The organism is Ruegeria sp. BHSA191 (assembly GCF_059613325.1).
In genome coordinates this window covers 110822-165142 of the sequence record NZ_JBXWSH010000002.1, presented here as the reverse complement: position 1 = coordinate 165142, position 54321 = coordinate 110822, and the positions used below count along the sequence as shown (strand labels likewise).

The 54321-nt window shown below is 63.5% G+C and carries 60 protein-coding genes (2 of these 60 only partly in view); 37 read left to right on the top strand and 23 right to left on the bottom strand.

Going from position 1 to position 54321, the window contains the following annotated elements; translation table 11 throughout:
- The 4 genes in view from serB to AC2FNS_RS02710 are tightly spaced (at most 50 nt apart) and all read left to right on the top strand, a layout consistent with a single transcriptional unit that may run on beyond the window.
- Window positions 1–300, top strand: the 3' end of a protein-coding gene (serB, locus tag AC2FNS_RS02725; protein ID WP_496710795.1) for a phosphoserine phosphatase SerB. The gene continues 579 nt to the left of window position 1, outside the view; only the last 300 of its 879 coding nucleotides appear in the window; the start codon falls outside the window, past its left edge; its stop codon occupies window positions 298–300.
- Window positions 301–350: 50 nt separating this feature from the next.
- Window positions 351–680, top strand: a complete 330-nt coding sequence (locus AC2FNS_RS02720) for an ArsR/SmtB family transcription factor (protein WP_496710794.1) — start codon at window positions 351–353, stop codon at window positions 678–680.
- The gene (locus AC2FNS_RS02715) at window positions 668–1105 is read left to right on the top strand and encodes an SRPBCC family protein (RefSeq protein WP_496680692.1); all 438 of its coding nucleotides are present in this window, start codon (window positions 668–670) and stop codon (window positions 1103–1105) included. The genes AC2FNS_RS02720 and AC2FNS_RS02715 overlap by 13 nt, the downstream gene beginning before the upstream one ends.
- Window positions 1106–1124: 19 nt before the next feature.
- Window positions 1125–1445 carry a YciI family protein gene (locus tag AC2FNS_RS02710; protein ID WP_496688587.1) on the top strand — a complete coding sequence of 107 codons (321 nt, stop codon included), beginning with the start codon at window positions 1125–1127 and terminating at the stop codon, window positions 1443–1445.
- A gap of 3 nt (window positions 1446–1448) precedes the next feature.
- Here the strand turns inward: AC2FNS_RS02710 and AC2FNS_RS02705 are convergent, their stop codons facing one another.
- Window positions 1449–2447 (bottom strand): asparaginase, encoded by a 999-nt coding sequence (locus AC2FNS_RS02705; protein WP_496680696.1) that lies wholly within the window; start codon window positions 2445–2447, stop codon window positions 1449–1451.
- Window positions 2448–2626: 179 nt separating this feature from the next.
- Here AC2FNS_RS02705 and AC2FNS_RS02700 point away from each other — a divergent pair, with 179 nt between their 5' ends.
- From AC2FNS_RS02700 to AC2FNS_RS02680, 5 genes are all read left to right on the top strand, one after another.
- Window positions 2627–3163, top strand: a complete 537-nt coding sequence (locus tag AC2FNS_RS02700) for an invasion associated locus B family protein (protein WP_496680697.1) — start codon at window positions 2627–2629, stop codon at window positions 3161–3163.
- Between the two features lie 157 nt (window positions 3164–3320).
- Window positions 3321–3488, top strand: a complete 168-nt coding sequence (locus AC2FNS_RS02695) for a hypothetical protein (RefSeq protein ID WP_496680700.1) — start codon at window positions 3321–3323, stop codon at window positions 3486–3488.
- An 82-nt stretch (window positions 3489–3570) separates the two neighbouring features.
- Window positions 3571–3948: a lysozyme inhibitor LprI family protein gene (locus tag AC2FNS_RS02690; protein WP_496727731.1), complete on the top strand. Its 378-nt coding sequence runs from the start codon at window positions 3571–3573 to the stop codon at window positions 3946–3948.
- An 84-nt stretch (window positions 3949–4032) separates the two neighbouring features.
- Complete coding sequence (gene rlmN, locus AC2FNS_RS02685; RefSeq protein ID WP_496680704.1) at window positions 4033–5220, top strand: dual-specificity RNA methyltransferase RlmN; 1188 nt, start codon at window positions 4033–4035, stop codon at window positions 5218–5220.
- Window positions 5221–5437: 217 nt separating this feature from the next.
- Window positions 5438–6058 carry a cytochrome P460 family protein gene (locus tag AC2FNS_RS02680; protein WP_496680705.1) on the top strand — a complete coding sequence of 207 codons (621 nt, stop codon included), beginning with the start codon at window positions 5438–5440 and terminating at the stop codon, window positions 6056–6058.
- Here the strand turns inward: AC2FNS_RS02680 and AC2FNS_RS02675 are convergent.
- From AC2FNS_RS02675 to AC2FNS_RS02665, 3 genes are all read right to left on the bottom strand, one after another.
- A complete protein-coding gene (locus AC2FNS_RS02675) occupies window positions 6040–7719 on the bottom strand; it encodes a U32 family peptidase (RefSeq protein WP_496795108.1) in 1680 nt (559 codons plus the stop codon). The two genes, AC2FNS_RS02680 and AC2FNS_RS02675, sit on opposite strands and share 19 nt — an antisense overlap.
- A gap of 84 nt (window positions 7720–7803) precedes the next feature.
- The gene (locus AC2FNS_RS02670; protein ID WP_496688594.1) at window positions 7804–8148 is read right to left on the bottom strand and encodes a hypothetical protein; all 345 of its coding nucleotides are present in this window, start codon (window positions 8146–8148) and stop codon (window positions 7804–7806) included.
- A complete protein-coding gene (locus tag AC2FNS_RS02665) occupies window positions 8145–9074 on the bottom strand; it encodes a DnaJ C-terminal domain-containing protein (RefSeq protein WP_496710791.1) in 930 nt (309 codons plus the stop codon). The genes AC2FNS_RS02670 and AC2FNS_RS02665 overlap by 4 nt, the downstream gene beginning before the upstream one ends.
- Window positions 9075–9253: 179 nt before the next feature.
- Between AC2FNS_RS02665 and AC2FNS_RS02660 the strand changes: the two genes are divergently transcribed.
- Complete coding sequence (locus AC2FNS_RS02660) at window positions 9254–9637, top strand: hypothetical protein (RefSeq protein WP_496688597.1); 384 nt, start codon at window positions 9254–9256, stop codon at window positions 9635–9637.
- Window positions 9638–9640: 3 nt separating this feature from the next.
- Here AC2FNS_RS02660 and AC2FNS_RS02655 read toward each other — a convergent pair whose 3' ends face one another.
- Together AC2FNS_RS02655 and AC2FNS_RS02650 are read right to left on the bottom strand one after the other, a co-directional pair.
- Window positions 9641–10747, bottom strand: coding sequence for a cystathionine gamma-lyase (locus tag AC2FNS_RS02655; protein WP_496710790.1), 1107 nt, complete (start codon window positions 10745–10747; stop codon window positions 9641–9643).
- A gap of 3 nt (window positions 10748–10750) precedes the next feature.
- Entirely contained in the window at window positions 10751–11593 is an 843-nt protein-coding gene (locus AC2FNS_RS02650) for an LOG family protein (RefSeq protein ID WP_496680717.1), read from the bottom strand.
- A gap of 79 nt (window positions 11594–11672) precedes the next feature.
- Between AC2FNS_RS02650 and AC2FNS_RS02645 the strand changes: the two genes are divergently transcribed.
- The 3 genes from AC2FNS_RS02645 (at window position 11673) to dapD (ending at window position 14182) form a co-directional block, all read left to right on the top strand.
- Window positions 11673–12590 (top strand): threonine/serine dehydratase, encoded by a 918-nt coding sequence (locus tag AC2FNS_RS02645; protein ID WP_496710789.1) that lies wholly within the window; start codon window positions 11673–11675, stop codon window positions 12588–12590.
- Between the two features lie 45 nt (window positions 12591–12635).
- Window positions 12636–13235 (top strand): GntR family transcriptional regulator, encoded by a 600-nt coding sequence (locus AC2FNS_RS02640; RefSeq protein ID WP_496710788.1) that lies wholly within the window; start codon window positions 12636–12638, stop codon window positions 13233–13235.
- 119 nt (window positions 13236–13354) lie between these two features.
- Complete coding sequence (gene dapD, locus AC2FNS_RS02635) at window positions 13355–14182, top strand: 2,3,4,5-tetrahydropyridine-2,6-dicarboxylate N-succinyltransferase (protein WP_170364205.1); 828 nt, start codon at window positions 13355–13357, stop codon at window positions 14180–14182.
- Window positions 14183–14254: 72 nt separating this feature from the next.
- Here dapD and AC2FNS_RS02630 read toward each other — a convergent pair whose 3' ends face one another.
- A complete protein-coding gene (locus tag AC2FNS_RS02630; RefSeq protein WP_496710787.1) occupies window positions 14255–14686 on the bottom strand; it encodes a GFA family protein in 432 nt (143 codons plus the stop codon).
- Window positions 14687–14822: 136 nt separating this feature from the next.
- Between AC2FNS_RS02630 and AC2FNS_RS02625 the strand changes: the two genes are divergently transcribed.
- On the top strand, window positions 14823–15170 hold the full coding sequence (locus tag AC2FNS_RS02625; RefSeq protein ID WP_496688604.1) for a DUF8846 family protein: 348 nt from the start codon (window positions 14823–14825) through the stop codon (window positions 15168–15170).
- On the opposite strand, the gene AC2FNS_RS02620 is transcribed toward AC2FNS_RS02625, so the two are convergent.
- Window positions 15167–16225 carry a transporter substrate-binding domain-containing protein gene (locus AC2FNS_RS02620; protein ID WP_496710786.1) on the bottom strand — a complete coding sequence of 353 codons (1059 nt, stop codon included), beginning with the start codon at window positions 16223–16225 and terminating at the stop codon, window positions 15167–15169. The genes AC2FNS_RS02625 and AC2FNS_RS02620 overlap by 4 nt on opposite strands.
- Before the next feature lie 200 nt (window positions 16226–16425).
- Between AC2FNS_RS02620 and dapE the strand changes: the two genes are divergently transcribed.
- The 3 genes from dapE (at window position 16426) to AC2FNS_RS02605 (ending at window position 21283) form a co-directional block, all read left to right on the top strand.
- Window positions 16426–17565 (top strand): succinyl-diaminopimelate desuccinylase, encoded by a 1140-nt coding sequence (gene dapE, locus AC2FNS_RS02615; RefSeq protein ID WP_496710785.1) that lies wholly within the window; start codon window positions 16426–16428, stop codon window positions 17563–17565.
- A gap of 65 nt (window positions 17566–17630) precedes the next feature.
- On the top strand, window positions 17631–19895 hold the full coding sequence (rnr, locus tag AC2FNS_RS02610; RefSeq protein ID WP_496797561.1) for a ribonuclease R: 2265 nt from the start codon (window positions 17631–17633) through the stop codon (window positions 19893–19895).
- A gap of 89 nt (window positions 19896–19984) precedes the next feature.
- Complete coding sequence (locus AC2FNS_RS02605; protein ID WP_496710783.1) at window positions 19985–21283, top strand: lytic murein transglycosylase; 1299 nt, start codon at window positions 19985–19987, stop codon at window positions 21281–21283.
- A 51-nt stretch (window positions 21284–21334) separates the two neighbouring features.
- On the opposite strand, the gene AC2FNS_RS02600 is transcribed toward AC2FNS_RS02605, so the two are convergent.
- Window positions 21335–22732, bottom strand: a complete 1398-nt coding sequence (locus tag AC2FNS_RS02600) for an aspartate aminotransferase family protein (RefSeq protein ID WP_496710782.1) — start codon at window positions 22730–22732, stop codon at window positions 21335–21337.
- Between the two features lie 76 nt (window positions 22733–22808).
- On the bottom strand, window positions 22809–23492 hold the full coding sequence (locus AC2FNS_RS02595; RefSeq protein ID WP_496680743.1) for a GntR family transcriptional regulator: 684 nt from the start codon (window positions 23490–23492) through the stop codon (window positions 22809–22811).
- A gap of 140 nt (window positions 23493–23632) precedes the next feature.
- Here AC2FNS_RS02595 and AC2FNS_RS02590 point away from each other — a divergent pair, with 140 nt between their 5' ends.
- The 5 genes from AC2FNS_RS02590 (at window position 23633) to AC2FNS_RS02570 (ending at window position 28923) form a co-directional block, all read left to right on the top strand.
- Entirely contained in the window at window positions 23633–24718 is a 1086-nt protein-coding gene (locus tag AC2FNS_RS02590; RefSeq protein WP_496803768.1) for a polyamine ABC transporter substrate-binding protein, read from the top strand.
- Window positions 24719–24792: 74 nt separating this feature from the next.
- Window positions 24793–25920 (top strand): ABC transporter ATP-binding protein, encoded by a 1128-nt coding sequence (locus AC2FNS_RS02585; RefSeq protein WP_496680747.1) that lies wholly within the window; start codon window positions 24793–24795, stop codon window positions 25918–25920.
- Window positions 25920–26810 (top strand): ABC transporter permease subunit, encoded by an 891-nt coding sequence (locus AC2FNS_RS02580; RefSeq protein WP_005980379.1) that lies wholly within the window; start codon window positions 25920–25922, stop codon window positions 26808–26810. The genes AC2FNS_RS02585 and AC2FNS_RS02580 overlap by 1 nt, the downstream gene beginning before the upstream one ends.
- Window positions 26807–27625 (top strand): ABC transporter permease, encoded by an 819-nt coding sequence (locus tag AC2FNS_RS02575; protein ID WP_496710781.1) that lies wholly within the window; start codon window positions 26807–26809, stop codon window positions 27623–27625. Before AC2FNS_RS02580 ends, AC2FNS_RS02575 begins: the two co-directional genes overlap by 4 nt.
- The gene (locus AC2FNS_RS02570; protein ID WP_496710780.1) at window positions 27622–28923 is read left to right on the top strand and encodes an NAD(P)/FAD-dependent oxidoreductase; all 1302 of its coding nucleotides are present in this window, start codon (window positions 27622–27624) and stop codon (window positions 28921–28923) included. The genes AC2FNS_RS02575 and AC2FNS_RS02570 overlap by 4 nt, the downstream gene beginning before the upstream one ends.
- A gap of 6 nt (window positions 28924–28929) precedes the next feature.
- Here AC2FNS_RS02570 and AC2FNS_RS02565 read toward each other — a convergent pair whose 3' ends face one another.
- The 3 genes from AC2FNS_RS02565 to AC2FNS_RS02555 all read right to left on the bottom strand — a co-directional run bounded on the left by AC2FNS_RS02565 (window position 28930) and on the right by AC2FNS_RS02555 (window position 31759).
- Window positions 28930–29784, bottom strand: coding sequence for a phosphotransferase family protein (locus AC2FNS_RS02565; RefSeq protein WP_496710779.1), 855 nt, complete (start codon window positions 29782–29784; stop codon window positions 28930–28932).
- 76 nt (window positions 29785–29860) lie between these two features.
- Window positions 29861–30526: a flagellar hook capping FlgD N-terminal domain-containing protein gene (locus AC2FNS_RS02560; RefSeq protein WP_496803767.1), complete on the bottom strand. Its 666-nt coding sequence runs from the start codon at window positions 30524–30526 to the stop codon at window positions 29861–29863.
- A 3-nt stretch (window positions 30527–30529) separates the two neighbouring features.
- Window positions 30530–31759 (bottom strand): flagellar hook-length control protein FliK, encoded by a 1230-nt coding sequence (locus tag AC2FNS_RS02555; protein WP_496710777.1) that lies wholly within the window; start codon window positions 31757–31759, stop codon window positions 30530–30532.
- Window positions 31760–31869: 110 nt separating this feature from the next.
- Here AC2FNS_RS02555 and AC2FNS_RS02550 point away from each other — a divergent pair, with 110 nt between their 5' ends.
- The 6 genes from AC2FNS_RS02550 (at window position 31870) to AC2FNS_RS02525 (ending at window position 35596) form a co-directional block, all read left to right on the top strand.
- Window positions 31870–32142 carry a rod-binding protein gene (locus AC2FNS_RS02550; protein ID WP_496710776.1) on the top strand — a complete coding sequence of 91 codons (273 nt, stop codon included), beginning with the start codon at window positions 31870–31872 and terminating at the stop codon, window positions 32140–32142.
- Window positions 32132–32491: a flagellar biosynthesis protein FlgN gene (locus AC2FNS_RS02545; protein ID WP_496710775.1), complete on the top strand. Its 360-nt coding sequence runs from the start codon at window positions 32132–32134 to the stop codon at window positions 32489–32491. The genes AC2FNS_RS02550 and AC2FNS_RS02545 overlap by 11 nt, the downstream gene beginning before the upstream one ends.
- A gap of 207 nt (window positions 32492–32698) precedes the next feature.
- Window positions 32699–33946, top strand: a complete 1248-nt coding sequence (locus AC2FNS_RS02540; protein WP_496680766.1) for a flagellin N-terminal helical domain-containing protein — start codon at window positions 32699–32701, stop codon at window positions 33944–33946.
- An 80-nt stretch (window positions 33947–34026) separates the two neighbouring features.
- Window positions 34027–34401, top strand: a complete 375-nt coding sequence (gene flaF, locus AC2FNS_RS02535) for a flagellar biosynthesis regulator FlaF (protein ID WP_496680768.1) — start codon at window positions 34027–34029, stop codon at window positions 34399–34401.
- Window positions 34401–34802 (top strand): flagellar biosynthesis repressor FlbT, encoded by a 402-nt coding sequence (gene flbT / locus AC2FNS_RS02530; protein ID WP_496680771.1) that lies wholly within the window; start codon window positions 34401–34403, stop codon window positions 34800–34802. Before flaF ends, flbT begins: the two co-directional genes overlap by 1 nt.
- The gene (locus AC2FNS_RS02525) at window positions 34799–35596 is read left to right on the top strand and encodes a DUF1217 domain-containing protein (protein WP_496710774.1); all 798 of its coding nucleotides are present in this window, start codon (window positions 34799–34801) and stop codon (window positions 35594–35596) included. The genes flbT and AC2FNS_RS02525 overlap by 4 nt, the downstream gene beginning before the upstream one ends.
- A gap of 88 nt (window positions 35597–35684) precedes the next feature.
- Here the strand turns inward: AC2FNS_RS02525 and AC2FNS_RS02520 are convergent, their stop codons facing one another.
- The 3 genes from AC2FNS_RS02520 to AC2FNS_RS02510 all read right to left on the bottom strand — a co-directional run bounded on the left by AC2FNS_RS02520 (window position 35685) and on the right by AC2FNS_RS02510 (window position 38313).
- A complete protein-coding gene (locus AC2FNS_RS02520) occupies window positions 35685–37256 on the bottom strand; it encodes a DUF427 domain-containing protein (protein ID WP_496710773.1) in 1572 nt (523 codons plus the stop codon).
- A gap of 96 nt (window positions 37257–37352) precedes the next feature.
- Window positions 37353–38054: a winged helix-turn-helix domain-containing protein gene (locus AC2FNS_RS02515; protein WP_496683970.1), complete on the bottom strand. Its 702-nt coding sequence runs from the start codon at window positions 38052–38054 to the stop codon at window positions 37353–37355.
- The gene (locus AC2FNS_RS02510) at window positions 38026–38313 is read right to left on the bottom strand and encodes a hypothetical protein (RefSeq protein ID WP_496710772.1); all 288 of its coding nucleotides are present in this window, start codon (window positions 38311–38313) and stop codon (window positions 38026–38028) included. The genes AC2FNS_RS02515 and AC2FNS_RS02510 overlap by 29 nt, the downstream gene beginning before the upstream one ends.
- Before the next feature lie 178 nt (window positions 38314–38491).
- On the opposite strand from AC2FNS_RS02510, the gene AC2FNS_RS02505 reads away from it, so the two are divergent.
- The 4 genes from AC2FNS_RS02505 to AC2FNS_RS02490 all read left to right on the top strand — a co-directional run bounded on the left by AC2FNS_RS02505 (window position 38492) and on the right by AC2FNS_RS02490 (window position 42440).
- On the top strand, window positions 38492–38968 hold the full coding sequence (locus tag AC2FNS_RS02505) for a hypothetical protein (protein WP_496710771.1): 477 nt from the start codon (window positions 38492–38494) through the stop codon (window positions 38966–38968).
- A gap of 115 nt (window positions 38969–39083) precedes the next feature.
- Complete coding sequence (rnhB, locus tag AC2FNS_RS02500; protein WP_496710770.1) at window positions 39084–39701, top strand: ribonuclease HII; 618 nt, start codon at window positions 39084–39086, stop codon at window positions 39699–39701.
- Between the two features lie 106 nt (window positions 39702–39807).
- The gene (locus AC2FNS_RS02495) at window positions 39808–40911 is read left to right on the top strand and encodes a site-specific DNA-methyltransferase (RefSeq protein WP_496710769.1); all 1104 of its coding nucleotides are present in this window, start codon (window positions 39808–39810) and stop codon (window positions 40909–40911) included.
- A gap of 146 nt (window positions 40912–41057) precedes the next feature.
- Window positions 41058–42440, top strand: a complete 1383-nt coding sequence (locus AC2FNS_RS02490) for an adenylate/guanylate cyclase domain-containing protein (protein ID WP_496710768.1) — start codon at window positions 41058–41060, stop codon at window positions 42438–42440.
- On the opposite strand, the gene AC2FNS_RS02485 is transcribed toward AC2FNS_RS02490, so the two are convergent.
- Both AC2FNS_RS02485 and mutY read right to left on the bottom strand, forming a co-directional pair.
- Window positions 42437–43573 carry an alkane 1-monooxygenase gene (locus AC2FNS_RS02485; RefSeq protein WP_496710767.1) on the bottom strand — a complete coding sequence of 379 codons (1137 nt, stop codon included), beginning with the start codon at window positions 43571–43573 and terminating at the stop codon, window positions 42437–42439. The genes AC2FNS_RS02490 and AC2FNS_RS02485 overlap by 4 nt on opposite strands.
- Window positions 43574–43597: 24 nt before the next feature.
- On the bottom strand, window positions 43598–44689 hold the full coding sequence (gene mutY / locus AC2FNS_RS02480; RefSeq protein WP_496710766.1) for an A/G-specific adenine glycosylase: 1092 nt from the start codon (window positions 44687–44689) through the stop codon (window positions 43598–43600).
- A gap of 81 nt (window positions 44690–44770) precedes the next feature.
- Here mutY and AC2FNS_RS02475 point away from each other — a divergent pair, with 81 nt between their 5' ends.
- Genes AC2FNS_RS02475 through AC2FNS_RS02465 form a run of 3 tightly spaced genes read left to right on the top strand, consistent with a single transcriptional unit; the run spans window position 44771 to window position 47069 of the window.
- Window positions 44771–45289 (top strand): DUF721 domain-containing protein, encoded by a 519-nt coding sequence (locus tag AC2FNS_RS02475; protein WP_496683957.1) that lies wholly within the window; start codon window positions 44771–44773, stop codon window positions 45287–45289.
- Window positions 45290–45291: 2 nt separating this feature from the next.
- Window positions 45292–45957, top strand: a complete 666-nt coding sequence (locus AC2FNS_RS02470) for a DsbA family protein (RefSeq protein WP_496683955.1) — start codon at window positions 45292–45294, stop codon at window positions 45955–45957.
- The gene (locus AC2FNS_RS02465) at window positions 45957–47069 is read left to right on the top strand and encodes a CaiB/BaiF CoA transferase family protein (protein ID WP_496710765.1); all 1113 of its coding nucleotides are present in this window, start codon (window positions 45957–45959) and stop codon (window positions 47067–47069) included. Before AC2FNS_RS02470 ends, AC2FNS_RS02465 begins: the two co-directional genes overlap by 1 nt.
- Here AC2FNS_RS02465 and lpxK read toward each other — a convergent pair.
- From lpxK to AC2FNS_RS02440, 5 genes are all read right to left on the bottom strand, one after another.
- Window positions 47066–48064 (bottom strand): tetraacyldisaccharide 4'-kinase, encoded by a 999-nt coding sequence (gene lpxK / locus AC2FNS_RS02460; protein WP_496710764.1) that lies wholly within the window; start codon window positions 48062–48064, stop codon window positions 47066–47068. The two genes, AC2FNS_RS02465 and lpxK, sit on opposite strands and share 4 nt — an antisense overlap.
- Window positions 48051–49286 carry a 3-deoxy-D-manno-octulosonic acid transferase gene (locus AC2FNS_RS02455; protein WP_496710763.1) on the bottom strand — a complete coding sequence of 412 codons (1236 nt, stop codon included), beginning with the start codon at window positions 49284–49286 and terminating at the stop codon, window positions 48051–48053. Before AC2FNS_RS02455 ends, lpxK begins: the two co-directional genes overlap by 14 nt.
- Window positions 49283–50086, bottom strand: a complete 804-nt coding sequence (locus AC2FNS_RS02450) for an inositol monophosphatase family protein (protein ID WP_496710762.1) — start codon at window positions 50084–50086, stop codon at window positions 49283–49285. Before AC2FNS_RS02450 ends, AC2FNS_RS02455 begins: the two co-directional genes overlap by 4 nt.
- Window positions 50073–51419, bottom strand: a complete 1347-nt coding sequence (locus AC2FNS_RS02445) for a TldD/PmbA family protein (RefSeq protein WP_496710761.1) — start codon at window positions 51417–51419, stop codon at window positions 50073–50075. The genes AC2FNS_RS02450 and AC2FNS_RS02445 overlap by 14 nt, the downstream gene beginning before the upstream one ends.
- 215 nt (window positions 51420–51634) lie before the next feature.
- Window positions 51635–53158 carry a DUF2125 domain-containing protein gene (locus tag AC2FNS_RS02440; protein ID WP_496710760.1) on the bottom strand — a complete coding sequence of 508 codons (1524 nt, stop codon included), beginning with the start codon at window positions 53156–53158 and terminating at the stop codon, window positions 51635–51637.
- A 134-nt stretch (window positions 53159–53292) separates the two neighbouring features.
- On the opposite strand from AC2FNS_RS02440, the gene AC2FNS_RS02435 reads away from it, so the two are divergent.
- Together AC2FNS_RS02435 and AC2FNS_RS02430 are read left to right on the top strand one after the other, a co-directional pair.
- Window positions 53293–54042 carry an SDR family oxidoreductase gene (locus tag AC2FNS_RS02435; RefSeq protein ID WP_496688651.1) on the top strand — a complete coding sequence of 250 codons (750 nt, stop codon included), beginning with the start codon at window positions 53293–53295 and terminating at the stop codon, window positions 54040–54042.
- Window positions 54039–54321 carry the beginning of an enoyl-CoA hydratase/isomerase family protein gene (locus AC2FNS_RS02430; RefSeq protein ID WP_496680327.1) on the top strand. The gene runs 326 nt beyond the window's last position, so 283 of the gene's 609 nt are visible here — the first part of the coding sequence; its start codon is at window positions 54039–54041; its stop codon lies beyond the right edge, outside the window. The genes AC2FNS_RS02435 and AC2FNS_RS02430 overlap by 4 nt, the downstream gene beginning before the upstream one ends.

Sequence of the window (54321 nt, the reverse complement as noted above, 5' to 3'; positions counted from 1 at the left end):
ACGCTGCTGGCGGAGGACGGCAAGCTGACAGGTGACGTGCAGCGCCCGATCCTGGGCCGTCAGGCCAAGGTTGAGGCGCTGGAACAGATCTCGGCCCGGCTGGGTATTTCCGAGGCCGAGGTGGTCGCCGTGGGCGACGGGGCGAATGATCTGGGCATGCTGGAGCGTGCCGGGACGGGGGTGGCCCTGCACGCCAAACTCTCGGTCGCCGCGCAATGCGACGTGCGCATCAACCATGGCGACTTGACCTCGCTGCTGTATCTGCAGGGATATGCCCGATCGGATTTTGCGCAGGGCTGATCCGACGGTTTTGGGTTTTCATTGTTTAACATTCGCGTTAAACAATGGACATGAACACGCTGCTCGATGCCTTTTCGGCCCTGTCCGACCCGACCCGATTCACGATCGTTGAACAACTGATGGATCAGGGCGAACTGCCCGCAGGCGACCTTGCCCGGGGCAAGGGTATGTCCGGCGCGGCCATTTCCCGGCACCTGAAGGTTTTGCGGCAGGCCGGGCTGGTGAGCCAGCGCGTCAACGGCACCCAGCGGATCTATTCGATCCGCCCCGAGGGGCTGCGGGCGATTGCCGAATGGACCATCTCGAAACGCAAGTTCTGGGAGGCAAGCCTGGACCGCCTGGGCGACATTCTGCAGGAGGACCCCTCATGGCCGACCTGAAGCTGGTGCGCGACTTTCCGGTCAGCGCCGAAACCCTGTTCGTCTGGATCAGCGACGGAACCAGATTGTTGCAGTGGTGGGGCCCTGAAGGGGTCGAGGTGCCGGAGCACGACCTGGATTTCTCGCGCCTTGGTCCGTGGTATTCGGTCATGGTCAATGGCGACGGGCAGCGGTTCAAGGTGTCCGGGCATGTGACCCATGTGGACCCGCCGAACTCGGTCGGGTTCACCTGGGGCTGGCATGACGACCAGGACCAACGCGGCGCCGAGAGCCATGTAACGCTGACGGTCGAGCCGACCGGCACCGGGGCGCGCCTGATCCTCGATCACCGCGATCTGGGCGATGACGACGTCTCGGCCAATCATGAAAGCGGCTGGACCTCGTCGCTGCGCAAGCTGGAAGCCCGGCTTGCCAACCCTGTCTGACCAAAAGGGAGACCAGAAAATGCCTCAGTACCTGTTTGTCTATCACGGTGGCACCACGCCGACGGACCCGGCCGAGATCGAAGCCGCCATGGCCGCCTGGGGCGCGTGGTTCCAGAACATGGGGCCGGCGCTGGAAATCCCCGGCAACCCGGTGGGCCAGTCCCATACCGTCAGCGCCGATGGCGTGGCCGACAATGGCGGGCCGAACCCGGTCTCGGGCTTTACCGTCGTCAAGGCCGACAGCATCGAAGCCGCCACCGAGATGGCCAAGGGCTGCCCCATGGTGGTCAACGGCTCGGGCTCGGTCGAGGTGGCCGAGATCCACGAGATCGAGATGTGACCCTCACCCGGGGAAACCCGGCGCGGGGCGGATCACGCCGCATTCCAGCCCGCGGCGGCTGTATTGCGTGGCGTTCATGAATTTGCGCGTGGCCGGGTGATCGGCTTCGAGCACGCCGAGGCTGACGAGAATGGCGGCGATCGCGCATTCGCTGGCGCGGGTGGCGCCATCGGTGATCTTCAACGCCACGCCCATCTTCTTTTCCGGGATGATCGCGACAAACACGGCCTCGGCCCCGGTCTTGATCGCGGCACGCCCGTTCATCGCGCGCATCAGTTCGGTGCAGGCGCGGGTTTCCCCGGCCACCAACTCGGGGTGGGCGACCATCGCCCGGGTCAATTGCAGGGCCGCGTCGCTGGCCCGGTCCGACCGGTCGCCGGCTGAGGCAAACCACGCCATCGACCGTGCCAGCCCCACCAGCGAAGTGGCGAAATTGGGCGCCGAGCAGCCGTCGATCCCGTAGCAGGGGCTGTCCTCGCCCGTGGTCTCTTCGAAGGCCGACAGGCAGGCCTGCTGCACGGGGTGGTCGATCTCGATATATTCGGGGCCTGCCCCCATGTGCCGGGCCAGGGTCAGGAACCCGCAATGCTTGCCCGAGCAGTTGTTGTGGATCTGGCAGGGCGTGTCATCGGCCAGGATCAAGCCGTCGCGCGCGGCCATGTCGGCCGGCTCCTGCGGGCCGCAGCGCAGATCAGGCTCGGACAGGCCCAAGTGATCCAGCCAGGCGGTCACGCGCTCGGTATGGATCGCCGCGCCATTGTGCGAGGCGCAGGCCAGTGCTAGGTGCTCGGAGCCCAGCCCGTATTTGGCCGCCGCGCCCGAGGTGACCAGCGGCAGCGCCTGGATCATCTTGGCCGACGACCGCGGATAGATCACCGCATTCGGATCGCCCCAGCTGCGCACGATCTGACCGCTGTCGTCGCAGATCACCGCATGGCCCAGATGAAGGCTCTCCAACAGCGGTCCGCGCCATAGTTCGGTCATCGGTACGGGTTGCGTCATGTCGTCCCTCCGGAATGTGCGCAAAATTCTGCCAATCGCCCTTTCGCCTGTGGCGAAACCTGCGTTAGTGTGTGTATGTCGGCAATCATCCGGATGCGCAACTGCAACAGACGGACCGTCAGGGTTCGCGGCCATCCGGGGTGGAGTTGAGGTGTGGGTCGAGCCAGGAGGCTGAACAGATGAGATCGAAGCTCGTCCGCGTGATCGCGGGCCTTTGCGTGGCGGGGATGGCCACGACCGCAATCGCCCAGCAGGCGACAAGCACGAACCGGGTGGCGGCAAAGACCGACTGGAGCGTCTTCGTCGAGGACGATCCGACCGAATGCTGGAGCGTATCGGCGCCCAAGGAAACGGTGAATACCCGCGGCGGGCGGGTCGTGTCGGTGCGGCGCAGCGACATTCTGCTGTTCGTGTTCTACCGTCCGAATGCCGAGGTCAAAGGGCAGGTCACCTTTACCGGCGGATACCCGTTTGCGCCGGGATCGACCGTCAACCTGAAGATCGACGACAACGAATTCGAGCTGTTCACCGAAGGCGAATGGGCGTGGCCGGCCAGCGCCGCGGATGACGCCAAGATCGTGACCGCGATGAAACGCGGCACCGAAGCCGTTCTGACCGCCCGGTCGGCGCGCGGAACCCAGACCAAGGACACCTTTTCGCTGCTGGGCTTCACCGCGGCCATCGAAGAGGCCGAGAAACGCTGCACCCAGCAGTAAGAACCGTTCTTGGCTCCATGCGAAAGCTCCGCCCATCCGGCGGAGCTTTTTTCGGTGCAGGTTTCCGCTACGTCGCCGGCTCGATTTGATCCGTATCAAGGCCGAAGCGGCTTGAACCTGAACAATCCGGTTCAGTTCAAACCAAAGGAGCCACGCCATGACCACCAAACCATTCCTTGTTCTTCTGGTCGCTGCCGCCGCCGTTCTGAGCGCCTGCGAGAAATCCGCCGACACCTATCCGGTCACGGGTGAGCAGTGCGGCCCGAACGATCCAGTCAAGAAACTGGACGCCGAGGATTGTTACATCCCGCCGGCGGGGCTGTAATCGCAACGGACGCATGAATCGTGCCCAAACCCTTCTGCCGTGCTAACGTTCGTTTCAGTGCACAGCGATGAAGGGGCTAGCCATGCGTTGGGTTTGGGCAGTGATATGTGTGCCGGCATCGGTTTTCGCGGACCCCGCATTGGAATGCACCGATGCCGGATCGCAGGTTGAGATCGGCGCCTGCGTCGGTCAGGCTGAAGCCAATGTCGAGGCCGCTTTGGTGCAGGCCTTCGGTCTCGCGACCGATGCTGCGAAGGAACTGGACGAGGTCACCGGGCGCACCGTCGCGCTGCCTGCGCTCGAGGCCTCTCAAGCCGCGTGGCAGGCCTATCGCGACGCGCAATGCGAGGCGGTGGGTGCGTCCTATGGTGGTGGATCGGGAACGGGTATCGCGATCACCTCGTGCCGGGTCGAGCTGGGGCGGACCCGGGTGACCGAACTGCTGCGGTACGTGAACTGACACCCGGGTTGCACGAATCCTTTTGATCTTTGCCGGCGTTCCTATATAGAGGCGCATCCCAAGCCAGAACGCCCGAGAACCACCATGACCGCCAAAGCGCCGATCACCCAGGATGTCGTGACCATTCCCCGCAAACTGCCCGAGGGAAAGATCAACCTTGTCGGTCTGACCCGCGACCGGCTGCGCGAGGTTCTGATCGAACACGGCACCCCGGAAAAGCAGGCCAAGATGCGGGTGAACCAAATCTGGCAGTGGATCTATCAGTGGGGTGTGCGCGACTTTGACCAGATGACCAATCTGGCCAAGGCCTATCGCGCGCAGCTGGCCGAGCATTTTGTGATCGAAATCCCCGAGGTCGTTACCCGCAAGATCTCGTCCGACGGCACCCGCAAGTACCTCGTGCGCATCGCCGGTGGGCACGAGGTCGAGGTCGTCTACATCCCCGAAGAGGATCGCGGCACGTTGTGCATCTCTTCGCAGGTGGGATGCACGCTGACTTGTTCGTTCTGCCACACCGGAACGCAGAAGCTGGTGCGCAACCTGACTGCCGCCGAGATCATCGGTCAGGTGATGATGGCGCGCGACGATCTGGACGAATGGCCCACCCCGGGCGCGCCCAAGAACGAGACGCGCCTGCTGTCGAACATCGTGCTGATGGGCATGGGCGAGCCGCTTTACAATTTCGAAAACGTCCGCGACGCGATGAAGATCGCGATGGACCCCGAGGGCATTTCTCTGTCGCGCCGGCGTATCACCCTGTCGACCTCGGGCGTGGTTCCCGAGATCGCCCGCACGGCGGAAGAGATCGGTTGCTTGCTGGCGATCTCGTTCCACGCCACCACAGACGAGGTGCGCGACGTTCTGGTGCCGATCAACAAGCGCTGGAACATCGAGGAACTGCTGCAGGCTCTGGCCAGCTATCCCAACGCGTCGAATTCCGAGCGGATCACCTTTGAATACGTGATGCTGGACGGCGTGAACGACAGCGACGAGGACGCCCATCGCCTGATCGACCATATCAAGCGCCACAACATTCCGGCCAAGATCAACCTGATCCCGTTCAACGAATGGCCGGGCGCGCCCTACAAGCGCAGCTCGAACAACCGGATCCGGGCCTTTGCCAACATCATCTATCAGGCCGGGTACGCCTCGCCCATCCGCAAGACGCGGGGTGACGACATCATGGCCGCCTGCGGTCAGTTGAAATCGGCCACCGAGCGCGCCCGCAAATCGCGCCGCCAGATCGAGGCCGAGGCCGGGCTGAAAGGTTGATTCGACGCCCGCGGGTTCGCGGGCAAATGGTCTGTAATTTTATCGCCGGATTTGGTAGTCTTGAGCCATGAGACGTGCGCTGTGGCGCGCACGTGAAATCTGCGCACAAGACGGTGAGTTGGACAGTCCGTTTTCTGGTGCGTTTCGACCAGTCCGCTCCTATTTGTCGGGGAAATCTGCGGAATTCAGGCAATCCTTGAACAGGGTGGGCCAATACATGAACGCACTGACGAAACTGTCAACGATCTGCATGACCGCCGCGTTGGTGGCATCGGGCGCCGCCATTTCATGGGCGCAATCCAACGAGACCGAGGCGCATCTGGCGATCGAGAACCCGGCGGAGCTGAGCAAAGAGGACGCGCAGCAGCATTATCGCGCCCTGAAGAAACAGATGGATCGCGGATATGCCACCGCGCATCTGGATCAACTGATGAACTATCAGCACTGGCCGCTGTTCAACGACGCACCGTACCTGTCGGCCACGCATGGGCAGCGCTACGTCAACAGCTATGCCAACCGGATGGCCCACAATTATGGCACGTTGCAACCGGGGGAAGATTTGCCCGTGGGCTCGGTCCTGGCCAAGGACAGCATGACCGTCACGGATGAGGGCCGGGTGCATCCCGGCGCCCTGTTCGTGATGGAGAAACTGCCAGAAGGCACCAGCCCCGACACCGCCGACTGGCGCTATGTCATGGTGATGCCCGACGGGTCGCTGTTCGGCGACACGATGGGGGATCGCGCGGGGGCGGTTGCCTATTGCCATGTCTGCCACGAAGCGGTCGCTGACCGCGACTATACGTTCTTCGTGCCAGAGGATTACCGCGTCGGCAACTGATCGCGGGCCGCGTCACCGGGTAGTTTCAGGGCGGCGGCCTCGCGCCGGCTGAGCTGTTCACCCTGCTTGCGTTTCGACAGAACCTCGCGCGCCAGCGCGTATTTGTCATCCTGCCAGAAGATCAGGCAGCCGTTGCACCCCTTGCCGCAGCAACCCTCGGTGCCCACGCGGTTGGTCTTGAACCGGCGCGCGGTGCCGTCTTGGCCAATCTTCGCCACCAGCTCGTCCCGGCGGCGGGCATAGGCGGCGGGATTGTCGCGCCCCGAGGTTTCCAACCCCTGCACCAGCTTGTCAAAGCGGATGCGACTCCAGTGCTCGTCGGTCAGGGCGCGTTCCTTACGCAGGACCGAATATACGGGGAAGCGGGCGCGAAGGTCGTCGGGGTCTTCGTGATCGAACAGGGCAAACGGCAGGCGGATCACGGTTTTCGTGCTGCCATGCACCACGTCCAGCTTGGCTCCGTCGCTGGCGCGTTCGAACTCGTAGACGCGCAGCAGGACCGTCTCGCGCGAGATGGGCGAGACGAAATCCAGCACGTCGCCGGGTTCGAGCTTGTTCTTCACCTCGACCAGGAACGCATCCTCGGTCACGTCGGTCACCAGCCCGGCATATTCCCATTGGGCGATGGTCGCGGTGTGCTCGTAATCATGCGCGTAATTGGTCAGCCGCCCCTCGTGAAAGGCCAGCGTATAGCCGCGGTTTCCCACGGTCTCCAACTCGCGCATATAGGGTTTCGGGTCCCAGTTCTCGGGGTCGGCATAATAGTCGTCGATGGCCATGCGATAGGCGCGCGCGACGATGGCGGCATAATATTCCGACTTGCCGCGCCCCTCGACCTTGAGGCTGTCGACACCGATCTTCAGGTATTCGTCCAGCTTGGGCATGATGCACAGATCGCGCGAGTTTAGGATGTACGAGCCGCGATCATCCTCTTCGATCGGCATCAGTTCACCCGGGCGGCAGCCTTCCTCCAGCAGGAATTCGAACAGGTCGGCGTTTTCCTCGGTGATCCGCAGTTCCTGATGGGTGCCGTCCTTCAGGCGCAGCTTCAGCGCATAGTTCCAGCGGCAGGAATTGGCGCAGTTGCCCTGGTTGGCGCCGCGCTCGGCCATGAAGTTCGACAGCAGGCAGCGGCCCGAATAGGTCATGCACATTGCACCGTGCACGAAGGCCTCGAGCCGGATGTCGGGGCATTTCTCGCGGATCTCGACCAGTTCGGGGTACGAGACCTCGCGCGCCAGCACCACCAGTTCGGCCCCCTGATCCTGCCAGAACTTCACCGACAGCCACGAACAGATATTGGCCTGGGTCGAGATATGCAGCGGCAGTTCCGGCGCGCGTTCGCGCACGTACTGGAACACGCCGGGGTCGGCGATGATCAACCCGTCGGGCCGCACCTTGCGCACGGTGTCGATGTATTCGTCCAGCTTGGGGATGTCCTTGTTGTGCGAGAACAGGTTCAGCGTCAGATAGGCGCGGCGTCCATGCGCGTGGCAGAACGCGACCCCTTCGATCACCTCGTCCAGCGAAAACTCGGACTTGGTGCGCAGGGACATGTCGGGCGTGCCAAGATAGACCGCGTCCGCCCCGTACAGGATGGCCAGTTTCAGCTTGCGCAGATTGCCCGCAGGCATCAGCAATTCCGACTTGGTCCGTGTCATCGCAGCACCCGGTTCCGACTCGATGGCGCCTTCTAAGGTAAAACCACCGACTCCAGAAGGGCAAACCAGCCTTGCACGCAGGCTCTAACTGCGACGGAACCGCGCTGTTCCGATCCGTTCGACCAACTGGTTGCGCACCGGGTCGGGTTGGGCGTCGATGGCGCGCAGCACCTCGCGCAGTTCCGCCCGCAGACCGTGCATCTGGTCGATCAGCGACAGCACCATCGACAGGGCGTCGGGCTCCATCTCGTACTGGTCGTCCAGCTCGCAGGCCAGTTGCAGGCGCGCCATGTCCAGCCGCTCGTAGACCAGCCCCTGGTCGGACTGGCGCGGGATCACGATCCGGGCGGACAGGAAACGGGACAACCGCTCCGAGGTCAGGTTCTGGACGGCTTCGATCAGTTCGGCTTCGGTCAGAGAACGGGTCATGCCGGCATTCCTTTCCGCGGGTCATAGCTGTGCGAATTGCGCCAGTTCTGGATGAACTGCTTCAGTTCGTCGTCGATCTTGTCGGGCATCACCACGCTCAACTCGATCAGCTGGTCGCCGCGTTTGTCCGAGCCGCGTTTCCTGACGCCCTTGCCCCGCAGACGCAGGGTCTTGCCGCTACTGGTGCCCTCGGGCACGGTCACGTTCACCCGACCGTCGATCGTGGGCGCGGGGACCTTGCCGCCCAGAACGGCCTCGTCGATGGTGATCGGCAGGGTGATGCGGATGTCGTCACCCTCGCGCTTGAATACCGGGTGTTCAGCCACGCGGATCGTGACCAGCGCGTCACCCGGTGGCCCCTCGCCATAGCCCGGCGCGCCCTTGCCGCGCAGGCGGATGGTCTGGCCGTCTGTGATGCCGGCGGGGATCTTCACCTCGATCCGGTCGCCATTGGGCAGGGTCAGCTTTTGCATGGCGCCAAAGACGGCATCCAGGAAACTGATCTGCAGGCTGTAGTTCACGTTGTGACCAGGCGCATGAAACTCGCGCGCACGCCCACCGCTGAAGCCACCGTTGCCACGGTTGCCGAAGAATTGGGCAAAGATGTCGGACATGTCGTCGTCCTCGACCCCGCCGCCCGAGCGATAGGGGTTGCCCGCGGTTTCGGCATATTCGCGGTAGTATTGCTGCTGCGGGCGTTCCTGGCCCGAGGCGTCGATTTCGCCCCGGTCGAACTTGGCCCGGGTTTCGGGGTCCTTCAGCAGGTCATAGGCGGCTGCGGCGGCCTTGAATCTGGCCTCGGCATTGGCGTCGCCGGGCTTGAGGTCGGGGTGGCAGTCTTTGGCGATGCGCCGGTAGGCTTTTTTGATTTCGGCAGCACTGGCGTCTTTCGAGACGCCCAAAACCGAATATGGATCGTCGCTCATGTATCTCTCGTTTCTGATTGGTTTCGCCAGTGGATGTTGTTGGCAGTTAACCCTTCAGATTGTGTCGTGTCATGGAATTTCAACAGGGCCGAATACCGAGGAGATTGAATTCTCTCGAAAAATTCCGGCATCCTGATACTATCCGCATGTTTCGAACCGTTGCGGATGGAGTCAAACGCATGTCACGCAGAATCAAGTCGGCCCTGGCCCTGTTGGCGGGCAATGCCATCGGTCTGTTGCTGGCCAGCCTGTTGCTGACCGGCTTTTCGATCAAACCGGTATCGTTCATCGTGGTTGTGATCGTGTTCACCTTGGTTCAGGTCGTGGCCGAGCCATTGATCCTGAAGATCGGGGAAAAGAACGTGCCGGCGCTGAAGGGCGGAATCGCGCTGGTGGTCATCTTCGTGGGCCTGCTGGTCACCGATCTGGTCACTGAAGGGCTGACCGTGGGCGGCATCTCGAACCTGCTGGCGGCGACGCTGCTGGTGTGGCTGGGCGCCCTGATCGCCGGGGTTCTGCTGCCGATCTACGTCTTCACCGAACTGCGCGAGCCCAAGAAATAGGGCCTAAGCCAGCGCAGTCAGGCTGTCGTTCAGAGCCTGCCACAGCTCATCCACCGGCTCGCACCCGATTGAAAGACGCACGAAGCCGGGATCGACCTGATCTCCCCAACGCGCGCGCCGCTCGGCCGAGCTGTGCACGCCACCAAAGGAGGTGGCCGGGCGCAGCAGCGGGCAGCCATTGATGAACCGTTCGGCCTGGTCCTTGGAGGCCAGCGTGATCGTTAGCAAAAAGCCGAACCGCGTGGTCTGTTTGCGGGCCAGATCGTGCGACGGATCCGACGGAAGGCCGGGATAGCGGATCTGCTTGACCTTCGGGTGATCGGCCAACCGTTCGGCCAGAACCTGCGCCGAACTGCACATGCGATCGAACCGGACGTCCAGCGTCTCCAGCCCGCGATGCAGCAGCCAGGCCTCATGCGGTCCGGGGATCGCGCCCGAGACGCGGCGCCATTCCTCGACACGTTCCATGATGTGGGTGTCACGGCCGGCCACATGGCCCATCAGCAGATCGGAATGCCCGCCCATCGCCTTGGTGTCCGAGGCGACGACGATGTCGATACCCAGGTCCAGCGGGCGTTGTCCCAGTGGGGTCAGCGTCGTATTGTCGGCGATGGTGATGCCACCCGCGGCGCGCACGTCTCTCGCCACCTGCGCCAGGTCGATCATGTCGAGCCCGGGGTTGGACGGGCTTTCGACGAAAACCACATCGAACCCGTCGAACCCGCCCTGCGCGAATGCGGTCGTGGGGCGCTCTTCGACCGACACGCCCAGCTTGGCGAGGAACCGGTCGGCCAGCAGGCGGGTGACATAATACCCGTCCGACGGGATAAGGATGCGCGACCCCGCCCGCACGGTGGCGAACAGCGCGGCCGAAATCGCGCCCATGCCGGACGGAAAGATCAGGCAGGGTGCGTCTTCGAGATGCGCCAGCACGTGCTCGACCTGCGTCCAGGTCGGGTTGTCAACCCGGCCGTAGGTCGGGTGCCCGTCCGGCGCGCCGGGCAGGTGGAACATGCTGCTTTGGGTCAGCGGCAGGGCCACCGGCTCGCCCTTGCTCAGCGCGTTGCCGCGCAGATGCAGCATCTCACCGGTCTTGGGAGGGCGCGCCATCGCTCAGCGCCCCGGAATGTCGCTGCGCGGCGGGGCGGGTTCCCAGCGCTCGATGATGTCGACCGCCTCTTGCGCGGTTTCGACAAAGCGGAACAGGTCCAGATCCTGTTCGGAAATCGTGCCGGCATCGGCCAGGGCTGTCCAGTTGATCACCCGTTCCCAGAATTCGCGCCCGAACAGCAGGAAGGGCACGCGCTCCATCCGGCCGGTCTGGATCAGCGTCAGCGACTCGAACATCTCGTCCAAGGTGCCGAACCCGCCGGGGAAGATGGTGATCGCGCGGGCGCGCATCAGGAAATGCATCTTGCGGATGGCAAAATAGTGGAAGTTGAAACACAGATCCGGCGTGACGTACTGGTTCGGGGCCTGTTCGTGCGGCAGCACGATGTTCAGCCCGATCGAGCAGCCGCCAGCATCATGCGCGCCGCGGTTGCCGGCCTCCATCACGCCGGGGCCGCCGCCGGTGACGATCACGTTCTCGCGGCAGCCGCACAGCTTGGATTTCTCGGTCATTAGCCGTGCGAATTCGCGCGCCTCGTCATAATATTTCGAAAGTTCGGCCAGGGTCCTGGTCCGCGCGCCGTCTTTCTTGGACGGTTCTGGTATGCGCGCGCCGCCGAACATCACTATGGTCGACGTGATCTCGCGCTCGGAAATGTTCAACTCGGGCTTCAGCAACTCCAGTTGCAGCCGCACGGGGCGCAGCTCGCTGCGCAGCAGGAATTCTTCATCGGCAAAGGCCAGCCGGTACGAGGGCGAGCGTGTCTGCGGGGTGTCCGGAACCTCGCTTGCGGTCGAGCGGTCGGTCTGGGCATCGCGGAAGGGGCTGAGGCGTTGATCTTTCATTGCTGGGCGTTCCCTGCTTGCGTGTTTTCCAAACAGCTATAGGGTTCGCGGACGGAGTGCCAGTCACGGAAAGATGAGAATGGATTGGAAACACGAGATTTCGGCGGCGGCCCATAGGATTGCCGGTCATGCGCAGGTGACGCCGGTCATGACCAGTGCTGGTCTAGGGCTGGGCTATCCCGTCGAGCTGAAGCTGGAGCACCTGCAGCACACCGGCAGTTTCAAGGCGCGCGGCGCCTTCAACACTTTGCTGAGTACGGATGTGCCCGCGGCCGGAGTGGTGGCGGCATCGGGCGGGAATCACGGTGCGGCTGCGGCCTATGCCGCGCGGGCGCTGGGCCATCCGGCCAAGATCTTCGTGCCCGAGATGGCCGGTCCGTCCAAGATCGCCCTGATCGAACGGATCGGGGCCGATCTGAGCGTCGTGCCGGGCGAATATGCCAATGCCCTGACGATGGCGCGTGAACACGAAGACCGAACGGGTGCGGTGCAGATACATGCCTATGACGCGCCGGCAACGGTGGCCGGGCAGGGTACCTGTTTCGCCGAATGGGACAGCCAAGGCTTGCAGGCCGATACCATATTGGTGGCGGTGGGCGGCGGCGGGCTGATCGCGGGGGCGCTGGCCTGGTTTCAGGGCGCGCGCAAGGTCGTTGCGGTCGAGCCGGAAACGTCACGTGCGTTGAACGCCGCGTTGCAGGCCGGTGCGCCGGTGGATGTTCCTGTGTCGGGTATCGCTGCCAACGCGCTGGGCGCGCGGCGGATCGGCGACATCTGTTTTGGGCTGGCAAAGGGGATGACGTCGGTGCTGGTCAGCGACGATGCGATCGCCGAGGCGCAGCAGCGCCTGTGGCAGGCGCACCGTATTCTGGTCGAGCCGGCGGGCGCGACGGCACTCGCGGCTCTGACCTCGGGCGTTTACACGCCGGAACCCGGCGAGCGGGTCGCGGTTCTGGTCTGCGGGGGCAATATCGCACCTGACCCTCTCACTGCTTGAATTTGCGCCTTGAGGGCCGAGCCTTGGGATTATAGATAAAATCCCATGACCGCCACGATTGCAGATTCCATCTATGCCCGGCTCAGCCAGCGCATCATCACGGGCGAGCTGCCCGCGGGTGAGAAACTGCGGCAGGACCATATCGCGCGGGCGTTCGACACCAGCCATGTCCCGGTGCGCGAGGCGCTGTTGCGGCTTCAGGCGCATGGTCTGGCCCACAGCGAACCACGGCGCGGCATGCGTGTCACCGCGCTGGACCCGGCCGAGGTGCGCGAGGTGATCGAGATGCGCGTGGCCCTGGAATCGCTGGCCCTGCAACATGCGATCCAGAATTTGACACCGGCGGATCTCAAGGCGGCCGACAAGGCCCGCATCGCCTGCGACGAGGCGCAGGACATGCCAACATGGGAAACCCGGAACCGCGCCTTCCACCGGGCGATCCTGACACCCTGTGCGCGGCCGCGCCTGCTGCATACGATCGACGATCTGCACATCGCCAGCGCCCGCCATCTGTTCGCCCATTGGCGTCACCGCTGGGTCCAGCGGAAAGACACCGACCACGCCGCCATCGTGCAGGCGATGAAGCGCCGCGATATCGCCACGGCCACAGCGATTCTGGTGCGCCATATCCGCCGCGCCAGCTGAGACCGGCGGGTTTTGGCACCGGGTGGCCGCAAATGGCCCCGCCAACGTCGCATTGCGCATTGGCCCCGGCTTTCATATAGGCAACACCAACCAAACGAGAGTCAGCACGGAGTAACCCCATGTCCAACGCCCAACTGGAAACCGCCATCGAGGCCGCATGGGAGGCCCGCGACACGATCACGCCCGCCACCACCGGTGAACAGCGCGAAGCGATCGAGGACACTTTGAACGCGCTGGACAGCGGCGCGCTGCGGGTTGCCGAAAAGCAGGCCGATGGCAGCTGGCATGTGAACCAGTGGGCCAAAAAGGCGGTTCTGCTGGGCTTTCGCATCAAGGACATGGAAATCCAGTCCGGCGGCCCGCAGGGCGGCGGCTGGTGGGACAAGGTCGACAGCAAGTTCGCCGGCTGGGGTGAAAACCAGTGGCGCGCGGCCGGTTTCCGCGCTGTGCCCAACTGCGTGGTGCGCAAGTCGGCCTATATCGCGCCGGGCGTGGTACTGATGCCGTCTTTCGTGAACCTCGGCGCCTATGTGGACGAGGGCACCATGGTCGACACTTGGGCCACGGTCGGCTCCTGCGCGCAGATCGGCAAGAACGTCCACCTGTCCGGTGGCGTCGGCATCGGCGGCGTTCTGGAGCCCATGCAGGCCGGCCCGACTATCATCGAGGACAACTGCTTCATCGGCGCCCGCTCCGAGGTGGTCGAGGGCTGTATCATCCGCGAAGGCTCGGTTCTGGGCATGGGCGTCTATATCGGCCAGTCCACCAAGATCGTGGATCGCGAGACCGGCGAGGTGTTCTATGGCGAGGTGCCGCCTTATTCGGTGGTGGTGTCCGGCTCGATGCCGTCGAAGAACGGGATCAACCTGTACTGCGCGGTGATCGTAAAGCGGGTCGATGAGAAGACCCGTTCGAAGACCGGGATCAACGAGCTGCTGCGCGATTGATCGTAGACGTCGATCAATGTTCCGAAGGTCGCGGCTCTGGTCCGCGGCCTTTTTTGTTCGGCAGGGTCGGACCTATCCCGCCCGGTAGTCGGCGAGATCCTCGGGCGCGTGCAGCAGGGTGCCTTCGTATTTCGGCAAATCATCGCGCAGATCCAGCCAGGGCAGCTTGCTTTGATAATTGACGTGAAAGGTTGGCGCAAAGTCTGAAGGGTCTTCCAGCGAGGTCGCGTACAGATGCATCCCGCCCTCATAGTGGTCGGCCTCGAACCCCATCGGAGAGCCACACGTGGCGCAGAAATGACGCTGGACGCCGTTCGAACTGGCGAAAGTACGCGGTGTTGCGGCGGTCCATCGGAAATTGCGTGAGGGTACGCCCAACCACGCGACCACGGGCGCGGCGCAATTGCGGCGGCAATCATCACAATGGCAATAGCAACTCCAGGTCTCGGCGCCCTCAAATTCCCAGCGTGTTTCACCGCACAGGCAGCGGCCGCGTTTGGTCATGATGTCCTCCGTCGTTTTTCGCGACCAGTCTGACTGGACGGTGGGCTTGAGCGCGTCAAAAAACGACACGGCATCCGGGAACCGCGTCGAGCTGCCATGCTTGACCATCGACCGGCCCCCGGCTAAGGCCCACGGCATGGAAAAGCAAAAGAAACCCTCGCGCCAGCAGGTCTATACTCTGTTGGTTCAGATTGGTCGCAAGGATGGCGACGGCCTGCCCGAAGGCGCCACCGGCGCGGCGCTCATGTGCTATGCCAGCGGCGTGGACGAGGCCGAGGCCGTGCGCGAAACCGTGGCCATTCTCAAACAGGCCGATACGGCCCCGCTGGACGTCACCGGCTATGGGACCCTGGCCGAGCGCGAGGCGCAGGGGCACGAGATCGACCCGGACGAACGCACGCTGATGCAGAGGGCGCTGGATGAAAACGCGGTGATCGTGGCGCAGATGACACCGTTTTTCGGCGACAAGCCTGAAGGCAGCTAGCGCCGCGCGCCGAACCACTTGCTATAGATCTGGTCGTAGGTGCCGTTCTCGCGCAACGTGAGCAGCACCCGGTTGACGTCTTCGTCCAGGGGTGACCCGGTCGGGAACAGGATGCCGTAGTTCTCGCGCAGGAAGACGCCGCCGGTCATTGCCGCAATCTTGCGCCCCTCGTGGGTAGCAAAATAGGACAGGATCGGCGCGTCAAACACGACAGCATTCAGGTCCCCATCCCTGAACGCGGTCAACATGCCGTCGAGGTCATCATAGCCGACGAATTCGATCTCGCGCCGGTTCAGGAAACTGGCGGCGGTCGAGCCCGAGATCGTGCCGACCTGTTTGCCGTACAGGTCGTTGACCGAGTTGATGTTGCTGGTGATCGCGTCCACCGTCATCACCGAGGTGATCCGCGCGGTGAACACGGATACGATGAACAGCGAGGACACGACCAGCACCACACCCAGAATGCGTCCGAAGGGGGTGCGGGGCATGCGCTCTTCGAACCCGCCATTGACCACCAGGTTCAGCGCCCACCAGAAGGACGGGAACAAGGCCTCGTTCAGGTCGCGGTCGAAATAGGGTTGGGATCGGCGTTCGAATCCCCACATCAGCATGCCGCCACCCAGCAGGATGGCAAAGGCCAGCCCGATGGCGATGAACAGCTCGCGCGACAGCAGCGCCTGCATCAGGGACGGGCTGCGCGCCGCGTCGGAGGGGACCATGATCTGCAGACCGGCCTCGAAGATCGGCTGGCTGAAATCCATTCGGGCTTCACGGTCGGCGGTGATCGAGATGTTGGCGATGGCCATGTCCGCCTCGCGGTTTTCGACCGCCGACAGCATGTCGCCGAACGTGTCCATGCGGACGACCGTATATTCCCAGCCCAGCTCCTCGGCCAGTGCGGCCAGCAGATCCATTGAAAACCCGGTATCCACGCCCTCGACTTCATACGAGAACGGTGAGCGGTCCACCGTCGCGACCGTCAGAGTTTCGGCCTGGCTGGCTTGTGCAAGGGCTGCCATGGTCAGGCAGATCAATGCGAAAAGGGCGCGCGTCATGGGGTATTCACCTGTTTCGCGGCCCTCTAGCTCAATTTGGCGTGCTGCGGCAAGGCCGTCGCAAGGTCATCACCTCAGAATTCTTTGTCCCGCATTTTCGGGCCGGATCGCCGGAAAACCGTAGATCGGGGTTGGCATCGCCGCCAATTCGTTGAATCTGTGCGGTATCCCGTCCCACGCCGAAACCGCGAGGCCCCCGAATGACCGACCCCGTAGACCTGACCGCAGACCTGATCCGTTGCCCCTCGGTCACACCCGAGGAAGGCGGGGCGCTGGTTCTGCTAGAAGAAATCCTGTCGCGGGCCGGTTTCACCTGTGCGCGGGTGGATCGCGGCGGCGTCTGCAACCTGTTCGCCCGGTGGGGCGACAAGGGGCATGCGCGCAGTTTCGGGTTCAACGGGCATACCGATGTGGTGCCGGTGGGCGATGAGGTCGCATGGACCCGCCCGCCGTTCGGCGCGGAAATCCATGACGGCATTCTGTACGGCCGGGGCGCGACCGACATGAAATCGGGGGTTGCGGCTTTTGTTGCGGCGGCGGTGGATTTCGTGCGCGACACTCCGCCGGACGGGGCAATCATCCTGACCATCACGGGGGATGAGGAAGGCGATGCGGTGGACGGCACCACCGCGCTGCTGGACTACATGCAGGCGCAGGACGAGCGGATGTCAGTCTGTCTTGTGGGCGAGCCGACCTGCCCCAACGAGATGGGCGAGATGATGAAGATCGGCCGCCGTGGGTCGATGACCGCTTGGTTCGAGGTGACGGGCGTGCAGGGCCATTCGGCCTATCCGCATCGTGCAAAAAACCCGGTGCCCGCTCTGGCGCGGCTGATGGATCGGTTGGCCAGTCACGAACTGGATCGGGGGACGGACCATTTCGACGCCTCGACCCTGGCCGTGGTCACGATGGACACCGGCAACCCCGCCACCAACGTCATTCCGGCCCAGTGCCGTGGGGCGGTGAACATCCGGTTCAACGACCTGCATACAGGCGCCAGCCTCAGCGACTGGCTGAAGGCGCAGGCAGCCAACGTGGCGGCGGAGTTCGGCGTGCAGATCGACACGCGGATCAAGGTTTCGGGCGAAAGCTTTCTGACGCCTCCGGGGCCGCTGTCGGATCTTGTGGCCCGGGCCGTCGAGGCCGAGACCGGCCGCTGGCCCGAGCTGTCCACGACCGGCGGCACCTCGGACGCGCGGTTAATCAAGGATCACTGCCCCGTGGTCGAGTTCGGCCTGGTCGGTCGCACCATGCACCAAGTGGACGAATCCGTCCCGGTCGAGCAGGTCCGCCAGCTCAAGGCGATCTATGCCCGGATCCTGGCCGACTATTTCACCTGAGCGATTGATGCGCCCGGCCGCTTTTTGGTCATGACGCGGTCGTATAGGCATGCTAGGCGGACATCATGAAACGCATACCGACCAAGCAGGAGATCCTCGACTGGATCTCGGCGAACCCCACGCTCACTTCGAAACGCGACATTGCCAAGGCCTTTGGCATCAAGGGCGCGGACCGGATCGACCTGAAACGGATCCTTAAGGAGCTTGAGGCCGAGGGCCATCTTGAAAAGCGCAAGCGCAGCTATCGCGACCCGGACCGCTTGCCGCCGGTCAGCGTGTTGCAGGTCAAGGCGCCGAACGCCGATGGCGACCTGTTCGCGCGACCGCTGGAATGGCATGGAGAAGGGGTCGAGCCGATCGTGCTGATTATATCCCGCGCCAGCGACCCGGCGCTGGGCGAAGGTGACCGCATCCTTGCCCGCCTGACTCAGGTGCATGCAGAAGACCACAATTACGAGGCCCGCCTGATCCGCCGCATCGGCGCCAATCCGCGCCGGGTCGTCGGGATTTTCCGCAAGGGCGCCGAGGGCGGGCGGATCGTGCCGATCGACAAGGCCGGATCGACCGAATGGCTGGTGGCCGAAGGTGCGGCGCTGGGCGCCAAGGACGGCGAATTGGTCGAGGCCGAGCAGGCCGGGCCGAAAAACCGTATGGGGCTGCCGCGCGCGCGCATCTTGGAACGGCTGGGCGATCCGTCCGCGCCCAAGGCGGTGTCGCTGATCGCGATCCACCAGCACGGCATCCCGGACGATTTTCCCGATGACGTGATCGCCGAGGCCGACTTGGCCAAGCCCGTCGGGCTGAAAGGGCGCGAGGATCTGCGGGACATCCCTCTGGTGACCATCGACCCGTCGGACGCGCGCGACCGTGACGACGCCTGCCATGCCCATCCTGACGACGACCCGAAAAACCCGGGCGGCCACGTGATCTGGGTCGCCATTGCCGATGTGGCCGCCTATGTGCGCCCCGGCAGTGCGCTGAACCGCGAGGCGCGAAAGCGGGGCAACTCGACCTATTTCCCCGACCGCGTCGTGCCGATGCTGCCGGATCGTCTGTCGGGTGATCTGTGTTCGCTGCACGAAGGCGTGCCGCGCGCTTGTATCGCAGTGCGGATGCGGATCGATGCAAACGGCAACAAGATCGACCACCGCTTTGTGCGCGGGCTGATGCGCTCGGGCGCGTCTCTGAACTATGCCGAGGTGCAGGCGGCCATCGACGGCACCCCCAATGACCGCACCGGCCCGCTACTGGAGAGCGTTCTGAAACCGCTCTATGCCGCGTATGGCGCGCTGAAGACGGCCCGCAACGAACGTCAGCCGCTGGACCTGGACCTGCCGGAACGCAAGATCGTGCTGAACGACAAGGGCGGGGTCGAAAGCGTGGCCTTCCGCGAGCGGCTAGACGCGCACCGGCTGATCGAGGAATTCATGATTCTGGCCAACGTGTCCGCAGCCGAGACGCTGATCGCCAAGCGCAGCCCGCTTCTGTTCCGGGTGCACGAGGAGCCGGCGCCTGAAAAGCTGGAAAGCCTGCGCGAAACGGCACAGGCCGCTGGGCTGAATCTGGCCAAGGGGCAGGTGTTGCAGACCCGTCACCTGAACGCGCTGCTGAACGCCGCCGCCGGCACCGAGGATGCCGAGTTGATCAATCTCAGCACATTGCGGTCGATGGCGCAGGCCTATTACAGCCCCGAAAACTTTGGCCATTTCGGGCTGGCGCTGCGTAACTACGCGCATTTTACCTCGCCCATCCGCCGCTATGCCGACCTGATCGTGCACCGGGCGCTGATCTCGGCCCATGGCTGGGGCAAGGACGGTCTGACCGCCGACGAGATCGAACGTCTGGAGGAGGTCGCCACCCATATCTCGGATACCGAGCGCCGCTCGATGATGGCCGAGCGCGACACGACTGACCGCTATCTGGCGGCCTATCTGAGCGAGCGCGTCGGCAACGAGTTCACCGGCCGCATCAGCGGTATCGCCCGGTTCGGGGCCTTCGTCAAACTGGATGAAACCGGGGCCGACGGGCTGGTGCCGGTGCGGTCGCTGGGGCGCGAGTTCTTCCATTTCGACGCTGAGGCCGGCACCCTGATGGGAGCCGATACCGGCCTGACCATCGCCATCGGTCAGCGTGTCACCGTGCGCCTGACCGAGGCCACGCCGGTGACCGGCGGGCTGGAACTGGAGCTGCTGTCCATCGACGATCAGCCGATGCCACGTGGGGGCGGCCGTGGAAAGCCGGGTCGTCCGACGCGGCGCAAGGCGGTCAGCACCAAGCGCAAGAAGGACAAGATCAAGCGCAAGGTCGAGCGCAAACGCCGTCAGCGGTGATGGTGCGCAGCGCCTTGCAAAGGAACGCTTTGTGAATTTCCGGATTCGGGTTACCCTGAGCGCGAGCAGTCATCAGGAAAACCTGAATCATGAAATATGTGTGTGGCTTTTTGGCCGCCGCAGTTTGGGCATCCAGCTTGCAGGCGGAGACGACCAACCTTTCCCCTGGGCCAGCAGACGCCAGGGTTCAACTGGCCTCGGCCGATCTGACCGCGTCGCTCAGGCCGGTGCCTAGGCCCGCGCACGGTGCGCATCGTGTGGCGGCGGTAAATCCCCGGTTCGAGGTCTGGCTTGGCGCGTTCCAACGCCGGGCCTTGGCGCAGGGGATCAGCCAGGCCACGTTGAACCGCGCCCTGAGCGGCGTGACCCAAGACCCTGACATAATCAGACGCGATCGAAACCAAGCCGAATTTTCCAAGCCGATCTGGGAGTATCTGGACTCGGCCGTCTCGGACCAGCGCATCGCCAACGGGCGCAAGGCGCTGGAACGGCATCGCCGTGTTCTCGACCGGATCGAGGCGCGATACGGGGTCGAGAAAGAGGTCGTCGTGGCCGTCTGGGGGCTTGAGACGTCCTTTGGCAGCTTCCGGGGCAGCTCGCCTACGATCCGATCGCTGGCGACCTTGGCTTTTGACGGGCGGCGGGCGGAGTTCTTTGAAGCCCAGCTGCTGGCCGCACTGCAAATCCTGCAGGCGGGCGACGTGCGCCCCGAGGCGATGACCGGCAGTTGGGCCGGGGCCATGGGGCACACGCAGTTCATGCCGACCTCATATCTGGAACACGCGGTGGATTTCGACGGTGACGGCCGGCGCGACATCTGGTCGGACGATCCTACAGATGCGCTGGCCTCGACCGCGGCCTATCTTGCGCGCTTCGGCTGGACCAAGGGCCAACCCTGGGGCATCGAGGTACGCCTGCCGGCGGGGTTCGACTATGCCCAGGCCAGCCGCGAAATCACCCGGTTGCCCTCGGACTGGGCGGCGTTGGGGGTTCGGGCGGCGGATGGGCGGACGATTGCCGATCATGGTCCGGCTTCGATCCTGCTGCCGGCGGGCAGCAATGGCGTGGCCCTGATGATCTTTGACAATTTCAGCGTGATTGAGCGCTACAATGGCGCCGATGCCTATGTCATCGGCATTGGCCACCTGTCGGACCGGCTGGCCGGGCAAGGCCCGTTCCGCGCCAACTGGCCGCGCGACGACCGGGTGCTGAGCTTTGCCGAACGCAAGGAACTGCAACTGCGCCTGACCCTTGCCGGGTTCGACACGCAGGCCATCGACGGACGGATCGGTCCGAACACCATCAATGCGCTGCGGGCCTATCAGGTGGCACGCGGCCTGGTGCCCGATGGCTATGCCACCGTGCAATTGCTGGAACGGATGCGCTGAACGAAAAAGGGCGGCCGCGTCGGGCCGCCCATTTGCGATGTTTCCGTGAAATCAGGAGGCCGCTTTCATCAGGCCTTGGGCGATGATCTCGGCCTGCGCCTCGTTCAGCGACTTGTAGATGCGCACGAACATCTCGTCGATATCGGCCGGGGTCAAGATCAGCGGCGGCGAAATGATCATCCGGTCGCCCACATGGCGCATGATCAGGTTGTTGGCAAAGCAGCGATCGCGGCAGATGTACCCGACCGTGCCCGGATCGGAGGCGAACTTGGCCCGGCTGGCCTTGTCCGGCGTCAGCGCGATCGAGGCCATCATGCCCACGATCTTGGCCTCACCGACCAGCGGGTGCTCGACCAGCGCCTCCCATTTCTGTTTCAGATAGGGGGCCGCGACATCGCGCACATGCTCGACGATCTTTTCTTCTTCCAGAATGCGCAGGTTTTCCAGCGCAACGGCCGCCGCGACGGGGTGGCCCGAATAGGTATAGCCGTGGTTGAACTCGGTCCCGCCGATCACCTCGGCGATCTCGTCATTGACGATCGAGCCGCCGATTGGCGCATAGCCCGAGCTGAGCCCCTTGGCGATGGTCATGATATGCGGGCGAATGTTCATGGTCTGCGAGCCGAACCAGTTTCCGGTGCGACCAAAGCCGCAGATCACCTCGTCGGCGATCAGCAGGATATCGTACTTGTCGCAGATGCGCTGGATTTCCGGCCAGTAGGTGTCGGGCGCGACGATCACGCCGCCCGCGCCCTGGACCGGCTCGGCGATGAAGGCGGCGACGCGGTCTTCGCCCAGTTCCAGAATCGCCTCTTCCAGCTCGCGCGCGCGGGCCAGGCCAAATTCCTCGGGCGTCATGTCGCCGCCCTCGGCCCACCAGTTGGGCTGGTTGATGTGGTGGATGTTCGGGATCGGGATGCCGCCCTGTGCGTGCATGCCGGCCATGCCGCCCAGCGACGCCGACCCGACGGTCGAGCCGTGATAGGCGTTGCGGCGGCTGATGATGATGTTCTTGTTCGGATGGCCCTTTTCCGCCCAATAGGTGCGAACCAGACGGATGTTGGTGTCATTGGCCTCGGACCCGCCGGCGGCGAAGAAGACATGATTCAGGTCGCCTGGCGCCAGCTCGGCCAGTTTGGCCGCCAGCGCGATGGCCGGGACATGGGTCGTTTTGAAGAAGGTGTTGTAGTAGGGCAGTTCGCGCATCTGGCGTGCCGCCACCTCTGCCAGCTCGTCGCGGCCATAGCCGACGTTCACGCACCACAGACCGGCCATGGCGTCCAGAATTTCTTCGCCCTCGCTGTCGGTCAGATAGACGCCCTTGGCACGGGTGATGACGCGGGCGCCTTCCTTGCCCAGGGCATTGTTGGCCGAAAACGGGTGAAGGTGATGCGCCGCGTCCAGCGCCTGCAACTCGGCGGTCGGCATGTGGTTGGTGATGGTCGGCATCGGGAGGTTCTCCTGCAACAGCGGTTGGCGGCCAGAATATGATCAAATTTTTTCCTGTCAATCGACTTGGGCGCTCTCAGTCGTCCGCCAATGCCTCGGCCATCAGCTCCATGCCCTGTTCGATGTCTTGTGTCGTTGCTTTTGCGACCTTTTCCGCGTCACCCGCCCGCAACGCGCCGATGATATCCTTGTGCCGATCCGGCAGGCTTTGGGTGCCGAACCGCCCGCAGACGACGCGCAACGAAGGACCGAATCGCAGCCACAGACGCTCGGCCAGGTCCTTGAGGATCGGGGCGTTCGCGTGGTCATACAGCTTTTCGTGGAAGGCGTGGTTCAGACGCAGGTAGCCGCTGACATCACCATCCGCGATCATGCGATCCAGACGCCGGTCGATTTGCTCCAGCTGGTCGATGTCCGCCGTGGTCATTCTGCTGGCCGCGCGACGGGAAAGTTCTGATTCCACGGCGTTTCTGGCAAAAATCATCTGTTCGACATCCGCCGCCGTCAGCAGCGGCACGCTGACCCGGCGGTTGCCCTGAAAGATCAGCGCGCCATCCGAGATCAGGCGGCGGATCGCTTCGCGCACCGGGGTCATGCCGACCCCCAGTGATTCGGTCAGGCCCTGGATCGTGACCGGCTGGCCGGGTACCAGTTCGCCGAACAGGATCTGTGACCGCAACGTCCGATACACCTGTTCATGCGCCGGCGCCTTCTGCGCTCCGTCATCGACCCCGGATGCCTTATTTTTGATCAAATCCAAGTGTTTCACCTCGATCCCGATGGTCCTGACTTGTCAGGTTTGCTGCCGCGTGAAACCATACGACGGATCGACGGAAAACGCAAAACTTGATCAAATCTAAAAAAACGGGATGATACCCCTACACTTGCAGGGAGAAGAAAATGAAAATCAGAACGCTGACGATGACGGCGATCGCCGCCTTGGGGACGTCGGCCGCATTCGCGGAAGAGGTGCGCGTCTACAACTGGTCGGATTACATCGACGAAGAATTGCTGACCAAGTTCGAGGAAGAAACGGGCCTGACCCTGATCTACGACGTGTTCGACAGCAACGAGGTTCTGGAAACCAAGATGCTGGCCGGCGGGTCGGGCTATGACGTGGTGGTGCCTTCGGGCACGTTCCTGCAACGGCAGATCCAGGCCGGTGCGTTCCAGAAGCTGGACAAATCCAAGCTGCCGAACCTGGCCAACTTGTGGGACGTGATCGAGGAGCGCACGGCGCAGTATGACCCGGGCAACGAATACGCCATCAACTATATGTGGGGCACCACCGGAATCGGGGTGAACGTGGGCAAGGTTCAGGAAGCGCTGGGTGAGGACGCCCCCATCGACAGCTGGGACCTGGTGTTCAATCCGGCGAACATGGAAAAGCTGGCCGGCTGCGGCGTGCATTTCCTGGACGCGCCGGCCGAGATGATCCCGGCCGCGCTGAAATATATCGGTGAAGACCCCGACAGCCAGGATCCGGACGTGATCGCCAAGGCCGAGGGCGTTTTCATGGCGGTGCGCCCCCACATCCAGAAGTTCCACAGCAGCGAATACATCAACGCGCTGGCCAATGGCGACATCTGCGTGGCCGTGGGCTGGTCGGGCGACGTTCTGCAGGCCCGCGACCGGGCGGACGAGGCCGACAACGGTGTGACAATCGCCTATCACGCGCCCAAGCAAGGCGCGCAGATGTGGTTCGACCAGATGGCGATTCCGGTGGATGCGCCCAACCCGGACGGTGCGCATAAGTTCCTGAACTTCATCATGGACGCCCAGAACATGGCGGCGGCCACGAACTATGTCTACTACGCCAACGGCAACAAGGCCTCGCAGGAGTTCATCCTGCCCGAGATCCTGGAAGACCCGGCGATCTATCCGCCCGCCGACGCGTTGGAGAACCTGTTCACCACCCGGCCCTATCCGGCCAAGGTGCAGCGGGTGGTGACCCGTCTGTGGACCAAGATCAAGTCGGGCACCTGATCAGGTGCTCCGGCGCAAGGCGGCGCCTGCCCGCCTTGCGCATTCCCAGTTCCGGCTGACTTACGGGGGTCCCTTTGAACTCTACCGTCTTTGCGCCGTGGGACGACCCACAGGCGAAACCCTTGATCCAGTTCAAGAACGTCACCAAGCGATTTGGGGGATTCACGGCCATCGACAACCTGTCGCTGGATATCTTCGAACGTGAATTCTTTGCCCTGCTTGGTCCGTCGGGCTGCGGCAAGACCACGATGATGCGGATGTTGGCCGGGTTCGAGCAGCCCTCGGAAGGAACCATCCTGCTGAGCGGTCAGGACATCGCGCCGGTCCCGCCCAACAAACGGGCGGTGAACATGATGTTCCAGTCCTACGCGTTGTTTCCGCATCTGAACGTGTGGGACAACATCGCCTTTGGCCTGCGCCGGGACAACATGCCCAAGCATGATCTGGAAGACCGGGTCGAGGAAATGCTGCGCCTGACCCGGCTTGAAAAATTCGCCCGCCGCAAGCCACATCAGATCTCGGGCGGGCAGCGGCAGCGCGTGGCGCTGGCCCGGTCGCTGGCCAAGGCGCCCAAACTGCTGTTGCTGGACGAACCGCTTGGCGCGCTGGACAAAAAGCTGCGCCAGGACACCCAGTTCGAGCTGATGGACATTCAGGAAAAGACCGGCACCACCTTCGTGATCGTGACCCACGACCAGGAAGAGGCGATGACGGTCGCCAGCCGCGTTGCGGTGATGGATCAGGGCAAGCTGATGCAGGTCGCCACGCCAGACCGCATTTATGAAAACCCCAATTCCGTCTATGTCGCCGATTTCATCGGGGACGTGAACATCATCCAGGGCCGGGCCACCTCGATCGGCGAGGACACCTATCGCGTCGACTGGGCCGAGGGCCAGCCGCCGCTGACCGCGACGTCGGCCAACCGGTTTGCCGACGGTCAAACCTGCCACCTGGCCATCCGGCCGGAAAAGGTGACCATCTCGGCCGAGCGCCCCGCCGATGCCGTCAACGCCGTGCAGGGCAAGGTGCATGACATCGCCTATCTGGGCAATCTGTCCACCTATTACGTCGAACTGTCCAACGGCATCATCATCAAGGCGCAGACGGCCAATACCCGCCGCATCTCGCGCCGGTCCTTCACATGGGAAGACCCTGTCTGGCTGTCTTGGACGGCCACGGCGGCGGTTCTGCTGGCAGACTGATGCGCCGCGCGGTCCTGATCGCCATTCCCTATGTTTGGCTGCTGGCCCTGTTTCTGGTGCCGTTCTTCATCGTGTTGAAGATCTCGCTGTCGGACATCGCGCTTGCGATCCCGCCCTACACCCCGACCCTTGATCTGTCGCAGGGCTGGGCCGGGATCAAGGAATTCTTCAGCCAGTTGGATTTTGAGAACTTCGTCTGGCTGACCGAGGATGACCTGTACTGGAAAGCCTACCTGTCCAGCGTCAAGATCGCGCTGATCGCGACCGCGCTGACCCTGCTGGTGGGCTATCCGATCGCCTATGGCATGGCCCGAGCGCCCGAAGAATGGCGCCCGACGCTGATGATGCTGGTGATCCTGCCGTTCTGGACCTCGTTCCTGATCCGCGTCTATGCATGGATGGGGATCCTGTCGAACGAAGGCTACCTGAACCAGTTCCTGCTGTGGACGGGCATCATCTCGACCCCGCTGACCATCCTCAACACGCAGACGGCCGTCTATATCGGCATCGTCTACACCTATCTGCCTTTCATGATCCTGCCGATCTATGCCGCGCTCGATCGGTTGGATGGCTCGCTGATCGAGGCGGCCGAGGATCTGGGCTGTTCGCGTACGCAGGCCTTCTGGCTGGTGACCATCCCACTGTCGCGCCCGGGCATCATCGCGGGATGTTTCCTGGTGATGATTCCGGTGATCGGTGAATTCGTGATCCCGTCGCTGCTGGGCGGGTCGGGCACGCTGATGATCGGCAAGGTCTTGTGGGAGGAGTTCTTCTCGAACCGCGACTGGCCGGTGGCCAGCGCTGTGGCGGTGATCCTGCTGCTGATCCTGGTGATCCCGATCGTGCTGTTCCAGCGCAACCAGCAGAAACAGGCGGAGGCCGAGCAATGAACAGGCTGAGCTGGTTCAACACGGTCTCGCTGACGCTGGGCTTTGCGTTTCTGTACATCCCGATGGTGATCCTGATCATCTTCAGCTTCAATGAAAGCAAGCTGGTCACGGTCTGGGCTGGGTTCTCGACCAAATGGTACGGCGAGCTTATGCAGAACCAGGCGTTTCTGGATGCGGCCTGGGTCACCGTTCGCGTTGCCGTGTTCTCGTCGACGCTGGCGACCATTCTGGGCACCATGGCCGCCTATGTCATGGTGAGGGGCGGGCGGTTCTTTGGCCGCACGCTGTTTTCCGGGATGATCTACGCGCCGCTGGTGATGCCCGAGGTGATCACCGGCCTGTCGCTGCTGCTGCTGTTCATCGGCATCGGGCTGGACCGGGGCATCATGACCATCGTGCTAGCGCATACGACCTTTTCGATGTGCTACGTCTCGGTCGTGGTTTCCTCGCGGCTGGTGACGTTCGATCAGTCGCTGGAAGAGGCGGCGCTGGATCTGGGCTGCTCGCCGGCGCAGGCCTTTAGGTTGGTGACGCTGCCGATCATCGCGCCGGCGGTGATCTCGGGCTGGTTGCTGGCCTTCACCCTGTCGCTGGATGACTTGGTGATCGCGTCCTTCACATCCGGACCCTCGGCCACGACCCTTCCGATCAAGATCTTCTCGGCCGTGCGTTTGGGGGTCAGCCCCGAAATCAACGCGCTGTCGACCATCATGATCGCCGTTGTCACCGTCGGCGTGATCACCGCTTCGCTGGTGTCGAAACGCGCGATGGTCCGGCAGCGGCAAGAGGAACAAGCCGCCGCGCGCACCGAATGAAACGGATCTTTCCTGCCTACACCTATGGCCCCGGCCCGCGCGCGGGGTGCTGGTGGGATGAAACCGTGCCGGCCCCCGACTGGCCGGTACATGAAGGTGATCTATCGGTAGACGTTGCGATCGTCGGCGGCGGGTTCACTGGCATGTCGGCGGCGCTGCATCTGGCGCAGCAGGGCGTTTCGGTCGCCGTGTTCGAGGCGGAAACGCCGGGCTGGGGCGCCTCGGGGCGCAACGGCGGGTTTTGCTGCAAGGGCGGGTCGAAACTGGGCCATGCCGCCATGGTGCGCAGGTACGGCCCCGCAGCGGCCGAGGCCTATGCGCAGGCCGAGGCAGATGCGGTGGCGCTGGTTGCCCAACTGTTGTCGGCGCACGGGATTCAGGCGGATGTGCATTCGCAGGGCGAGACCCGGCTGGCCCACACGCCGCGGGCGATGGAGGCGCTGCGGCGCGATGCCGGGCCAGACGGTATTTTGCACGAGACCCGTGACCTTCCGAGTCTTGGGCTGGGTGGGCGCTTTTTCGGCGGATACACCGACCCGGTCGGGTTTGCACTGAACCCGCGCAAATACCTGTTTGGTCTTGCCATGGCCGCCCAGGCGCAGGGTACGCGCCTGTTTCAGCGCAGCCCGGTGCAGGATGTCCGGCACGCAGGATCCGGGTTCGCACTTGCGCTGCCGCGAGGCTCCGTGCGGTCCGAAACCGTTCTGATCTGTACCAACGGCTATTCCAGCGAAGATATGCCCGACTGGTTGTCGGGCCGCTACATGCCGGCACAGTCGACGGTCATGGTCACGCGCCCGCTGTCCGAGGCCGAGTTGCAGGCGCAGGGCTGGACGTCGCGCCAGATGGCCTATGATACACGCAACCTGCTGCATTATTTCCGACTGATGCCGGACAATCGGTTCCTGTTCGGAATGCGCGGTGGTCTGATGTCCTCGCCCCGGGCCGAGCGCGCGATCCGGCGCAAGGTGGTGCGGGATTTCGCCCGCATGTTTCCGTCCTGGGCCGGGGTTGAGGCAACGCATCTGTGGTCGGGAATGGTATGTCTTGCCCGCGATCTGGTGCCGTTTGTCGGGCCGGTCGCCGATCGGCCTGGCATGTTCGCGGGGCTGGCCTATCACGGCAACGGTGTTGCGATGGGCACGTTTTGCGGCCGAGCCCTGGCGCAGTTGGTCCTGGGGCAGGAAGCGAACATCCCGGACCCCATCGCGCGCCCGCCGGGGCGGTTTCCGCTGGGTCGATGGCGGCGCTTGTTGATGCCGCCGGCTTATGCCGTCATGGCATTGGCGGATCTTTGATCCGGTCTAACGGGCGTCCGCCAGCCCCGCAAGTTCCAGCGATAATCCGTTCTCATAGGCCGGGGCGCCGTTTTCGACGCGCCACAGGCAATAGGCCGCCATTCGCCAAGCGTACCAGGGTTTGAGTTCACGGTATCGTTCCGCGGTTTCCGGGCAGCCATAGGCCTGCAGGAACCGGATTTCCTGATCGTGGGTCAGCGGGCGGCCGCGGTAAATCTGCTGCATCGCAGGTGACAGAAACAGAGCCAGATCCTCGCACCGATCCCCGACCGCAGGGCATTGCCAATCGATCAGCATCGCCCCCGAGGGCGAGGTCAAGATGTTGCCGGCTACCGGGTCGCCATGGATCAGGCAAATCCGAATTGTTGGCGGAACGCTTGTTTCTGGCATCAGCCCCTGCAGTGTCTTTCGGAGCTTGTCGTGGCAGCGGCTCAGAATCTCCGAGCCATGGCGAGCAAGATCGGCACTGCCGTTTCGACCGGCAGGCGCGGCAACAGGCGGATTCATGTCATGCAGGCGTCGTAGTAACCGGGCGACAGATTCGACACCCCTCTGCCAAGGGGCGCCCGGCGCATGGTCATACAATACCCAACCGTCCTTTTCGAAATGTCCCGAAGCACGCAGCCGAGGCGCCATACCCGTTTCTGACAGCGCCCGCAGGCAGGCCGCTTCAAGCCGTGCATCATTGCGGAACAACGGATTGGTCTGGGTCGTGTCATACAGCTTGAGGACCTTGTCCCGACCACGGTCCATGATTTTCCACACCCGGTTGGTTCGCCCGCCATACAGCGTTTGAAAGCTGGCCCCATGGACAATCAGGCCACCTTGGAAAAGGTGCTCGACAAGGCCTGATGGTGGCAAGAGAAGCTGGGACAGGGTGGCACCCTTCGACTGAGAATCCGGATGCGCCCAGCATTGGCCTGCGCATTGGTCAAGTTCAAGCGCTCGCGCGCACCGCCGCGACCTCGGTCGCCGAAAGTGACGCGCCGCTGTCCAGCATCAGCACGATTCCCCCTTTATCCAACTGCGCCTCAACGACGCGGCTGAAGGCCGCAGCCGGCTTCTGGGACAGCAGATTGTCCCCCTTGTAGCTTTCCAGACTGGCGGTATACGCCCCTTCGGCAACCGGCGCGCCCGTGATGTCCAGACCGGGCCAGACGAATTGCCGGTCTGTTGCGGGAACGTCCAGCCGGGTGACCACGTCACCATTGATGTCGCGTATGACAAGCACGGCCTTGTCGGCGTTGGGGTCGGGGTCAGCAAAGACCGTTCGCGGTTGTCCGTCAAATTGAAATGCGGCGGGCGCCCGCACCTGAACCCCGACCCATCCAGACAGTTCATCGAGATTCGCGCCGTTCAGTGCCGCGGCCAGCCCGGTCAGCAACTTGTTGGTCTGGACCTGCTGTTCGACCATCGAAAACTGCGCCAGCTGGGCGGCATATTCGGAGGAATCCAGCGGCTCGAGCGGATCCTGGTTCCGCGCCTGTGTGGTCAGCATCAGCAAGAAGGTTTCGAAATCGGATGCCAAACCCGAACTCTGCGATTGGATTGTGACTTGTCCCTGAGCTGTGGTCTGCGTCGCAGGGTTGGTGGCGTTGATCATGGGTCATAACCTCAAGTCGAGTGGGCGCGAAGGGTCGGGCCGGCGTGGAACCGGAGAATCGGGGTCGGGCGAAACGGGATCCGCCTCGGTTTGAATCGCGCCTTGATGCTTCGCTTCCCCCTGCGTTTCGGAGCCGGCGGCACCATTCGAATCGAATTCAAGGCCCCCATAGCCCAGTTGCTGGAACTCGGTCGACAGCAGCGAGATGTGGCGGCGCATCAGATCCAGGGTTTCCGGCCGTTCGGCGGCAATCACCAGGTGGATACCGTCTTCCCGACCCATCATTCTGATCGAGATTCGTCCCAGCTCTTCGGGGTTGAGCTGCAGCTCGATGCCGCCTCCTGCTCTCGCGGAAACCGATGCCGAAATCTGGCTGGCGATCGACCTGGCCAATTCAGCGCCCGAGGCGCGATGCAGCACGGCCGGCGGCGGCATGCTTTCATGTGCGGTGCGGGCGGCAGACGGCTGCACCAGCTGAGGCGTCTCACCCAGATCCTCAGGCGGCTCCTGCGTGTCAGGCTGAACCGGCGGGAGCGGCTGATGGGATTGATTGGGCGACAGAGACGCGGCTGCCGCCTCCATGTTGGTGGGCGCTACGATGGGGCGCTGACCGGAAACCGGCTTGGGTTGGGTCGAATCGGTCCAAGGCGTTTCCGAAGCGGCGCGCATGCCATGTTGCCGATCAGGCGATTCGGGGCGAAGCAGCAAGGCTTGGACGGCCGTCTCGCCCCGCGTGGTCGAGGAAAGCGAATCGGCGGTTTGTGATGACGGCTCGGCGGTTGTGGCGGACGAGTCTTCTTGCAAAGACCCCGTCCGAGGCGCCACCGCCGACACCCCTTGGCCGTCTGTCATGGTGGACTTGATAGTCTTGGACGCCGCGCCGATGGCCGGAGCGCCCGGTGCGGTGGCCGTATCGTGCGGAACCGGCTTCGACCCCTGTTGGCCCTGAGGTAAGGGCGGCGGCATCGCCACCGCGTCGTCCGGAATCGCCGGAAGAACTTCCGAATCGACCGACTCGCCCTGGGCGCTTTCCAGATCCCCGTCCTGCGCCGCCAAATCGTCAGGGACGACGATCGGGTCCGCCTCCGCCTCCGGTTTTTCCCGGTCCGATGGCTGCAATGCGGCCACGAAGTCCGCAAAAGCCTTCTCAGGCTCGGCCTTTCTTGTGTTGCTCGCCGACAAAGCAGCGCTTTTCGCCGTTTGGTCGGGACTCACTGTCAGTGGGTTGGGCATTTTGCTCCGGCTCCGTCTGCATGAACCGAACCTGCCCACAGGAAGTTACGTTTATTTTAACCGCTCTTCGCTTTTATCGGGAAAGTTTCTGACAATTTTCGGAGTTGCTCATGATGATTTCAGCACTCACCCAAACAACCCGCCCGGACGTGGGGACCAAGCTCAAGGCCGCCGCGGTCGAGCTGGAGGCGACATTTCTTGCAGAGATGTTGAAGGCCGCCGGCATGGGGCAGGCGCGACAATCCTTTGGTGGCGGCGCGGGCGAAGACCAGTTCTCGTCCTTTCTGGTTCAGCAGCAAGCACTGCAGATGGCCCGGGCCGGCGGGATCGGGCTTTCGGAAATCCTGTGCACTGCAATGATGGAGAAAACCGATGCAAAGTGATAACCGGCGCGTTCAAGCTCAGGCGCTTGAGGAGATTCTGGATCAGGAACGGTCGGCCTTGCTCGAGGGTGACCTGGAGCGGCTGAGCCAGATGCTGCCGCGAAAGGAGCAGTTGATCGAGGACCTGAACGCGCTGGAGGTGTCGGACAGTGACGATCTGATCAGGCTTCAGGCGAAGGTCAATAGAAACCAGAGCCTGTTGAGCAGCGCGGCCGAAGGGATCCGGACCGTAGCCGACCGCATGGCGGAACTGCGGAAGGTGCGTCAGGAGTTCACCACATATGACGCCAACGGTCAGCGGACCGGTCACGCGGTGCGGCATGCGACCAAGCTTGAAAAACGGGCGTGATGACATTTGATTCAAATGCGTTTTTTTTCCAGGGGCGCGCCTTAGCACTCCGTTAGGAGATCAAACCCGATAGTGGTCCGGCACCTGCAAGACGGGTGGCGCGAAGGCCGCAAGGTTCCTCGCACAGGTCAGAACGACATTTGGCCCGCCGATCCCGGCGGGGTGTCAATGGGCGAAGAAGGCCCGAACGAACAAAGGATGAAAAGCATGTCCAGCATTCTGACAAACAACGGCGCGATGGTTGCGCTGCAAACCCTGAAATCGGTCAACAAGAACCTGGCCGCCACCCAGAACGCGATCTCGACCGGCAAGGACGTGGCAACGGCCAAGGACAATTCGGCGGTTTGGGCAATCTCCAAGGTGATGGAGTCCGACGTCAACGGTTTCAACGCCATCAAGGACAGTCTGGCGCTGGGCGAATCGACCGTGGCCGTGGCCCGGAACGCGTCGGAAACCGTAACCGATCTGCTGACCCAGATGAAAAACAAGATCGTGGCGGCTCAGGAGGACAACGTCGATCGCAGCAAGATCAACGATGACGTAAGCGCCCTGCGCGATCAGATCGCATCGGTTGTCGGCGCGGCCCAGTTCAACGGGCTGAACCTGGTGGATGGATCGGCCGGCACGGCATCGATTCTAGCGTCGCTGGACCGCGACAGCACCGGGGCGGTGACTGCGTCGTCGATTACCGTGAACGGTCAGAACCTGTCGACCGGAGGCTATTCGAGCAAAGGCGTTCTGGCCGGGTCGGACAACGCCACGACCGACAACGATGCTGCGGGCTTTACCATGGACAAGGCTGGCGGCACCGGTGATATCGTGATCGACAGCTCGACCGACAACTTCGCCGCCGGCGACAAGGTGACGATCACCATCGGTGACAAGGTCGCGTCCTACACCGTCCAGGCCGGCGATCTAGATCCGTCGGGTACTTACGACTCGGCCTATACTGACGCGATTGTCGCAGTCGGCTTGAAGAACCAGATTGACGCGCTGGGCATCACCGGCGTGGCCATCGACTATGACTCCAGCGCGCCCGGCACCCTGACCTTCGTGACCGGCACCGCCGCGGCAGGGGCTGACGCAGATCGCGACGTCACCGTTTCGGCCCAGTTCACCAATGCCGGGTCCGGCGGGCTTGGCGCGCTGTCCTCGATCGATGTCTCGACGAGCGCGGGCGCCGCTGCGGCCCTGGGCACTATCGAGACCCTGATCGACACCGCGATCGACGCGTCGGCGGCATTCGGCTCGGCGCAGGGTCGGATCGAAACCCAGAAGGAGTTCATCTCGAACCTGACGGACTCGTTCAAATCGGGCATCGGCTCGCTGGTGGACGCCGACATGGAAGAAACTTCGGCCCGTCTGCAGGCCCTGCAGGTGCAGCAGCAGCTGGCGACGCAGTCGCTGTCGATTGCGAACCAGGCGCCGCAGTCGATCCTGTCATTGTTCCGCTGATCCCAAAGCAATCCCGGGGCGCGATCCACGCGCCCCGGTTCTGACCGCCAGACCCAGTCGGCCAATTGGAAGGATTTCAAGTGACACTGCAAACGCTTGCTCAACGCGCCTACGCGCAGTCTGCCGCTCCGACCCGCACCCCGCGTGATACCGAGTACGAGGCAATCTCGAAAATCACCCATCGTCTGAAAGCGGCCGCGGCGCGAAAGGCATCGGATTTTTCGGGTTTTGTTCAGGCCCTGCACGACAATCGCAGGCTTTGGTCGGTTCTGGCAAACGGTGTCGCGGACTCAGACAATGCCCTGCCGAATGACCTGCGGGCGCGTATATTCTATCTGGCCGAATTCACCGAACAGCACACCGGTCAGGTTCTTGCGAGGAAGGCCGGGATTGAGCCGCTGCTGGAGATCAATCTTGCGGTGCTGCGCGGCCTGCGTCAGATGGGTGCTTCGTAATGGCGGGCCTTGTTCTGAAGCTGGCGCCAAAAGAGCGCGTTCTGGTGAACGGCGTGGTGATCGAAAACGGAGACCGGCGCAGTCGGTTTTCCATCCTGACGCCGGATGCAAACGTTCTGCGACTGAGGGACGCCATCCATCCCAATGAGGCCACGACGCCCGTCCGCCGGGTGTGCTATGCGGCGCAACTGGTCCTATCGGGAGATCTGGATGCCGCTCAGGCACGCCAACAGCTCCTGCGACGCATCGAGGAACTGAGCCAGGTCTTCACCGACCCTGACAGCCGCCGCGTACTGGGGCAGGCAACCGAAGCCCTGGTGGCCGAGCAATATTACAAATGCCTGAAGGCGTTGCGGTCGCTTTTGCCGCGTGAAGAACGCTTGTTGGCCTACCGCCAATGACCTTTCAGCCGGTCATACCAACTGGCGGGCTGGTCGGCTGGCGCTTTTTGCAACGCACCTATGATGCCCAGTTGCAGGCATTTTCGTCTTCGGCCGTGAACGAGCGGGACACGCAGTATTTTTTAGAGAATATCCGCAACGTGCAGTCCGCCGAAGACCTGGTTTCGGATCGTCGGCTTTTGAGCGTTGCTCTGGGTGCCTTCGGGTTGGAGGACGACCTGGACAACCGGTATTTCATCCAGAAGGTTCTGTCCGACGGAACCAGCGCCGATGACGCTCTTGCCAACCGCCTTGCCGACAGCCGGTACCGCGAGTTTTCAGAGGCGTTCGGACTGGGGCCAGGTGAGGTGAAAAAAACGGTCCTGATCACGGATATGGAGCAGATCGCCCAGAGAAGCATCGTGTCCCGGTTCGAAACCTCGGTGGGTGAAACGGACGATTCCATGCGGATCGCGCTTTTCGCACAGCATGCCTTGCAGGACCTCGCGTCGCAGTCGGGGAGCGAAACAAAGAAATGGTACGACTTGATGAGTTTGCCGCCGTTGCGCAGCATGATGGAAACCGCGCTGGGGTTGCCATCAAGTTTCGGGCAGCTGGATATCGACAAGCAAATGGAGATTTTCCGGGACAAACTGTCGGGTTTGACCGGGTCCGGTGACCTGTCGCAGTTCTCCTCGGACGCGGCGGTGGAAACCCTGACCGACACCTATCTGGCGCGCCGTCAGATCGCCGATCTGCAAAGCACGATTTCGCCGGCGCAAACGGCTTTGATCTTGCTGGGCGGATCGGCGTGACCCGGTTTCGGGGTCGCTGTTGGCCAGCCGGAGGCGGGTCAGTTGCGTCCCTTGCGGATGCTTCTGACGCCGCGCTGTACAAGCCGGCTCAACCGCCAAGGAGACCTTCGGCCGGAGTATGCAGGGCAAAGCAGGTGACGGGGCGCGAGACATTGTGGAGCTTGAGCGGCCCCAGCGGCACGACGTCGGCGCATTCGGGTGCGATGTCCTCTGACACGAGGATGCGGTGGCCATTGGTTTTGCCCAATTCTCCCAGCCGAGCGGCGATGTTCGCGGCCCGGCCGATCACGGTGAAATCCAGCCGCTCGCGCGAGCCGACATTGCCGTAGGTGACCCGACCATAGGCGATGCCGATCGAGCAGTCGCAATGATGGTCAGCATCGGATGCCTTCAGTTCGGCCAATTGCTCGACGATCTTGATGGCGCTGCGTTGTGCGTTTGACCGCGCCCGTGCGGGTTCGTCTCCGGCGGGAAAGACCGCAAGTACGGCGTCGCCGATGAATTTCAGAACCTCGCCGCCATTTGCATGCACGATCCCCGAGACGGTTTCGAAGAACGCGTTAAGCAAGGTGATGTAGGCCGACCGTCCCAGTTTTTCCTCGAGACTGGTTGAATTGCGCAGGTCGCAGAACATTATCGCGGCATCGATGTCATCGCCGTCACCGCGCCGGATGTCGCCGCCCAGAACACGGGCGCCCGTGCGCTTGCCCACATAGGTCTCGAGCAGGGCCTGGGCGTTTTCGCGCTGGGTGAAGACCTCGTAGAAACGGGCGATGACGGAGGCGCATTCAAAGACCAGTCCGAGGTTCTCGGTCGTGAACCCATCCGGGTGGTCGCAGGTCAGGGTCAGGACATTTATGCGACCATCCGAGAACGGCAGGGGCATGGCGACATAATCCGTGCCGCCCTTGGCGCGCAGGTCTTCCATGATCGGGAAGCTGTGGCGCGGGTTGGCATCGGTCAACCGCTGCCGGACGCCACCCAGGCCGTTTGACACATGCCGCAGCGGGCTGTTGATGAAGGCCGGGTGGTCATGGATTTCATAGGTGGGAACATTGGTCGAAATCTCTTCGGCGCCCTTCTCCCAGATATAGTGTTTGCCGGCGATCAGCGGGTGCAGCGACCAGACCAGGACGCTGAGCCTTTGGATTGCGATTCCGTGCTGCTGCATGTTCTCGGCCAGCGCCTTGGTGAAGGCTTCGGGTGTTCGAATCGTGCCGGCGCCCCGCATCAGCCAATCGATCAGGGGGCCGCTGATGTTGCCATCCTGTACGCTGCGCAGCTGGTTTTCGCCAAGGTCGATGTGGGTATAGGTCTCGGGCATGAAACCGATATGGCCTTGGATGGCCTCGCTTTCGGGCAGCGAATCCTCGTAGGCCCAGACCGAATTGGACAGCCGTTCGTCGCCCAGGATCACGTCATGATAGGTGGCGGTGCCTTTGAACGGGCAGAAGGTCTGCAGATCGGTCTCGGGGCCGAGGTCGACGCAAACGTCTTCGCGCGGCACATAGATGACCGGTGCCAGCCGCGTTTCATACATGACCTTTGCATTGGTGCTTTCGGCCAGAACAAGATCGTCGCGGTAGATCGCGACGCGGCCTGTCAGCCGCTCGATCGCGATTTCATAGCCTTTGGTTTCGGGCGGGGCGTGGACGTTCATCAGCAACCTCCCGTGCCGGGTGTCTAAAGGATGGGCCTTGCAAGGCGGTTTTCCAAGGGGGGCAACGCAGATTTTACCGGTCGGGACCCGAGCCCGTCAGACCATCTTGATGACGTCCTTGTCGATCGACAGCATATAGCCTTTTTTGGCGATGTTCTTCACCAGCAACTCGCTGACCATCTGGTTGCCCAGCGCGTCGCGCAGCCGCTTGATGCGGGTCGCACCAGCGGCTTCGTCACAATCGCTGGCGTCTCGGCCCGAGATCATCGCTTCGATCTGGGCACCTGACAGAACTTCGTCGTCCAGCCGCGATTCGGCCAGCACCGACAGGGTCTCCATGGCGGCGGGCGTGAGTTTGAAATCCATGTTGTTCAGGTACACCGTGTTTTCCTCGCGGCTGATTAGCAACGAGGTCACCTGGATGCCGGTGCGCTCGATCTGGGCCATGCGGCGGTTCAGTGCGGTCAGCATCACAAGAAAGACCAGCGCGGCCACAAGCATGGCGGTTGCGAATACCAGCAGCACGAAGATCACCATCCGGTAGCTGGCCAGCGTGTCGGCAAAGGCGGTCCCCGATTGGGCGAGGATTTCCAGCAGGCGGATCTCGGCTTGGGTGGTCAGATCGCTTTCGACGAACAGCCGCTCGACCCGCGCGTTGAAGGCGTTGGCGTCCGGAAGCGTCCAGAACAGGAAGGCTGCCGCCGTGATCAGGATGAGGACGATCGCCGCGATGCCGAAGCCGACGAGCCGGGCCCCAGAACGCCGCGCCTCAGAAACGGAGAAAGAATTTTCCGGCATTTTCCTTCCTTTGATCCAGACCCTCGGGGCCGAAGACCGAGATGACGTTCAGCAGCGTCCAGCCCGACTTTTTCAGCCGCTTTGCAATCTCTTGCCTGGCTGGCCCCGGCTGGCAGACCGGGACCTCCATCACGCCATAGTGCAGGCGCAGCGGGTTGTCCTGTTTGGCCTTGTAGTCGGCATAGCACTCTGCCGCCGCAGTGGTGGCGAGAAGCGATAGCAGCGTGGAAACCGCCAGGAAAGAGAAGATCTGTTTCATGGGCCGTATCCTGCGCATGGCTTGGTGCGATATTCAATATCTCAGCGGGGTTAGCAGCAATGATATCGGATATCACCGGGCCGATATTGCCTGTCTTGCAGGGCCGGCGGCAAGGATGGTGCATCACTTCCGACGGTCGCAGACGCGGCCACGCAGTTCATCCGAAAGGACGTGTCCGATGCACAAGAAATTCATCGCCCTGGTCGTGTCGACCGCCATTGCCATCACCGGGATTTCGGCCTCGAAGGCGCGGGCTGCCGATGCCCATGACATCCTGGGCGGTCTTGCCGCCATTGCCCTGCTTGGCGCGGCCATCAATCATTTCGACAAACAGACACGGCCCAAGACGGTCACCCGTACCTACAATCACATCTACACCCCGCCAAAAGTGCAACCACCTGTCCGGCGTCCACACCATGTGCGCCCTCTGCCGCCCCGGGTTGCGCGCTATGACTTGCCGCAGCAGTGCCTGCGGGTCTTCAAGCACTATTCCACAGAGCGTCCGCTCTTGGCGACGAAATGCCTGGACAAGCACTACGACTATTCGGCCAGCCTGCCGCAACAGTGCAAGGTCGGATTCTGGAACGGCAAGAAGGTCGAGCGTGCGTACGAGCCGGCCTGTCTGCGCCAGAAGGGATACCGCGTGGTTTACTAGTAATACGTTTCGAGCAGGAGCGGCGCCGTCAGACGCGCCGTGCGGGAAGGGGGCGGCGCCGATCGCCCCCTTCTTTTGTCTTGCGGATCGGGGCGAAACACGGTTTGCCAATGGCATGACGACTCCGAATTTCGAACTGGAACAGGCGCTGATCGCGCAAGGCTACGCCAGGATCGCCGGCGTGGACGAGGTGGGGCGCGGCCCGCTGGCCGGGCCTGTTGTGGCCGCAGCGGTCATTCTGAACCCGCAGGACGTCCCCGAGGGTCTGAACGATTCCAAGAAATTGACCGCCCGCCGGCGGCTTGCGCTGGATGCGGATCTGCGCGCCCGGTCCGAATATGCCATTGCCGAGGCCAGCGTGGCCGAGATTGACGACCTCAACATCTTGTATGCTTCGCACCTGGCGATGGAGCGCGCCGTGGCGGCGCTGAAGCCGTCGCCGGACTATGTGTTGATCGACGGCAATCTGATCCCCAAGGGTCTGACCGTGCCGGCGCAGGCTGTGGTCAAAGGCGATGCGAAGTCAGTCTCGATTGCGGCGGCGTCGATCCTTGCAAAGAAATGGCGCGATCAGGTGATGGTGGATTTGGCGCAACAGCACCCGGGCTATGGCTGGGAAACCAATGCGGGCTATCCGTCCAAACAGCACCGCGAGGCGCTGCAAAATCTTGGGGTAACCCCACATCATAGACGTTCGTTCAAGCCCGTCCACAATATCTTGTATCAAGAGTAAATCGTAACCCCATGATTCAAAAAAGAAATTGACGGCGAATCCGGTTTGACTCATCCTTGTCTCAACCAAATGAGCGCAAAAGCGCCGTGGATATTGAGGCAGAGAAATGACGAAAACCCAGACACAGGGCGCGGCCGCGCTCCCATTAAACACGATTCTTTCCGGCGACTGCATCGAGGTGATGAACAGTCTGCCCGAGGCGTCGGTGGATCTGATTTTTGCCGATCCGCCGTATAACCTGCAGCTGAAGGGTCAGTTGCACCGCCCCGACAACAGCCAGGTCGATGCGGTGGATGACCACTGGGACCAGTTTTCCAGCTTTGCCGCCTATGACAAGTTCACCCGGGCCTGGCTGAAAGCCGCGCATCGGCTGCTCAAGCCCAACGGGGCGATCTGGGTGATCGGCTCGTATCACAACATCTTCCGTGTGGGCTCGGCCCTGCAGGATGCGGGCTATTGGATCCTGAATGACGTGATCTGGCGCAAGTCGAACCCGATGCCGAATTTCCGCGGCAAGCGGTTTACCAACGCGCATGAAACGATGATCTGGGCCAGCAAGCGGGAAGGGGCCAAATACACCTTCAACTACGAGGCGCTGAAGGCGTTGAACGAAGGCGTACAGATGCGCAGCGACTGGGTGCTGCCGATCTGCACGGGCCACGAACGTCTGAAGGATGAAAACGGCGACAAGGCGCACCCGACGCAAAAGCCCGAGTCGCTGCTGCACCGGGTTCTGATCGGTTCGACCAACCCGGGCGACGTGGTGCTTGACCCGTTCTTCGGCACCGGAACCACCGGCGCAGTGGCCAAGATGCTGGGACGCGAGTTCATCGGGATCGAGCGCGAGGCAAGCTATCGCAAAGTGGCCGAAAAGCGCATCGCCAAGGTGCGCAAGTTCGACCGTGACGCGCTTGAGGTCAGCGCCAGCAAGCGCGCCGAGCCGCGCGTGCCCTTCGGTCAGTTGGTCGAACGCGGCATGCTGCGCCCGGGCGAGGAGCTGTATTCGATGAACCGGCGTCACAAGGCCAAGGTGCGGGCCGACGGCACGCTGGTGGGCGACAACATCAAGGGCTCGATCCATCAGGTGGGCGCGCATTTGGAAAACGCGCCGTCCTGCAATGGCTGGACGTACTGGTGCTTCAAACGCGACGGAAAAACGGTTCCGATCGACGTGCTGCGCCAGCAGATCCGGGCCGAACTGCACAACTGATCACACCCATACCGCCGGTGCCTGTGGCCTGACACATGGTACCACGCCTTGCCCCGCCGAACCCGGCGGGGTCTTTTGTTTTTGGCCCGGTGATGTTTGGATGGTCGGACCTCATATCCCGCTACAATGCGAGGGAGCATCAGCCAATGACCGACACCGCCGCCACCCCGTCCCGGTTCGGGCGGTTTTTCGTGACCACGCCGGACAGGTTCGATCTGGACAACAAATACACCGAGGCCGCGCTGGAACGGCACAAGCGCGAAGGGCTGGAACTGGCCGTCCGCGCCCGCTGGATCGCCATGGCGCTGACCGGTGTCCTGCTGGTGTTTCTGAACCCGAACTGGGATGTGATGTGGTACCATTTCATCCTGCTGCTGCTCTGCGGCAACGGCTGGTTGATCCGTCGCGCCGGCCGGGTGGGCCAATCCCGGATCGAGCTGTTGTTGATTTTCGTCGATCTGCTGATCATGACGCTGGGCATGATCGTCCCCAACCCGTTCAGCGACGATGTGCGCCCACTGGCGATGCAGTACCGGTTCGACAATTTTCAGTATTTCTTCGTCATCTTGGCCGCGGGTACGCTGGCCTATTCCTGGCGGACGGTGATCGCCATGGGCAGCTGGACGGCGCTGATGTGGACGGTGGGCTGGATCGTCGCCTGGTGGGTGGCTACGCCCATCCCCGGGCTCAGCGAGGCGGTCGCCGCCGCGTTGCAGGGCTATCCTGCCGTGGCTGAATTGTTGGACCCAAACAGCTTCATGGTTCCGATGCGCGTGCAAGAGGTGATCGTGTTCATGATGGTCGCGGTCACGCTGGGCGTGTCGATGCGGCGGCTCAATCGTCTGTTGATCTCAAACGCCGGGCTGGAACGAGAACGCGCCAACCTGTCGCGATACTTCTCGCCCAACGTGGTTGAGCAACTGAGCCAGAACGACGAGCCGCTCAAGCAGGTGCGCAAGGAAAACATCGCGGTTCTGTTCATCGACATCATCGGCTTCACCAAATTTTCGGCCGGGCGTGACCCCTATGAAGTGATCGAGGTGCTGCGGGGCTTTCACGCGCGAATGGAGGCCGAGGTGTTTCACCATCACGGCACGCTGGACAAATATCTGGGCGACGGTCTGATGGCCACGTTCGGCACTCCGGTTCCGACCCCGTTGGACGCGGTCAACGCCCTGTCCTGCGCGCGGTCGATGGTGGACATCATCGACCGGTGGAACCTCGAACGGCGCCGGGCCGGGGAAGAAGAGATCCAGGTGGGCATCGGAGTGCATTTCGGCCCGGTGGTTCTGGGCGATATCGGCGCCAATCGGCTGGAATTCGCGGTGATTGGAGACGCGGTGAACGTGGCCGCCAAGCTTGAGGCGATGACCCGCGAGATGGGGGCCCGTGTCGTGGTCTCGGACGAGCTGCATGAACAGGCGCTACGGCAAGCGGATTCTGCCGTCGACCTGATGGCTGGGTTCGTGCGGCATGACCGGCAGGTGATCCGCGGGGTCGACCAGCCGATGACCATCTGGACGCTCTAGGCGCGCGGCATCGGCAGCTCTGCTCTGTTGTAGGGCCGCCAGTTGGTGATCTCGGGATAGTACTGTTGCCGCCAGGCCCGCACCCGCGGGTTCATCATGCGCCGCCACAGCGGCGGGATCATTGCCGCGACCGTCATCACCGGATAGCCATAGGGCAGTTGCGGGGCCGCTTCGGCAGGGTGGTTCTGCAGCAGCGGAAACCGCCGGTTGGGCTTGTAATGATGGTCCGAGTGGCGTTGCAGGTTGATCAGCAGCCAGTTCGAGGCCTTGTGCGCGGCGTTCCACGAATGGCGCGGCCGGACATGTTCGTATTTGCCGTCGCCCAGGTATTTGCGCGTCAGTCCATAATGCTCGACATAGTTGACCAGCTCCAGTTGCCAGATCGCGGTGCCCGCCTGAACCAGGAACAGCCCCAGCCCCGCCCATCCGCCGAGCAGCAGCGCCAGCGCCAGCATCAGCCCCTGCAGCGTCCAGTACCGCCAGAACGGGTTCGACCGGTCCGTCCAGCTCAGCCCCTTGCGCGCCAGCTTGGCCTTCTCGGCCTGAAACGCGGACACCAGGCACTGGCGCAGGACGCGCGGATAAAAGCGGTGGAACCCTTCGTTGTAGCGCGCGGTCACGGGGTCGCGGGGCGTGCCCACATAGCGGTGATGCACCAGCAGGTGTTCGGATCGGAAATGCGAATACAGCACCATCGCTAGTAGGATGTCGCCCAGCCACCGTTCAAGCCGACCCTTCTGGTGCATCAGCTCGTGGCTGTAGTTGATGCCGATCGTACCCGAGATCACGCCCATCCCGAAGAAAAGCCCGATCTTTTCCAGCGATGACAGGTGTTCGGCGCGGGTGGCGTACCAGATCAAGCCATAGAGCGTGAAAAACTGGACCGGCACCCAGGCCTTGGTCAGCAGGACGTACCAGCGCAGCGCGTCCTCGGGCGTTTCGGGGTCGGCGTTTTCAAGGTTCAGCCCGGTCAGGCCGTCCAGCGCCGCAAACAGCCACCAGGTAGACAGCGGCACCAGCAGCACCCACCAGCCGCCGGCAAAAGCGGTGAACCACAGGATCGGGATCAAAAGGAAGGAAACCCAGAAGGGCAGGGCCGATTGCCAGCGCGACAGGGTGTCAGTCGGGATCATGGTTCAGGCTCCGAAACTCTGCCGTCAGGGTAATCCCGCCCGCTGCGTTTTCCCAGAGGTCGAACTGCCGCGCCATAGATCATGCGCCTTGCGCATCACGGTCGGAAGGTCGCTGGGGCGAAAGGAATGTTTGGGCGTCACCAGCAACCCCTCGGGGTTCACCTCCGCGGGCACGGCGGCGGTCCAGACGCGCAGGATAAGGTGGAAATGGGTAAAGGTATGGCGCACCTCGGCGGGCAGCAGGGTCCAATCGGCCGGAAAGGGCGGCGCCTCGGCTGTGTCCTCGGCCCAGTCCGAGCCTGGAAAGCCCAGCATCCCGCCCAAAAGCCCGGTCTCGGGGCGGCGTTCCAGCAGGATTGCGCCATCGGCGCGCTGCGCGATGTAGACATGGCCGATCCGGGTGGGTTTCGGCGCCTTGGGCGCCTTGCGCGGCAGGTCGGCCTGGGTTCCGGCAGCGCGGGCTTGGCACGGGTCTCGCAGGGGGCAGATGCCACAGGCCGGTGACTTCGGCGTACAGATCGTGGCACCCAGATCCATCACCGCCTGGGCATAGTCGCCGGGGCGTTCGTCCGGGGTCAGCTCGGCGGCCTTCGCCTTCAGAAGAGGCTTCGATTTCGGCAACGGGTCGTGGATGTCATGCAGCCGGGCCATGACCCGCTCGACATTTCCATCGAGCACGGTTTCGGGGCGGTCAAAGGCGATGGCTGCGATGGCAGCAGCGGTGTAGGGGCCGATGCCGGGCAGCATCAGCAGCGCATCATGGCTGTCGGGAAAGCGCCCGTCATGCTGGTCCACCACCGTGCGGGCGCATTTCAGCAGGTTGCGGGCGCGGGCGTAATAGCCCAGCCCGGCCCATTCCGCCATCACCTCGTCGTCGGGTGCGGCGGCCAGCGCCCGGACATCCGGCCAGCGCGAGGTGAAGCGCAGGAAATAATCCCGCACGGCGGCCACGGTGGTCTGCTGCAACATCACCTCGGACAGCCACACGCGATAGGGGTCGGGCTGCACGCCCGAGGCCCTGTCGGCGGGGCTGACCCGCCACGGCAGGTCGCGGGCATGTCGGTCGTACCAGGCAAGCAGGCTGCGGCTCAGGTCGAAGGTGGCGGTGTCACGCAAGTTTTATCCATTTCTCTGTCGGGTTTCGCTGGCGCCCGGATGCACGCCCATTACAATAGCGGCGCAGGAGTTGGAAACCAGATGCAACCAAGACGGTCCACCACCCGCGGGTTCAAACGCACCGCGTCCTTGCTGAGCGATCGGATCCGGAAAGCCGGTGAAAGCCGCGGCTTTGCCGTGTCGCGGCTGTTGACCCATTGGGCCGATATCGTGGGCCCCGACATCGCCGCCATCGCACGGCCGGTCAAGGTGGGCTATGGCAAGGGTGGGCTCGGCGCCACGCTGACCGTGCTGACTACCGGACCGCAGGCTCCGATGCTGGAGATGCAGAAGGACCGTCTGCGCGACAAGGTGAATGCCGTCTATGGCTACAACGCCATCAGCCGCATCCGCATCACCCAGACGGCTCCCACAGGATTTGCCGAGGGGCAGGCCAGTTTCGAACACCGTCCGAAACAGGCGAAACCCACCATCGCACCGGAAGTCGTTGCCGAGGCAGACAAAGTCACGCGCGAAGTTCACGACCAAGACTTGCGTGCTGCCCTTGAACGACTGGGCCGGAACGTTCTATCCAAACAAAAATCGCTGAGAAAGGGCTGAGAATGAGCCGTATCGCAACCGCAATCTGTGCGGTCATCGCCGTGGCCGCTGGCGGCTATTGGCTGACCCAATCGCCAAGCACCGTGCCTGTGCCACAACTGGTCGGCAGCGCTGAAGCGCAAAGCGCCGATCTGGACACCTCGAGCATCGTCGAGATGGTTCAGGGGGCCGAGGATGCACCGGTCGAGATCATCGAATATGCGTCCTATACCTGTCCGCATTGCGCGAATTTCCATCAAGGGCCGTACAAGCAGCTCAAGAAGGAGTACATCGACACCGGAAAGGTCAAGTTCATCTACCGCGAGGTCTATTTCGACCGCTACGGCATCTGGGCGTCGATGGTGGCGCGCTGCGGTGGCCCCGAGAAGTTCTTTGGCATCACCGACCTGATCTATCAGGGCCAGTCCGATTGGACTCGCGCCGGCGGCCCGGCCGAGATCGTGGAAGAACTGCGCAAGATCGGCCGTCTGGCCGGGCTGAGCAACGATCAGCTTGAAGCCTGCCTGCAGGACGGCACCAAGGCGCAAACCCTCGTCGCCTGGTACCAGAAAAACGCCGAGAAAGACGGTATCCAGTCCACCCCGTCCTTCGTCGTCAACGGAAAGAAGGTCGACAACCAGTCCTATGACGAGTTCAAGGCTCTGATCGAAAAGGAACTGGGCAACTGATGACCGGGCCACTGGCCGGTCTCAAGGTTGTCGAGCTGGCGCGCATTCTGGCTGGCCCCTGGGCCGGCCAGACTTTTGCCGATCTGGGCGCCGAGGTCATCAAGGTGGAATCCCCGGCCGGTGACGACACCCGCGCCTGGGGTCCGCCTTTCGTGACCCGCGATCAGGATGTCTCGGCGGCTTATTACCACTCGACCAATCGCGGCAAGGCGTCGGTGATCGCCGATTTCTCGACCCCCGAAGGGCAGGAGAAGGTGCGCGCGCTGGTCGCTGACGCCGATGTGGTGATCGAGAATTTCAAGGTCGGCGGGCTGCAGAAATACGGGCTCGACTATGACAGCCTCAGCCAGTTGAACCCGCGCCTCGTCTATTGCTCGATCACCGGGTTCGGGCAGACCGGACCTTATGCGCATCGGGCTGGCTATGATTTCATCATCCAGGGCATGTCGGGGCTGATGTCCGTGACCGGAGAACCCGATGGCCAGCCGCAGAAGGCAGGTGTGGCGATCACCGATGTGTTCACCGGCATCTATGCGGTGGCCGGGGTTCTGGCGGCGCTGCACCAACGCCAGCGCACCGGGCGCGGGCAGCATGTGGACATGGCCCTGCTGGACGTGGCCGTGGCAGTCACGGCAAACCAGGCGCTGAACTATCTGACCACGGGTCAGGTGCCGCAGCGCATGGGCAATGCACATGTGAACTTGGCGCCTTATCAGGTGTTCGACTGTGCAGACGGACACATCATTATCGCCACCGGCAATGACCGGCAGTACCGGCGCCTGTGTCAGGTGTTGAACCTGCCCGACATGGCCGAGGCGCCCGAATATCTGCACAACAAGGACCGGCTGGCCAATCGCCGCACCCTGATCGCACGGCTGAACGGCGCCACGGCGACCTGGGCCAAGGCCGACCTGCTGGCCGCCTGCGAGGCGCAAGGCATCCCCGCCGGGCCGATCAACACGTTGGACGAAGTCATGGCCGATCCGCAGGTGATCGCGCGCGGCATGCAGATCGAACTGGATGGGGTGCCTGGAATCCGCGCGCCGTTCGTCTTTTCGGATGCCGATCTGAACCTGTCGCGCCCCGCCCCGAAACTGGGCGAAGACGACTAGGGCGGCGGCGCGGCCGTCAGCAACCGCTGACGCACGTCGTCGGCCTGATCCACCTGCAGGCGCACCGGCAGGGTGATGACCTTGCTGCGGAAGGCGGGCGGCAGGCGAACGGCGTCTTTTTCGGTGGTGACCATCTGCGCACCCAGCAACCGCGCCTCGTTTTCCAGCCGGGTCATCAGGGCCGGCGTCAGCGGCTGGTGATCGTCCAGCGCCTCGGCCCGCAGCAGCCTCGCGCCCTGTTGGCGCAATGTCTGAAAGAACTTCTCGGGGTGGCCGATACCAGCAAAGGCCAGAACCGGAGTCTCGCTCCAGTCCATCCCGGTTTGCAGCGCCGTGACTTGACCGGTTGCGTGCGGAACGCCCAGCTTGTTGCCCCATAGCTGCGCGAACCGCTCCTGCGCGGCCGGATCGCCCAGCGACAGCACCAGATCGGCCCGTTGCAGCCCGACATCGACCGGCTCGCGCAGCGGTCCGGCGGGCAGGCACAGGCCGTTGCCAAAGCCGCGGGCCGCATCCACCACGACGATCGAGAATGTCTTGGCCACCGAAGGGTTCTGGAACCCGTCGTCCAGCACGATCGCGCTGGCGCCGGTCTCGGCTGCGGCGCGGGCGCCGGCGGCACGGTCCTTGGCGACCCAGACCTCGGCGAAGGCCGCCAGCAGCAGGGGCTCGTCCCCGACCTGGGCGGCCGTGTGCCGCAATGGGTCCACCCGAACCGGACCTTCGAGCGATCCGCCATGGCCGCGGGTGACTACATGCGGGGTGTGATACGCATCGCGCAATTGCTCCAGAACCCAGATTGCCGTCGGTGTCTTGCCGGTGCCGCCGGCATTCAGGTTGCCGACGCAGATCACCGGCACACCCGGATCGACCCCGGGCCCAGCCGCCACCCGCCGGGCCGTGGCCCGCGCGTATATCCGCCCCAGCGGCGCCAGAAGGCGCGCGCGCAGACCGGGCCGGTCCGGAGGGGTATCCCAGAATTCAGGTGCTCGCATCGTCCATCCGGCCTTTGTCCAACTGGTCCTGAACCATGTCGATCAGCGTGTCCACCTGCGGGGCCCCCTCGGTCACCAGATCCCAACCGGCCAAGGCCATGTCGGCCGCCCGGTCGGGGGCCAGCAGATCGACCAACGTATCGCCCAGCTCGGTTGCGCTTCTGATCACGCAGGCTGCCGAGGCGTTGTCCAGTTGGTCGTAGATGTCCTGATGATGGCCCACGAAAGGGCCGTGAATGACGGCCGACCCCAGCGCGGTCGCGATGATCGGGTCGCAACCGACGCTGCCCTGCTCGAGCGATCGCCCTAGGAAGGTGACCGGGCACAACCGGTACCACAAGCCCAGCGTTTCGGGGTCGTCGCACAGGATCACCTGGGTCATGTCCTCGATCGGGTCGCCGTTTTCCCAGTTGGCGCATCTGAGATCCATGTCTTCGAGCCGGCGCCGAAGCGGTGCGACCTCGCCCCGGTCGGAGACATGCAGGACCATCGCCAGCCGCGGAAGCATCCGCATGGCCTGCCGGTGCGCGCTCAGCACCGAGATGACCTCGCGCGGTTCCACCCAGGCCGCCAGCCAGACCGGGCGCCCCGACACCGCATGTGTTGTTTCTATCAATTCGTCCTCGGGCCAAGATTGCAGCGTCGGATTGATGCGCATAGGCGGGGAAACCGACACTTTGTTCGTCGCCACGCCGAGTCTGCGGATCTGTCGTGCGGTTTCCTCGGACGTTACGTGGATGGCCTGAAAACAGTCGAAGGTGTGGCGGGCGATGTCGGGTACCCATTTCGCCGCCGGCGCTGCGCGGATATCCGGTTCGGCCTCGAGCAGGATCAGAGGTATTCCGGCGTCATGTGCGCGGATGACGAGGTTGGGCATGAGCCCACCGCCAACCCACAACCCGAGATCGGGTTGCCAGTGGTCCAGAAAGCTGCGTGCCGCGCCGGTCCTCTCGGCCGGAAGGCAGACGACAGGGGCGTCGTCCGAGGTCCAGCCGGTCAGGTCTGTCTCGGGCGGAGCGGTTCTGAGGATCGATAGTCCGGGCCGGGTCTGCTGCAACCGACGGCAAAAGTCGTTCGCCGCGCGCAGGCGGTGCCGGTCGGCGATATGAAACCACAACAGTTCGCCCGCGGGGCGCGGGGGGGTGCCGTGATCCTGCGGTCTGGGTACACCCCAGGACAGCACCCGGTAGGCCGCGAGGCTGAGAGAGCGCTGTCTGCTCATGCCGGCAGGCCTTGGTCTGCAGGCGGTGCCAGCCGTCGGATCAGCAGCTCGTGCAGCCGGGGGCCGGCGGCCACGACGCCGTTCAGTCGCGGGTTCGGATTGTTGAACCGCAACCGGTCGCCGGCACGGTCCGAGCACTGCCCGCCGGCTTCGTGCAGAATCAGTTCGCCGGCGGCGATGTCCCATTCCCAGCTTGGGCGCAGGGTCAGCATCCCATCAAACCGCCCCTGCGCGACCAGGGCCATGCGGTAGGCCAGCGAAGGCCGGTAGGCCCGACGAAACGAGGGCGGTCTGGCGTCTTTCCAATGTCGCGGGTCGAGGCTGGGTTTGGCGGCCAGCACTTCGGCCTCGGATTCCGACCGGACCCGGGTCGCCTGAATAGGCTGGCCGTTCAACGTGGCGCCCCCGCCACGCTCCGCCGCGAACAGCAGGTCGCGCAGGGGCAGATAGATGACAGCCGCGATCACCTGCCCGTGCTCGGCCACCGCCAGCGAATGCGCCCAGGTGCTCGAACCTTCGGCAAAGCTGCGGGTGCCGTCGATCGGGTCGATGATGAAGACACGGTCGCGGGTCAGACGGTCGGGGTTGTCTTCGGTTTCTTCGCTTAGCCAGCCATAGCCGGGCCGGGCGGCGGGCAGGCGCTGTTCCAGCATCGCGTTCACGGCCAGATCGGCCTCGGTGACGGGGCCCGCGCCCTGCGGTTTGTCCCAGCGCCGGGTGTCGCGACCCGAATACCGCGTGGCGATCTTGCCGGCCTCGCGCGCCGCGTCGATCAGCAGGAGCAGGTCAGTTTCCGGCAAGCGTCATCCCTTCGATCAGCAGCGAGGGCACCACCCGCGAAAGATAGGGGCGCGCGTCGTTGGCCGGAATGATCCGCATCAGCATCTCGCGCAGGTTTCCGGCGATGGTGCATTCGTTCACCGGATAGGCGATTTCGCCGTTCTCCACCCAGAACCCCGCCGCCCCGCGCGAATAGTCACCGGTGTTGGGGTTGATCGTCGATCCGATCATCGAGGTCACCAGCAGCCCGGTGCCCATGTCGCGCAACAGATCCTCGCGCGTCGCTGTGCCTTGGGTCAGACTCAGGTTCCAGTTGCTGGGCGAGGGCGGGCCGGACACGCCGCGGGCGGCGTTGCCGGTGGGCGCCATGCCCAGCTTGCGCGCGCTGGACAGGTCCAGCGTCCAGCCGGTCAGAACGCCGTCTTCGACGATCGCCCGATGGGCGGTCGGCAGCCCCTCGGCGTCAAAGGGTCGCGATCCCGAAATGCGCGGGCGGTGCGGATCCTCGACCAGAGACAGGTGTGCGGGCAGAACCTGCTGGCCCAGGCTGTCCTTCAACCACGACGCTCCGCGTGCCACCGCAGCGCCATTGCTGGCCGCAAGAAGATGCCCGATCAGCGAGGATGAAATCCGTTCATCGAACAGTACCGGGAACTGGCCGGTCTGCGGCTTGCGCGCGCCGGCCCGTTGCACCGCGCGTTCACCGGCGGTCCGACCGATTTCATCCGGGCTGCGCAGGTCGGTCTGAAAGGTGCGGCTGTCCCCGTCATAGTCGCGCTCCATCCCGGTGCCTTCGCCCGAGATCGCCACGCAGGACACCGACCGGGTGCTACGGGCATAGCCGCCCGAGAATCCGTTGGTGGCCGACAGATGCACCCGATGCGTCCCATAGGCGGCAGCTGCATCCGACACCTGCGTCACGCACGGAACGGCCAGGGCGGCGGCCTCAGCGGCCAGCGCGTCCTGCATCAGCGCGTCGGCGGAAGGTGCGGGCGACGGATCAAACAGTTCCAGCGCGTCGCCGTCCCAGTTCCGCGCCAGTTGGTCGGGATCGGCCAGCCCAGAAAAAGGGTCTGCGGGGGCCTCGCGGGCCATGGCCACGGCGCGCTCGGCCATGGCTTGCAGTGCTTCGGGGCGGCTGTCCGACCCGGACACGATGGCCTGACGCTGGCCCAGAAAGACCCGCAACCCGACATCGATGCTTTCGGCGCGCTCGGCATGCTCCAGCTTGCCGCCGCGCACCTCGACCGAAACCGAGGCCCCGTCGATCACGATCGTGTCCGCCGCCTCGGCCCCGGCTTTGGCGGCCAGTTCGATCATCCGGGCGCTGATTGCTTCGAGTGTGTTGGTCATGTGGCCTCCGACTGCTTGCATTGGACCTAGCCTTCGACAGGCGGCCCCGCAAGCCCCAAGGCGGGCCGGGTCCGGGCGCGGCGGGTGCCAGGAAAACGCGTCTGACGGTGCAGGCCGCGCTGCACGAACCGGGCCTGTTCGACTGATCGCGGGGAGCGGTGCCAAAAAAGGGCGCGGGTTCCCGCGCCCCTGTCTTTTGCTCTTTCAGGCCGGATTCACTTGATCCGCTGGCCATTGGCCAGGATCTGCCCGTCTTCCTTGAATTCGATGGTCGAATTCAGCGTGTCCGGCGCCTCGCCCGGAACCGCCATCATGCCCATCATCATGCGGGCGCCCATGGCATCGTTGTCCGACACCAGCCCCATTTCGATCAACTTGTCGATCAGGGCGTTTGCGCCCACCAGTTGCAGGTTGACCACCCCGGTCGGGATCGGCATGCCGCCGGTTTGTTGGGCGTTGGATTTGTCAAAGGTGAAATCGCCGTTGCCGGTCAGCTTGGCGCCCACCAGCGAAACCAGAAGATCGTTGATCTTCAACGAATGCAACTCCGCCGGAACGGCGTCGGCCTTCTCCATCGCTTCGGCGGCGGCCGGATCGAAGATGTTCAGCAGGACCTTGGCCGTACCGGTGGTGTCCAGCGCTATGGTCGCCGGATCTCGTGGCAGGGCGCCGGCCGGGTCGAACATGCTCCACAGAATGTCCGACATGGTGAAATCGGTCAGGTTCAGGGCCAGAGCAAAGGGTTCGACCTCGCCGGTGTCCTGAATAGGCAGCTCGAGCTTGAGGCCTGCCTTTGCCATCGCGAGTTCTATGGGAAACGGTACATCGGCAGAGGTGACCGACAGCTTGGCGTTCTTCTGTTCGACGTCATAGGCCAGACGCTGCGCATCGATACTGGCCGCGAAACGCCCGCCGTCCGAGCTACTGGCCATGGAAAACGCCTCGCCTTCGCTGGTGCCCTCGATGCTGGTCTGGCCCGCCACATAGGTGAAGGCGCCGTCAAAGGCGAATCCGGCCTCATAGGCGGCCTGGACATCCGCCAGGCTGAACCCGGCCGGGATCACGTTCCGGCCCTCGAAGGCCAGTTGCTCGAGCTTGCCGTTGATCCGGCCTTGTTCGCCGGTTTCCGGTTCGTTGAAATCCACCTCATAGGTCAGATCGGCGGCGGTGAAGGTCTGATCGACCGTTCGCCCCTCGCCGATCACCATGCGCGACGTGCCGGCCAGATCCGCCAGGCGCAGGCTCAGATCAAGGCTGTCTTCGGGCATGGTCTCGCCGTCGACGGTGACGTCGCCCAGCGCCAGGCCCAGGCTCTGGGCCGCGTAGTCATAGGTCATGTCCTCGGGGGTGCCGGACACGACCATGTTCAGACCGTCATGAGTGTACAGAAGTGCGGCAGAAAATGCCTCGCCCTCGGCCTGACCCGAGATGGTCATGGGAAAGCTCTCCGGCAAGCCGATGGTGACGGTGCCGTCGCCATTCTCGGTCAGGGTCATTTCCGGGATGACCATGTCGAACGCGCCATCCTCGTCCGGCAGCTCCATCTTCAGCGTCATGTTCCTGATGCTGGTGACGTTGCCCGAGGTACTCTGATCGCCGGTGACGGCATAGCCCATGCTGCCCATGTAGGACTGCCAGTCGGACCAGACATCGTTGGCGGTCAGGTCTGCCAGCGCGCCTTGCGTCGCGATAACATAGGCCAGGACGGCGCCGCCCGTGCGGCGAAGGAAAACGGACATAAGGGAACCCTTCGTGTTGAAATTCGCGCGCATCGTCGGGCCTGTGGCGCACGCCGTCAAGGGGGCAAGGGGTGGACGCTTTCCCCGTTTGCGCGATAGGACTTGAACGGATTGCAAGCCGAAAGGATTACGGGATGTCCATGCAAGGAAAAACAGTGCTAATCACCGGGGCCAGCCGCGGCATCGGGGCCGAGGCGGGGCGCGTTTTTGCCGCAGCCGGGGCCAATGTCGCGCTGGTGGCCCGCAGCCGCGCGCAGATCGACGCGCTGGCCGCCGAGTTGGGGGGGCAGGCACTCGCGATTGCCTGCGATGTCAGCGACTTCGCGCAGGTCGATCAGGCGGTGGCCGCCTGCGTCGATCGCTTTGGCGGGGTGGACGTGCTGATCGGCAATGCCGGGGTGATCGACCCGATTTCGCATCTGGCCAAGGCTGATCCGGCGGATTGGGGTCGGGCCATCGACATCAATCTCAAGGGCGTGTTCCACGGCATGCGCGCGGTGCTGCCGGTGATGCGGGCCGCAGGCGGCGGAACTGTGCTGACGGTCTCGTCGGGCGCTGCGTCCAACCCGGTGGAGGCTTGGAGCCATTATTGCGCCTCGAAGGCGGGCGCGAAGATGCTGACCGAGTGTCTGCATCTGGAAGAGTCCCATCACGGCATCCGCGCGATGGGCCTGTCGCCGGGCACGGTGGCCACTGACATGCAGCGGACGATCAAGGCCAGCGGCATCAACCCGGTCAGCCAGCTTGAATGGGAAGATCATATCCCCGCCGATTGGCCGGCCCGCGCGCTGTTGTGGATGTGCTCGGCCGACGCCGACGAATTTCTGGGCACCGAGATTTCTCTGCGCCGCGACGACATCCGCAAGAGGGTCGGCCTGACGTGATCGAACTGACCAAGGAAAACGGCCTGTGGACCGTGGTGCTGAACAATCCCGGCAAGGCCAATGCGCTGACCGGGGCGATGCTGGCCGAACTGGTCGATATCGCCCAGGCGGCGACCGAGGCGCGGGCCTTGATCCTGACGGGTGCCGGCAAGGTCTTCAGCGCCGGTGCAGATCTGGACGAGGCGCGGGCGGGTCTGGCCACCTCGGACCTATGGGAACGTCTGTCGGGCGCCATCGCCGCGCTGCCCTGCCTGACCGTTGCCGCGCTGAACGGCACGA

Coding starts and splice junctions, on each gene's coding strand:
- AC2FNS_RS02720 (WP_496710794.1), top strand. CDS start 351: ATGAACACGCTGCTCGATGCCTTTTCGGCCCTGTCCGACCCGACCCGA.
- AC2FNS_RS02715 (WP_496680692.1), top strand. CDS start 668: ATGGCCGACCTGAAGCTGGTGCGCGACTTTCCGGTCAGCGCCGAAACC.
- AC2FNS_RS02710 (WP_496688587.1), top strand. CDS start 1,125: ATGCCTCAGTACCTGTTTGTCTATCACGGTGGCACCACGCCGACGGAC.
- AC2FNS_RS02705 (WP_496680696.1), bottom strand. CDS start 2,447: ATGACGCAACCCGTACCGATGACCGAACTATGGCGCGGACCGCTGTTG.
- AC2FNS_RS02700 (WP_496680697.1), top strand. CDS start 2,627: ATGAGATCGAAGCTCGTCCGCGTGATCGCGGGCCTTTGCGTGGCGGGG.
- AC2FNS_RS02695 (WP_496680700.1), top strand. CDS start 3,321: ATGACCACCAAACCATTCCTTGTTCTTCTGGTCGCTGCCGCCGCCGTT.
- AC2FNS_RS02690 (WP_496727731.1), top strand. CDS start 3,571: ATGCGTTGGGTTTGGGCAGTGATATGTGTGCCGGCATCGGTTTTCGCG.
- rlmN (WP_496680704.1), top strand. CDS start 4,033: ATGACCGCCAAAGCGCCGATCACCCAGGATGTCGTGACCATTCCCCGC.
- AC2FNS_RS02680 (WP_496680705.1), top strand. CDS start 5,438: ATGAACGCACTGACGAAACTGTCAACGATCTGCATGACCGCCGCGTTG.
- AC2FNS_RS02675 (WP_496795108.1), bottom strand. CDS start 7,719: ATGACACGGACCAAGTCGGAATTGCTGATGCCTGCGGGCAATCTGCGC.
- AC2FNS_RS02670 (WP_496688594.1), bottom strand. CDS start 8,148: ATGACCCGTTCTCTGACCGAAGCCGAACTGATCGAAGCCGTCCAGAAC.
- AC2FNS_RS02665 (WP_496710791.1), bottom strand. CDS start 9,074: ATGAGCGACGATCCATATTCGGTTTTGGGCGTCTCGAAAGACGCCAGT.
- AC2FNS_RS02660 (WP_496688597.1), top strand. CDS start 9,254: ATGTCACGCAGAATCAAGTCGGCCCTGGCCCTGTTGGCGGGCAATGCC.
- AC2FNS_RS02655 (WP_496710790.1), bottom strand. CDS start 10,747: ATGGCGCGCCCTCCCAAGACCGGTGAGATGCTGCATCTGCGCGGCAAC.
- AC2FNS_RS02650 (WP_496680717.1), bottom strand. CDS start 11,593: ATGAAAGATCAACGCCTCAGCCCCTTCCGCGATGCCCAGACCGACCGC.
- AC2FNS_RS02645 (WP_496710789.1), top strand. CDS start 11,673: ATGGATTGGAAACACGAGATTTCGGCGGCGGCCCATAGGATTGCCGGT.
- AC2FNS_RS02640 (WP_496710788.1), top strand. CDS start 12,636: ATGACCGCCACGATTGCAGATTCCATCTATGCCCGGCTCAGCCAGCGC.
- dapD (WP_170364205.1), top strand. CDS start 13,355: ATGTCCAACGCCCAACTGGAAACCGCCATCGAGGCCGCATGGGAGGCC.
- AC2FNS_RS02630 (WP_496710787.1), bottom strand. CDS start 14,686: ATGACCAAACGCGGCCGCTGCCTGTGCGGTGAAACACGCTGGGAATTT.
- AC2FNS_RS02625 (WP_496688604.1), top strand. CDS start 14,823: ATGGAAAAGCAAAAGAAACCCTCGCGCCAGCAGGTCTATACTCTGTTG.
- AC2FNS_RS02620 (WP_496710786.1), bottom strand. CDS start 16,225: ATGACGCGCGCCCTTTTCGCATTGATCTGCCTGACCATGGCAGCCCTT.
- dapE (WP_496710785.1), top strand. CDS start 16,426: ATGACCGACCCCGTAGACCTGACCGCAGACCTGATCCGTTGCCCCTCG.
- rnr (WP_496797561.1), top strand. CDS start 17,631: ATGAAACGCATACCGACCAAGCAGGAGATCCTCGACTGGATCTCGGCG.
- AC2FNS_RS02605 (WP_496710783.1), top strand. CDS start 19,985: ATGAAATATGTGTGTGGCTTTTTGGCCGCCGCAGTTTGGGCATCCAGC.
- AC2FNS_RS02600 (WP_496710782.1), bottom strand. CDS start 22,732: ATGCCGACCATCACCAACCACATGCCGACCGCCGAGTTGCAGGCGCTG.
- AC2FNS_RS02590 (WP_496803768.1), top strand. CDS start 23,633: ATGAAAATCAGAACGCTGACGATGACGGCGATCGCCGCCTTGGGGACG.
- AC2FNS_RS02580 (WP_005980379.1), top strand. CDS start 25,920: ATGCGCCGCGCGGTCCTGATCGCCATTCCCTATGTTTGGCTGCTGGCC.
- AC2FNS_RS02575 (WP_496710781.1), top strand. CDS start 26,807: ATGAACAGGCTGAGCTGGTTCAACACGGTCTCGCTGACGCTGGGCTTT.
- AC2FNS_RS02570 (WP_496710780.1), top strand. CDS start 27,622: ATGAAACGGATCTTTCCTGCCTACACCTATGGCCCCGGCCCGCGCGCG.
- AC2FNS_RS02560 (WP_496803767.1), bottom strand. CDS start 30,526: ATGATCAACGCCACCAACCCTGCGACGCAGACCACAGCTCAGGGACAA.
- AC2FNS_RS02555 (WP_496710777.1), bottom strand. CDS start 31,759: ATGCCCAACCCACTGACAGTGAGTCCCGACCAAACGGCGAAAAGCGCT.
- AC2FNS_RS02550 (WP_496710776.1), top strand. CDS start 31,870: ATGATGATTTCAGCACTCACCCAAACAACCCGCCCGGACGTGGGGACC.
- AC2FNS_RS02545 (WP_496710775.1), top strand. CDS start 32,132: ATGCAAAGTGATAACCGGCGCGTTCAAGCTCAGGCGCTTGAGGAGATT.
- AC2FNS_RS02540 (WP_496680766.1), top strand. CDS start 32,699: ATGTCCAGCATTCTGACAAACAACGGCGCGATGGTTGCGCTGCAAACC.
- flbT (WP_496680771.1), top strand. CDS start 34,401: ATGGCGGGCCTTGTTCTGAAGCTGGCGCCAAAAGAGCGCGTTCTGGTG.
- AC2FNS_RS02525 (WP_496710774.1), top strand. CDS start 34,799: ATGACCTTTCAGCCGGTCATACCAACTGGCGGGCTGGTCGGCTGGCGC.
- AC2FNS_RS02520 (WP_496710773.1), bottom strand. CDS start 37,256: ATGAACGTCCACGCCCCGCCCGAAACCAAAGGCTATGAAATCGCGATC.
- AC2FNS_RS02515 (WP_496683970.1), bottom strand. CDS start 38,054: ATGCCGGAAAATTCTTTCTCCGTTTCTGAGGCGCGGCGTTCTGGGGCC.
- AC2FNS_RS02510 (WP_496710772.1), bottom strand. CDS start 38,313: ATGAAACAGATCTTCTCTTTCCTGGCGGTTTCCACGCTGCTATCGCTT.
- AC2FNS_RS02505 (WP_496710771.1), top strand. CDS start 38,492: ATGCACAAGAAATTCATCGCCCTGGTCGTGTCGACCGCCATTGCCATC.
- rnhB (WP_496710770.1), top strand. CDS start 39,084: ATGACGACTCCGAATTTCGAACTGGAACAGGCGCTGATCGCGCAAGGC.
- AC2FNS_RS02495 (WP_496710769.1), top strand. CDS start 39,808: ATGACGAAAACCCAGACACAGGGCGCGGCCGCGCTCCCATTAAACACG.
- AC2FNS_RS02490 (WP_496710768.1), top strand. CDS start 41,058: ATGACCGACACCGCCGCCACCCCGTCCCGGTTCGGGCGGTTTTTCGTG.
- AC2FNS_RS02485 (WP_496710767.1), bottom strand. CDS start 43,573: ATGATCCCGACTGACACCCTGTCGCGCTGGCAATCGGCCCTGCCCTTC.
- AC2FNS_RS02475 (WP_496683957.1), top strand. CDS start 44,771: ATGCAACCAAGACGGTCCACCACCCGCGGGTTCAAACGCACCGCGTCC.
- AC2FNS_RS02470 (WP_496683955.1), top strand. CDS start 45,292: ATGAGCCGTATCGCAACCGCAATCTGTGCGGTCATCGCCGTGGCCGCT.
- AC2FNS_RS02465 (WP_496710765.1), top strand. CDS start 45,957: ATGACCGGGCCACTGGCCGGTCTCAAGGTTGTCGAGCTGGCGCGCATT.
- lpxK (WP_496710764.1), bottom strand. CDS start 48,064: ATGCGAGCACCTGAATTCTGGGATACCCCTCCGGACCGGCCCGGTCTG.
- AC2FNS_RS02455 (WP_496710763.1), bottom strand. CDS start 49,286: ATGAGCAGACAGCGCTCTCTCAGCCTCGCGGCCTACCGGGTGCTGTCC.
- AC2FNS_RS02445 (WP_496710761.1), bottom strand. CDS start 51,419: ATGACCAACACACTCGAAGCAATCAGCGCCCGGATGATCGAACTGGCC.
- AC2FNS_RS02440 (WP_496710760.1), bottom strand. CDS start 53,158: ATGTCCGTTTTCCTTCGCCGCACGGGCGGCGCCGTCCTGGCCTATGTT.
- AC2FNS_RS02435 (WP_496688651.1), top strand. CDS start 53,293: ATGTCCATGCAAGGAAAAACAGTGCTAATCACCGGGGCCAGCCGCGGC.